We start from the raw sequence: 57,069 nt of genomic DNA, 5'->3' as shown, positions 1-57,069 counted from the left end.
GTCAGCACCGGCGATCGCCGCTGCCCAGGCGAGCGGACTTCGGGTGAACACGGTCGGGCTTCCCGGCGGCGCCCCGCCGCCGGGGCGCCGCCGCTCCCGTCGCCCGCCCGACCCGGCACAGGCCGACGGCGACAACCTGGCAAAGTCCTGCTATACCCGTTCGTCGGGGCGCGCGAGGAGGTCCAGGGCGATGTCGGTGATCATGTCCTCCTGGCCGCCGACCATGCCGCGTCGACCGGCCTCGACGAGGATGGTGCGGGTGTCCAGGCCGTAGCGGGTCGCAGCGGCCTCGGCGTGGCGCAGGAAGCTGGAGTACACGCCGGCGTAGCCGAGGCTGAGGGTTTCGCGGTCCACGCGCACCTGCCGGTCCTGCAGGGGTCGAACGATGTCGTCGGCGGTGTCCATGAGCGGGAACAGGTCGCAGCCGTGGGCCCAGCCCATCAGGTCGGCGACGGCGATGAACGCCTCCAGAGGGCAGTTGCCCGCCCCGGCCCCCTGCCCGGCAAGGGAGGCGTCGACGCGGACGGCTCCGCTCTCCACGGCGACGACGCTGTTGGCGACGCCCAGGGCCAGGTTGTGGTGGGCGTGGATGCCGGTTTCGGTGGCCGGGTCGAGCACATCGCGGTAGGCGAGCAGGCGTTCGCGCACCCCGTCCATGGTGAGCCGGCCGCCGGAGTCGGTGACGTAGACGCAGGTGGCGCCGTAGGACTCCATGAGCTTGGCCTGCCGAGCGAGCTCGGCGGGCTCGGCCATGTGCGACATCATCAGAAACCCGGCGACGTCCATGCCCAGCTCGCGCGCGGCCGCGATGTGCTGGGCGGAGATGTCGGCCTCGGTGCAGTGAGTGGCGATGCGCACCGAGCGGATACCCAGCGCGTGCGCCTGCTTGAGGTCGTGGAGGGTTCCGATACCGGGCAGCAGCAGCGTGGTGGGAACCGCGTCGCGGGTGACGTCGGTGACGGCCTCGATCCACTCCCAGTCGGTGTGGGCGCCGACGCCGTAGTTGATGCTGGACCCGGACAGGCCGTCGCCGTGAGCGATCTCGATGGCGCCGACACCCGCGGCGTCCAGGGCCGCGGCGATGGTGCGGGCCTGCTCCACGGTGTATCTGTGCCGGATGGCGTGCATGCCGTCGCGCAGAGTGACGTCCTGGATGTACAGTGCGGACCGGTCGGCCGCGGCGGATTCGGGCGTGGTCATCGGGCTGCCACCTCGCTGGAACGGTGTGCGGCCATCCGCTCGGCGGTGCGCAGCGCGGCCGAGGTCATGATGTCGAGGTTGCCGGCATAGGCCGGCAGGTAATGGGCGGCACCCTCGACCTCGAGGAAAACCGACACCTTCACCGCGTCGGTCCCCGCGGCGCCGGCGGGCGGCAGCGCGCGCAGCGGATCGTCGGCGGGGACGCGGGCGAACTGCACCTGCTGTTTGAGTCGGTAACCGGGCACATAGACCTGGACTCGGCCGACCATCTCCTCGATCGATGCGACGACCGCCTCACGGTCGCAGTCGGAGACGAGGCAGTGCACGGTGTCGCGCATGATCAGCGGGGGCTCGGCGGGATTGAGGATGATCACGGCCTTGCCGCGGGTCGCACCGCCGACCCGCTCTATGGCGGTGGCGGTGGTCTCGGTGAACTCGTCGATGTTGGCCCGGGTGCCGGGACCTGCGGAGCGGGAGGCGATGGAGGCGACAATCTCCCCGTAGTGCACCGGGGTGACGGCCGAGACCGCGGCGACGACCGGAATGGTGGCCTGGCCGCCGCAGGTGACCATGTTGACGTTGGGCGCGTCCAGGTGGGCGTCGAGGTTGACCGGCGGCACCAGGTAGGGGCCGACGGCCGCCGGGGTCAAATCGATCACGGTGCGCCCGTGCGCGCGCAGGACCTCGTCGTGGCGGCGGTGGGCGCCGGCGGATGTCGCGTCGAAGACGATCTTCACGTCGGCGAACTCGTCCATGGCGACCAGGCCGTCCACACCCTCGTGAGTGGCGGCCACCTTCAGCCGACGGGCGCGGGCCAGCCCGTCGGACTCCGGATCGATGCCGGCCATCGCTGCCACCTCCAGGCTGTCGGACAGCCGCAGCACCTTGATCATCAGATCGGTACCGATGTTGCCCGAGCCGATCACGGCCACCTTGGTACGGGCCTCGGATGCCGTGGTGCTCATCGGTCGTCTCCTTCCGCTGCGAACCCGACGCACACTGGGCCCAGATCCGAAATGTCGGCCTCGAACACATCACCCGGGGACGCCGGGACCATCGGCCCCAGCGCGCCGGTCAGGACGATGTCACCGGCGCGCAGAGGATCGCTCATGTCGGCGAGGGTCGAGGCGAGCCAGCCCGCGGCGTTGAGCGGGTCGCCGAGGCAGTCGGCGCCGGTGCCCTCGGAGACCACGTCGCCGTTGCGGGTCATCGCCATCCGCACGTCGCGCAGGCGGACCCGCGTGAGCGGCACGGGCGAGCCGCCGAGGACGAACAGGCCGCAGGAGGCGTTGTCGGCGACGGTGTCGACGATGGTGATGTCCCAGTTGTCGATGCGGCTGTCGACGATCTCCAGGGCCGGCAGCGCGAAGTCGACGGCACGCAGCACATCGGCCGCGGTGCAGTCGCGGTGCGGCAGGTCACCGCCGAGGACGAGGGCGACCTCGGCCTCCACCTTGGGCTGCAGCAGTCTGTCGGCGGGAACCTCGCTCCCCTCCGGCACGGCCATGTCGGCGAACAGCGCGCCGAAGTCCGGCCGATCGACTCCGAGCTGGCGCTGCACCGCCGGGGAGGTCAGGCCGATCTTGCGGCCGACGATCCGCCGGCCGGCGACCGTACCGCGCTCGACGTTCACCCGCTGGACCGCGTAGGCCGCCGTGACGTCGGCGTCGGCGAACAAGGGGCGCACGGGAAGACACGCGGTCCTGGTGCGGGCGGCCTCCGCCAGGATGTCGGCGGCCTTGGCCACAGCCGGGACGACGCCGTGGTCCGGGTCTCGATCGGCGGCGGTCACGGGCGCCGCCGAGGACGGCGCGAAGGGCGCGGGGGTCGCGGCATTGGGCTACCTTTCGAATACGGTGAAGAACGGGGCCGACGGACCGGCGCAGACCGGAACCGTCCAAGGTCCCTGGCCCGGTGCGACGCTCTGCGGGCCGCACGGGACTGGCAGGGCGTGGTGGCCCGGCGACGTCTCCGGTATAGACGTGACGGCGCACATCAGGCAAACTTTGTTCCATGCGACGGAACACTTCGAGTGGCAGCATGTTGAAAAAGGCCGCTCTCCTCCTTGATTGCTTCCGTCCGACCGGAGGCCCGTATCGTCTGACGGAACTCGCGGAGCGTACACAGCTGCCCAAGGCAACGGTTCACCGGTTGACGGCCGACCTGGTGCGCCTGGGGCTGCTGGAACGTTCGGGTGCCCACTACCGTCTCGGCGGCAAACTGTTCGAGCTCGGCTCGCTGGTGCCGCGCCGACGCGATCTGCGCGAGGCGGCGCTGCCGTTCCTACAGGATCTGTTCGAGGCCACCCGCGAAACAGTGCACCTGGGGATCCGAGAAGGCCATGATGTCGTCTACATCGAGCGCATCCACGGCCACGACCCGCTGCCGCTGCCCTCTCGGATCGGCGGCCGCCTGCCGCTGACCTGCACCGGCGTGGGCAAGGCGCTGCTGGCCTTCTCCGGCGCCAAACTGACCGAAGAGGTGCTGGCCGCGCCGTTGCCGACCCTGACCCCCCACTCGGTCACCGACCCGGTGCGCCTGCGCACGACGATCGAGCAGGTTCAGGTGTCGGGCCTGGCCTATGAGGAGCAGGAGGCCGCCCTGGGCGTGAGCTGCATCGCCGCTCCCGTCTTCGCCGACGGCAGCGCCGCCGCCGCACTCTCGGTGGCGGTGCCACGAACCCGCTTCCACCCCGCCCAACTCGCCCCCGCGGTGCGCACCGCCGCACTCGGCCTGTCCCGGACACTGCGCCCGGGCGTCTGCCGGACAGCAGATTCCGCCTAGACGAGTGGTTCCTTTGTGGTTAGTGGTCCCTACGTTGAAAAAACCTCATTATCCGGAATATCGAGTCCTGGTACAATCGAAAACACCTTCATTCCGCGCTCGGGTAAAATACGCCTGCGGAGATGTACGCGGAACACGAAAGCTACGGGCGGCGGCCTGAAATCAGACGGCCCACCGCTGTCCGGAAAACACAAAGCCCCTCAGGTCCTCCAATCTGAGGTCCCGCCGACCCCTCTCGTTCACGCGAGGGACTGTTCCCTGAATGGTGCTGGGTTCGGGTTCAGGGGCGGTTGGGATGAGTCGATGCTGACCTCCCAGGTGGTCAGCCCGGCCGCATCGGCGTGGGATGCAGGCTGGTCCAGACGCTGTTCCAGGCCCCGTTGAGACTCCAGCGGCGGAACAGGTCGTGGACGCTTTCCCAGGGCCGGGGAGGGTCGGCACGAAGCCTCCGGCGGACATGGTCTTCTTGGTCGTTGACTCGTCCACCGGAGGCTTCGCTCATGTTCTGGGCGACATGCCCAGGGTTTCCCTTTCGGTACCGTTCGCCCTGATGGCCATGGTTTCCAAGCAGGCCCTAAGCCTGTGATCACGGCACCGTGCTCTCCGATGTGGTCAGCCGCGCCGCGTCGGCACGCAGCCGGGCGACGTCGGGCTGGTTATCGATATCGAGTATGCGTGAGATTGAGCTGTGCTCACCTTGTATGCCGAGCAGCTTCCGGGCCTTGGCCAGGATCTGCTCTGGGGGTAGTCGCCGGTCCGGGTCCCCCAGCGCACTATGCACGCGACGGTGCACGGTCCCCCCCGCATGCCCGACCACGATCTCCGCAGGCCATTGGTGCGGGAACTCGGCGTCCAATGCGGGATTCGGGGTGAGGTGAACCGAAACATCAGGCAGTCCACCGGGGTCCGCCGCGATCTCGCGATACCAGCCCGGATCGGCGGCGCGCCGCACACAGGCTCCGGCCAGCGCGACAGTCGCGCTCGCCGCAGCCTCGGCCGGTCCTACGGGGGTGCGCGTGTTCGTCACGAAACGCGTGGCGCTGCGGGGAAGGAACACATCGATCGCGTCGACCGTCCCGAGATCCAACCCGGCGGCGGCCAACTCGTCGAGCGCGGTGAGTGCGCTGTGCAGCGGCCTGGCACACGGCCATGCCTTGATCGACACGTCCTTGATATGTGGAGGGCCCTCACTCGATGGCGGTGTCGCCTGACGACCGAGCGCCGCGGTGGCCGGCCCATTCAACAGGGTGTGGCTAGCGGTGAGCCCGGCCTCAGCTGCCCGTGCCGCCCAGGCACCACGTGCCGCCACGGTCCCGCAGAGCAGGTAGTGCCCAGCGCCGAACTCGTCCGCGGTAAGCAATCCCCCGAAGGGTGCCACGGCGAGCCCGAGCGCCGTCGTGGTGGTCGGCACGTCCAGGTTCAGCAGGCTTGCGGTCGCGGCAGCCGAACCGAGCGCGCCGAACAGCGCCGACGGCCACCAGCCCACCTGGTACAGTGCCGACCCACCGAATCGGAGCGCACTCTCGATCGCCGCCTCGTAGCCCGCGATGATGGCGTCCGCCACCGCGCGCCCGGTGGCACCGATGCTCGCGCCCACCGCGAGCGCGGCCGGTATCACCACCGAACCAGGCACCATTCCCGCCGCACTATGGACGGGGTCGAACTCGTCCAGGTGCGCCAGCGTGGATTCGATCTCGATAGCAGTATCCTGCGGCCACCGCCCCGTGGCACCGAGCGCGGTGCCGCCGTTCGTTGCCTGTCGGCACAGCGGTAACCAACGGTCCGCCAGCGGGTGCCGTGCGCCTGATGCGATTGCTCCCAGCACGTCGAGTACGTGCAGGCCCACCAGTTCTCGAACGTCTGAGTCGGCCTCACGACCCCGGGATATGGCCCGTTCGGCCACATCGGAGAGAACGGCAGCCATGACCTCACCTTTACTTCGTCGACGACTGTGTCAGAACAGCGCTCGGCACGTCCGCGAGCAACCGCTCCGGCAGGTCGTAGGAACCGACGTGCTGCAACAGCACGGCACTCGCTCCGTTCAAACGGATCTCCTCAAGCCGTGTCGCGATCTCAGCGCCGGTCCCGTACAGGCAGAAGGTCCGGGCGAAGGCGACTGCCGCCGCATCGCTGACGTAGGAGTCGCACGCCCGCACGGCGTGTTCCCAGTCCTCGGCGTGCACCAGATCGGGGTAGACATCGGGGATCGGCTCCGATTCCTGGACGTGTACACCGGCTGCCGCGAGCGCGGCGGCACCTCCGTTGCGCGCGATCGACGCGCACAACGGCTTCAACTCCCGGGCGTCCCGTTCGACATCGTCGGTGACCCGGCAGAAGGCCGACACGGTGACCGGCACCGACCGTTCCCGGTTGGCGAGTGCGCCGCCTTCCTGGATACGGGCAGTGCTGTCCGCGAGCAGAGTGGGAGCGACGCCGGAAAGCAGAATCGCGCCGTCCGCGATCTCCCCGGCCAGCCGCAGGTTCCGTGGTCCGCTTGCGGCGATGTACAGCGGCACCGGATTTCCGGCATCGCGCAGCCGAGCAGAAACACCGCCGAAAGCGACGTCCTGCCCGGCGAGCAACGCGCGCACGGTGCCGAGACCGTCTCGGAGCGCTGCGTTGGTGCTCGGACGCAACCCCACCGGCCCCACCGAGCTGTTGCCGACTCCCACACCGAGCACGAAACGGCCGGGATCGATCTCATGGACGGTCCGCGCCGCGGAGGCCACCACCGAGGGATGCCGCGTGACCAGATTGGTCACCGCCGTACCGACGCCGAGGTCCGCGGTCTCCCTCAGCACGGCAGCGGACACCGCGAACACGTCCCGCCAGAGCAGTTGTGAGTCCGGGAACCACACGTCGTCGATCCCCGAGTCCCGCACCGCGTGCGTGAAAGCGACGAGATCCGGAATAGGACGGCACGGCGGCACGCGCAGCCCGATCCGCAGCCGTTGGGACGCAGTCCCAGCACACTGGGAGCTCGTCATGCCGCTCCCAGGAATCCAAGTGCCAGTTTGTTGAACCGGTCAGCATGCTCGTGCTGCGGCCAGTGCCCGCATTCGGGGAAGATCTCCAGCAGCGAACCAGGAATGCTCTGCTGCATCCGCTTCGCCTCCGGTACGTCGCCGAAGGGATTCTGCGCGCCCCACACGATGTGCGTGGGTGCGGTGATCCGTGCCATCTGCTCCGCGGTCAGCAGATCCTCGGTGCGCTTTTCCATGTCTTGCAGGCACAGCAGGCTGTCGACACCGGTGACGAACCGCGGCCGGTTGTAGATGGCATGCCGCACATCGATCAACTCCTCGGAGACGTTGACCGAGTCGTGCATCAGCAGTTCCAGTCGGCGCTGGGTCAGTTCTCGATCGTCCGCTCCGACCGCGGCCCGCGTGCTGGTGCGGATGCGGTTCATTACTTCGGGGTTGGCGACGGTGCCGCCCGGCGCGACGAGGACAAGCCGACCCACACGGTCCGGGTGGTCGGCCGCAAGGCGCCCGGCGACCCAGCCACCGAGGGATTCCCCAATGAAGTGCGCACGTTCGATGCCTCGGCTGTCCAGGTAATCCAGGACGTGCCGGACGTAGCGCGGGATCCGCAGATCACCGCCCGGATGGTTGTCGGTGTAGCCATGGCCGAGCATGTCGAGCGCGTGCACAGCGAAGCGCTCGGCGAGCGCGGGCACGTTACGGATGAACGCCTCCAGGTGCCCGCTGGTGCCGTGCAGCAGCACCACGTGCTCGTCGTGCTCTTCACCGGCCCGCAGCACGCGGGTTCGTCCGCCACGTACGGGCGCGTGCGAGACGGTGAAGTCGGTGTCGGCCAGCTCAGTCCAAATACTCACAGGGCTTCCTCCAATTGGGGGTCGAAGACGGCCACACCCATGCCGGTGAGCCATTCGGGAATCGCGGCGTACGCGAGGGTCCGGCCGGTGGCCGGGCCGACGGCGGCTCTCATCGCCAGCCAGGATCGAATCTCGTGGGCGCCGTTTCCGGCTTCCGCCTCCAGCCGGTCGTCGCCGTAGTCCAGCAGCGGCTCAAGGTCACCGCGCGCGAACAGGTCGAGCAGCCAGCGATCGAACTCCTCGTTGATATCGGGTTCCGCGGCGCGGATGATCTGCCGGCGCCGCACTTCGTACTCGTGCCAGGAGTGTCGGCCGTTCAACCACGCCTCGACCAGGAAACGATCATCATCGCTGAGCGTGCGGAACCACTTGGGCCATGGCAGCCGGTGCGATAGCCCGCCGGAGGCGATGATCGCGATCCGCTTGCCCGCCCCGTCGTTGCGAATGGCCTGTCCGAGAGCGCGCCCCATGTCGTGACTGCGGCGCAGCGACGGCAGCGGTGGCGCGAACATGTTCACCACGATCGGAACGATCGGCACATCCAGTTCAGGCACCAGATACTGCAGCGAGTGCGTAATGCCGTGATCCACGGTGAGCCGCAGGGAGAATGCCGGATCGAAGTCCGCCGCGGACAACCCTTCTACCGCGACGCGGGCCAGATCCGTATCCACCGAAAGCGCGCCGGATGGAGTCTGCGCCTCACCCGCGGCCTGTACCTCGCTCACCCCGACGGTCCAGGTGGGCATCAGATCAAGGAACATCCCTCGGAAGTGGTTTGATCCGATGACCACCACGGCGTCTGGCCTGGCCGCCTCGAGCGCCTTCCTCGCTGCGACCAGTCCGTCCCGGAACTCGTGCGGCCCCGGAAGATGGTCTACTTCGGACCAGTGGGTGTTCATCAGGGTGCTGTGTGAAGCTCCGATCCCCAAAACAATCGAGCTCATCCGGGGTCCTTCCTCTCGCGACCGCAGAGACCAACGGTCAGGTGAATCAGATACCGGGCGAGGCGCATCGCCTCGCGAATGTCCACCACGTTCATGCCGGCCGGGAAGTCCAGGGCCATCGGCGCGTCGGGCCCGATCCTGTCCATGCCGATCCGCGCGGTGGGCAATCCCCTGTTCCGCAGAATGTTCGCGTCGGTTCCACCACTGGTGTGCGTGATCGGCTCGTGCTTTCTGCCGGAGATCTCCTCCCAAGCCGCGATGGCCGAGGTGATCACCGGTGAGTCAGGCGGTGTGTGCGTTGCTGGGATGGAGAGAATCATCGACCAGTCGAGGTCCAGATCAGGGTGTCGCTCGGCGATCGCAGACATCACCGTCCCGAACTCCCTGCGGACCTTGTTCGGTGTACTGCGCGGGCTGGTGCGCAGATCCACGGTGATCCGGCACAGCGCTGGAGCCACCGCCGCCATGCGCGGCCAGCCACCCTCGATGGCGGCGACGATTCCTTGCGGCGCGACCAGGCCGTCAGTGTGCCGGGCGGCGTACTCGGGGAACCACGCCTCCAACTCCTCGACGACCGTGGCCGCGCCCGCGATGGCGTTCTGGTAGTCCATCCGGTGCCGGCTGCCGACGTAGGTGAACGTGCCGCGTACCCGCACCTCGAACCAGCACAGCCCGACCTCCTCCCAGGCCACCGCCCAACCGGGCTTGGCGACCACCGCGTGATCGGCCCAAAGCCCTTGTTCGAGCATGAAGGAGCACCCGACACCCTGTCCGGTGTTGCGCCTGGTCATGCCGCGGGTGAGACGTCCGTTGCTCGGCATGCCGCCTGCGCCGAACCCCACCAACACGTCACCGCGCAGCGGAACTCCCGCCTTCGAGATCGCTTCTGCCGCGGCCAGTACAGCGGCGGCATGCCCCTTCGGGTTGCTCGCGCCCAGTCCGAGTACGTGGTCCCCGTCTACCTGGGCCGACGGCCGCATGTCCCGCCGCAGCTCCGGGCCGATCCACGGAATATCCTCTGCGGGATCTCCCACGGTGAGCGTGTCTATGGGGGCGTAGAGCAGCACGTCCTCGCCGGTTCCGGCGCCACGCAGCAACCCGACCGAGTTGGCCTGCCGGTCATCGATGCGTTGACACGTCGATTCCAGTCCTGCGCCGGCGAGCTCCTCGGTCAGCCATTCCGCGAGCGGTCCCTCCTCCCCGGTCGGACTTGGGATGCCCACCATCCCCACCACGAGGTCGGTCAGCCGTCGCGCGCTCAACTGGGCCCACGCCGCGTCCCGCCACTCGCGAAGCTCAGTGTCGAGTCCCCCATCAGGGATCGTCTCTTGCATGGTCACTCCGTACCGGCTGGAGTGACCATGCGCACCGTCGTACCGTGACCAAGCCGGGTAGCGAGCCGAGCCAGCCGCTTCCGGAACACCGCGGCCGTCACCACCGCAGCGAGCAGCGTCGCGGTTCGTATTCCCATCTTCCTCAACTCCTCTTGACAATTAGGACGATGTCCTTCGGGTGATCACGGTCCGCTCAGGAAGGCCGACACGAGGCCGGCGGTTTCCGTCGGCCGCTCCGCCTGCGGATGGTGTGCGCTGCGTCCGAGCACCACGAGGTCACCCCGTGGGAGGCCGGCCGCCAGCGCGTCGGCGTAGACCGCGTCGGCGAACGGGTCATGCCGCCCCCACAGCACCAGGGTCGGTGCACACACCCGCGACACTTCATCGGTCAGGTCCTCTGGCGCGACGCCGGCCGCTGCCAGTGCTGTCGGAGTCACGCTCGCCTCATAGCGTGCGCGCACGTTTTCCTCCGGGATCGCCGATGCCTCATACCATTCGAGATCGGCGAGCAGCCGGCGCATCTTCTGCGTGCTCGGTCCGGTACCGCCGTAGTACCTGTCTCGTGCTCGCGCACCGAGTTCGAAGTCCGCTCGGGTTCCTGACGGAGCGGGGATCGGTTGACTGCCGATCAACGTGATCCGCCGAACCGCTGCCGGGCGCTCCGCCGCGAGCGCCAAGGCCACCGAACCTCCCAAGGACGGCGCCACGATGTCCGCCTCATTGAGTTCCAGCGCATCGAGCAGTCCACCGAGCAGTCGCGCACGGCCCCGAAACACCGAGCAGTGTGCGGGCAACGTGTCGGATCGCCCGTAACCGGGCAGGTCCACGAGCAGCCATCGCCGCTCGGGTAGCCGCGCGATGATCCCAGCGAGGTCCGCCGCCGCATGGCAACCGGGGCCTCCACCATGCAACCCCACGGTGGTTGGGCCGCCTGGCGCGCCCATCGTCTGGTAGGCGATCCGGGTCCCGTCAATGGTTTGCTGTGGCATCGCTTCAGTGACCTGGACGCCGTTCGGTCGGCTGTACCACGGGCGCCGTGTCCTCGATGTGCTTCCGCCACGCGGTGATCGACAGGTCCGGCCGGTACAGCTTCTCCGGCGGCGCGTCCATCACATCGACCATCCAGGCGTCCTGCTGCGTGAACTGTCCATGGAACAGCCAGCGGATCGCGGCGAGGTACTTGAGCTGGAACAGTCTGGCCTTGGCTCCGCTCTCGAACCGCACCATGAGCTGCACATAGCGGACGTGATCGGCATCCACCGGTACGTACCACTCGAAGTGGATGAAGTGCGGGTAGGCGACACGCAGCAGACCTGGCAGGCGGATCGACACGAACCCCGGTAGGTCCATGTCCGCGATCACCGGGTTGATGTTGTCCGACTTGCCCGGCCGGTCCGGCAGCGGAGTCCTCTTCCACCAACGCTTGTTGGTGAACTTGCCAACGCCCGGAAAATCCGCTTCCCAGTGCACCTCATCCTGTTTCCGGATGAGCCAGCCGTCCTTTTCCACGATCCGCGTCTTGTTCCAGGTGGGCATCACCTTGAACAGTCGCCACAACGCGGTGTTATGTAGATACTTGGCGTGTCCCTCGTCGAATCCATTCTCAGCGGCAAAGCGCCAGTTACCCCGGCGGATGTCAGTCCGCCCGCCCATGACGAACGCGTTGTTGTTAAGTTCGTCCGGGATATCCCGTTCCACGGGAGGAGGAGTTTCTCCCGGCTTGAGGTCACCGATGTAGACGAACAGCAGGCCAAGCCGTTCCTCCACGGGATAGGTCGCAACGCCGGTCTTTCCGCAGATCGGGGACTCCGGACCATCAGTGATCACCGCGCAGAGCTTCCCGGTTTCCAAACCGAAGGTCCAGCCGTGATACGGGCAGCTCACCGTACCTGGGAACTGGCGCCGTCCGTGAGACAGCGGAACGCCGCGGTGCGGACAGCGATCGTGCAGCCCATACACCTTGTCCCCCTCGCGGATCAGCACGATCCGCTCCCCGACAAGGGTGATCGGTACGGGTTTGCTCCCCACCTGGTGGGCCCACACGGTCGGGTACCAGTAGTTCCGAAAGCCCAGCTCCGCCGATTGGTAGGTACGCCAGGAACTCCAGTCCGCGCCTTGCTGTACCGGCGGACCGGAAGGCTCTTCAGCCCTACCGCGCGACCGGCGTGGGGCGGCCTCGTTACTCACTGTTCCCTGTCCTGCTGCCATGGTGAGGCTCCTTTGTGAATGTGGTCCGACTACGGGGATGTGCGAATACGGAAAAACGTCTCCGCGATTACAGATCGAGCACGATCTCATCCGATTGCGCCCGAGAGACGCACAGCATCATCGAATCGGTGTTGCCGCTGTCCAGAATCAAATCCCGATGCACAGGCTGACCGGACAGCACACCGGTCTCGCAGCTTCCACAGATTCCGTCCGTACACGCACTCGGCACACGGATACCGGCCTCGTCGAGCACTTCCAGCACCGACCGCCCCGGGGGAATCCGGAAGCTTTTTCCGGATGACGCCACAACGACCTCGAATGCGCGTAGGTCGCTGGGGTCGTCCCCACGCGCCGCCGCCGTGAATCGCTCCGTATGCAACGTCCCGTCGGGCCAGTCCTCACATCGCTGCTCCACCGCAGCGAGCAACGCCTCTGGGCCACAGCAGTACACCGCGGCATCTTCACGAGCCTCGCCCAGCACATCGAGAAGATCGATGAGCCCGTACTCTTTCTCCGGCCAGATCACGACGCGCTCGCCATACGCGGCGAGTTCGTCAAGGAACGCCATCGATCCGCGCCGCCTGCCACCGTAGACAAGCCGCCATGGAGCTCCTTGACGGTCGGCCTCCGCGATCATCGGCAGGATCGGCGTGACGCCGATGCCCCCGGCGATGAAGACGTACTCCTTCGCCGGCAGCAGCGAGAAGTGGTTGCGCGGCCCCCCGACCTCCACCTGGTGCCCCGGCCGCAACTCTTCGTGCACGTAGCTCGAGCCACCCCTGGACAGGGTCTCGCGCAGCACCGCGACGCGATAGCTGCGGCGGTCGGCTGGATCACCGCACAACGAGTACTGCCGGATGTGTCCGCCCAGTGTGAGATCGATGTGCGCGCCAGGCTCCCAAGCGGGCAGTATCCGGTTCTGCGGATCAGCTAGCTGCACCGACAGTACGTTCTCGGATTCCACACGAAGCTGCCGCACTTCCAGATCCAGCACGCCATCGGGCTCGCCTCGCCCTCCCATGGGACACCTCCTGTCGTGAAGTACTTAGTACGGTACATACGTACGTGCACTTTGGCCACCCCTTGTCCGCCTTTGAGAACGAGAGGTCTCACACTGGGCGCACGGCGTGAACGAGGTGCATGTCAGACCGGCGAGCACCGCTGGCACATTGATCGACGATGAACCAGACCCTTGACGTCGTGCAGTGAACGGTACAAGGTACGAGGAACTCTTCCCGCCAATTGGCTGCTCGATGGAGGAAGGTTCGCCCGAGTACACGACGGAGCCCAGCCGGCCATGCGCACGGTCAGCCGGTCCCGGCCGCAGTGCGTTGCTCGCATGCCTCCGCTGGTCGCGTAAGCCCGTAGCCGCTGAAGGAAGCCCATGACAACAACCGCCGAGAACACCTCGCGCCGTGGTCAAAGCACCCGAGCCGTAATGGCAAGTTGGGTCGGCACCACCGTCGAGTACTACGACTTCACCATCTACGGTCTCGCGTCCTCAGTGATCTTCGGTCAACTCTTCTTCCCGACCGACGATGCGTTCATCGGAACCCTGCTCTCCTTCGCCACCTTCGCGATCGGATTCATCGCGCGGCCGTTGGGTGCCGTTGTGTTCGGGCACTTCGGCGACCGGCTCGGCCGCAAGGCAGTCCTGATCGCGACGCTCGTGCTGATGGGAGCATCGACGTTCGCCATCGGCCTGCTGCCCACCTATCACCAGGTCGGCGTCTTGGCTCCGATCCTGCTCGTCACGGCCAGGCTCGCGCAGGGTTTCTCGGTCGGCGGCGAGTACGGTGGAGCCGTCCTGCTCGCGGTCGAACACTCTGAACAGAAAGAGCGCGGCTTCCGCGGATCACTCATCAACACCGGGACCTCGGCAGGGCTGCTGCTCGCCAACCTGGTTTTCCTCGCTGTCCTGCAACTGCCGGATGACCAGCTGATGTCCTGGGGTTGGCGAATGCCGTTCCTGCTCAGCGCGCTCCTGATCCTCGTCGGGTTGTTCATCCGGTACCGACTGGACGAGAGTCCGGACTTCAAGGACGTGCGGGAACACGGCGCGGCGCAGCGGCTTCCGGTGGTGGACGTGTTCCGGGAATGCGGCGGACGAGTGGCACTCACCGCTGTAGGAATTCTCGGCGCTGGAGTCACCTTCACCCTGACAACTGTGTACAGCTTGCAGTACGGCGAAGCTGTGCTCGGTCTGGACCGGGGTGTGATGGTCTCGGTGTTGCTGCCGGCGACCGTCGTGATTCTCGTTTGCATTCCACTCGCAGGGAAGCTCGCCGACCGATTCAGTACGCGGAAGGTGTTCCTTGCCGGGGCGATGTCGATGGCCGTGCTGCCGTTCGTCTGGCTGAGTCTGCTGGAAACACACCAGTACTGGCTCATGCTTCTCGGGTTCGCACTGCTATTCGTGGGCTATTCGGCGAACTACGCTGCCGTACCGGCCTTGTTCTCGGAGGTCTTTCCACCGCAGCTTCGGTATACCGGGCTGTCCATCGGTTTCACGCTCGGCCTGATCATCGGCAACGCCATCGCGCCCGTCATGGCCACATCCCTACACGAGGCGACCGGTAGTTGGGTTGCCATCGCGCTATACATGGCGGGCGTTTCGCTGCTGTCCGTCTTCGCCGGTTACTTCCTCAAAGTGCACCAAAAGCCTCGTGCGGAGGTCGAGGCTGCCGAGGCTCAGGGCTAATCCATGTAGGCAGCGCCGCGATCGAAGGATATTCATGCAACCGCTTCTCAAGATCATCACACTCGGTGGCACCATTATGTCCGTATCGGACGAGAATGGGCATGCACACCCACGGCTGAGTGGCACGGAACTCGTGCGCTCGGTGAATGGACTCACCCACGTCGATGTGGAGTCAGTCGATCCGATACCGTCCGCTGACATCACGATGGAAGTGATCCTGGACCTCGCGGCGCGTATCGAGCGGGCGCGAGCGGACGGGTACAGCGGCGTGGTGATCGCGCAGGGAACAGACACCCTCGAAGAGACCGCGTTCGCATTGGACCTGCTGGTCCGGCCCGGCATCGCGGTCGTCGTCACCGGAGCGATGCGGCACGCGAGCATGCCCGGTACCGACGGGCCTGCAAACCTGGTGGACGCGGTGCGTACAGCCGCGACCGAGGGAGCCGAGCACCACGGGGTACTGGTCGCGATCGGAAATGCCGTGCATTTCGCCCGAGAGGTCCGCAAGGTACATACCCAGTGGATCAACGCGTTCCAGTCCACCGACATCGGCCCCGCCGGGACCATCGCCGAGAGGCGGATCGTATTGCGGCCGCGCAGCTACACCAGGCCATTGCTTGATGCCGCACGGCTGACCAAGCCGATCAAGCCGGCAGCCCTGGTCACACTCGGCATGGACGACGACGGCTGGTGGCTATCGTCTGCGGCTCAGACATCAGCCCTCGTCGTCGCCGCGCTCGGCGGCGGGCATATACCCACACGTCTCAGTGAGAGGATTACCCGGCTGGCCCAAAGCATTCCGGTCGTGCTCGCCTCTCGCACCGGATCTGGACACATGCTCACCGAAACCTATGGCGGCTTCGCCGGCGCCGAAGTCGAGTTGCTCGGCGCCGGACTCGTCTCAGCCGGTTCACTGGACGGGCTCAAGTCCAGGATCGCTCTGACCTTGCTCACCGCTTCCGGCATGGATACCGAAGAGAACCGAAGAGATCAGGCGGTTCTTCGCCAAACTCAACGAGGCACAGCCGAGCTAAGGACCCTGCCGGAAACCCGTGGACCCGACGCCGTTGCGGGAGCACACGGTGCTGTCCAGTTGCGCTGATCCCGGTGAAGTCGTCTCCGAGGGACCATCTTCACCGGGATCGGCTCCGCTGCGCGGGCCTCAGCAGCCTTGCTTTTACTGCCAGGGCGACCAGGCGGCAAACAGTCCCTCCCCCAAGGCAACCGGTGCAGTGCGGTGGTGCTGAGTCCGCGGCCGGGAAGTCCACCCCGCATCAGGACATCCTTAGCGAACGCTCATCGCTGCCCCATCAACTGGCGCACCTGCAATAGCGGCGTCGGACGGGTTGTTCACCGCAGCCCAGATCCCGAGCGAGGGCTTCGACATGCACAAGTTGATGGAGCTGCTCGCCGAAGCGCTCGATGCCGTGGCAGATCGCATCGCCACCGAACTCCCAAGAGAGTCTCGATCAAACCCGAGGAGATTCAGGACCAGCCAGTAGCTGATGTCCTTGGGCGCACCGTCGCGAGCAAGCGTCTCCGCGTGTCGACGTTGAGGGGTCGATCGAAGCCGGCCACCGTCCGCGCTCATGCGTCCTGGCGACGTCTGGACTCACCCGTCCAACTCGGACAGCACGCGCGCGATGAGCGCCTCCAGTCCGAATGAGAACTGTTCATCACTCGGCAGATCGACAAGATGCGGGGCGAGTTCGACCAGTTGCGGAAAATCCTCCTTGGACAGCGCGGAGTAGAAATGCTGGCGCTGCCGGCGCAACTCGGCCCGGTTCTCCGTATCCGTACGAGCCCACGTCCGGGGCGCCTGGTAAGCGGCGAAACCCATGGCATAGCTGATCAAGAAGCTGTAGCAGCGAACAGCGAGGGTGCCGGGAATCCCGGACGACACCAACCGTTCTAGCACGCCTTCCATGGCGCCGCGCATCGATTCGGGGCTCTGTGTCACGCGGGTCGCGAACAGTTGGACCACGCTCGGATGCTCGCGCATCATGTTGAGGAACGCCCAGCCGACCGTACGCAACGCCGTAGCAGGATCGTCATCGTCGGCCTCCGGCAGCCTCATCTCGCCGAGTACGTGATCGGCGATGCTATCCAGGATCTCTTCCTTACTGCGGAAGTAGCCGTACAGCGTCATAGTGCCAACGCCGAGTTCCGCGGCGAGCCGTCGCACGGTGAGACGTTCGAGACCTGTCTCGGCATCCGAGAGCCGCAGCGCCGCGTCGATGATCATTTCGGTGGTGAGTGTGGCGCCACGAGCGTTGGTCTGCCTGCCCTGTGCGCGCGCCATATGTCGGTTCGTCCCTTCCGCAGTCGGTGGCCGAGCGCATCATTTTACCCAGAATCCGACGTACTCGCGCGCCTCTAAGACTGCCGGAGGCTGTTGACACTTGGGGTCTCCGGTCACCAGGAGATCTCTCATGCCCCTCACCCCAGCAGCAACCCGACCGCCAGGCGCGGCGGCGCCTGGCGGTCCTCCGCCACGCCGAGGAGGTCACCGGCAGCGTCTCGCAGCCATGCCGGTACCACGGCATCAGCCGCAACTGCTTCTACAAGTGGCTACGCCGCTACCAAGAGGAAGGCGTCGATGGCATCGGCGCGGCCGGTGGCGGAGAGGTCATCGTGGCGGCGGGCGCACGGGCTGCCGGCGGGCCGGTTCTTGGCCGTACCGGCAGCCGGGGTCCGTCGTCGTCAAAGCCTCCCGTGGACGACGCGTCCGCCGATGACGGTGGCCGCCGTGGTCATCGAGCCCAGCTGCTCGACCGGATCGACCAGAGCCGAGGAACACGGGCACGCGCCCTGCTGAGTCGGCTGTGACCGTGGCGGGCTCCTCCCGCCCCAGACCGCTGTGCTTGGCACCGCCGAGCGCCTGGCCGGGATCCTCGGGCCCCCGCTGCACGCGGGCGCCGCGGCCGCCGCTCCCGACGCGGTTCCCGCCGCCCGCGCCCAAAGCGAGGAGATCCTGGAGATCGCCCTGGCCACGGGGCAACCGCCCGGCGGATACGTCCTGGACGACGTCCTCGTCGCCTACCAGCTGACACGGCCAGGCCCGGGACGGGACCTGCTGCTGGAGCGGCTGCGCCCCCTGGACGACCACCCGGAGTGGGAGGCCACGCTCCGGGCCTACCTGCGCCACGGGTTCGACCGCAAGGCGGTAGCCGCGCAACTGCACCTGCACCCCAATACGGTGGACCACCGGCTGGGCCGTATCGCCCGCGTCTGCGGTGTCGATCCGGCGAACCCCGCCGAACGGCTGACCACGTTCACCGCGCTCTACGCCCGCGACCGCGCCGGGTACCGGCCCCAACCGGAATAGCCGAGCGAACCACCCCCGCGCACCCTCTTGTCATGCGTCACAGTCCCTCCCCCTGTGACTCTGGCCGTGCTCCGATTTCCCGACCCGCCGAAGCCTCGATGATGTCAGACACGTCACCCACCGACTCTACCAACTGCAAAAGAAATCACGGCTCAGATCATGTAGATACCTACGTCGTCAATATAGAGGCAGCCATGTCTCTTCTGATCATTTCCTTTTCGCTCTGCCTGTCGATCTATGGGATTTCCGCTAAGGGTCAGGCCACGAATGGTGATTGACTCAGCGGTTGCCCGACTTAGCGCAGCACCGCTGTTACGCCAGGCAAGACGGCTATATCAGCAGGCGGAAGAGCATCCAAGGGCCAAAGCGCCACCACCGCGTCCCCCTACGAGCGCACCTGTCGGGACTGCGGAAACCCGTTCATGCACCTCAAGCGCGGTCGGCCCCCGGTCTCGTGTTCAGAGTGCCGAGGCCAGGCCAGCCTCGGGCGACAAGGACCCGGCCATCCGTGCGGCGCGGGCCTTGATGCGGATGCCGCCGTGGCCGAGAAGTCGTGCGATGGCTCCCGCGGTCAGACGTTTCTGCCGTTCGTCCAGGTGGGGGAGGAGATTGGCGCACACGTCTGCGAGCACCGCCTCAGTACCCGCTGTCACGGTGGGGTCGTAAGGTGTCGCCGACCGCGAAAACCGCGAAGTTATTAATCGGCAACCCCCTGAGTGAGTAGTGACGGCCTCCTCAGTCACGTCGCGGGGGCATCGCTGTCCGCGGGTGGCTCGGACACGAAGATCGTCTTGTACTGGAGGTACGCCTCGATCCCTTCACGCCCCAGTTCTGAGCCCAGACCGCTCTCCCGCCGCCCGGAGAGCGGCGCGCCGATGTCGAAGTTGGCATGATTGACGCTGATGGTGCCGGTGTCCACAGCGCGGGCCACCTGTCGTCCCAGCGTCTCGTCCGCCGTCCAGACGCTGCCCGCCAGACCGTAGGCGGAATCTTCGGCCATGGTGACGGCGTCCTCGACTGAGCCGTCGTGTGCGGAGATGGTCACCACGGGGCCGAAGATCTCCTCACGGGCGATGGTCATCGCAGGATCCACGTCGGCGAACACCGTGGGCTCGACATAGAAGCCGCAGTCCCGGCCGGACGGGCGGCCGCCCCCGGTGGTGACGCGTGCCCCCTCCTGTCGGCCTTTGCGGAGGTAGCCTTCGATCCGGTCGCGGGCGGCGGCTCCGGCGACTGGGCCGATCACCGTGGACGGGTCCAGCGGGTCGCCGACCGGCCAGCTCGCAACGGTCGCGGTAACGGCATCCACGATCTCCTCGTAACGTGAACGGGGCACCAGCAGTCGCGTGTTGTTGGTGCAGGTCTGGCCGTTGTTGTTGAACGACAGGTTAAGCAGGTGGTCGAGGAAGAGGGGCAGGGGGGCGTCCTCCAGCAGGATTGCGGCGGACTTGCCGCCCAGCTCCAAGGTGACGGGGCGCAGCAGTTCGCCGCAGAGCGCGCCGATGCGGCGTCCGGCGGAGGTGGAGCCGGTGAAGGCGACCTTGTCCACCCCGGGGTGGGTGACCAGGTACTCCCCCACCTCCCGTTCGGCGGGCAGGAAGTTGATCACGCCGGGCGGGAACCCCGCCTCATGGACCGCGTCGGCGACGAGGAATGAGTCGAGCCCGGTGGCGGGAGAGGGCTTGATCACGGCGGTGCAGCCCATCGCCAGCGCGGGGGCCAACTTGAAGAACAGGGTACTGAGCGGGTAGTTCCACGGCACGATCATGGCGGCCACACCGACGGGCTCGCGGCGGACCAGGCTGTGCCCCACCAGAGCGGGACGCAGGTCCTCCGCGTACATGACGTCGGCGAGCGGGGCGTAGAACCGGAGCAGGCCCGTCGCGGCGCTGACGTTGGCCTCGATCGCGCGAGCCAGAGGTGTGCCGACCTCCTGGGCGATCAAGGTGCCGAGGGCATCGGTGCGGGCCTCCAGGGCAAGGGCCAGGCGTTCCATCGCGGCGGCGCGTTCCTTGGCCGAGCCCCACCCGTGGTGACCGCCGAGGGCACGGCGCGCCGCGGCGACGGCGGTGTCCACGTCGGTGCGGTCGGCCTCGGGAAAGACGCCTATGGGCTGCTCGGTGGCGGCACTGACCGCGGTGAAGGTACGAGCGGTCGAGGGTTTACGCCAGTCGCCGTCGATGTAGAGGGCGTCGCGGTCGATCCCGTCGGACATGGCGGAGTGCTCCTTCTGTTCCTGTTCTTCTGCGGTTGCTGCCTGCTCACTGTGCGGGACGATGAGCGACGATGCCGCGCAGGTTCCGTCCGGATCGTAGGTCTTCGAATCCCTGGTTGATCTCATCGAGGCCGTAGGTACGGCTGACCAGCTCGTCGAGCTTGATCAGACCCTGGCGGTACAGGGACAGCACACGGGGCACGTCCCGCGTCGGGCTGCATGAGCCGAAGATGGTGCCCTGTAGACGCTTCTCGGCGAAGACGAGCTGGGTACCGGGAAGTTGGATGTTGATTTCATGGACATCCTCGGACATGCCGGCGAGGACGATGGTTCCGCCCTTGCCTGTGGCCTCGAACGAGGCGCGGACGATCTCGGCGGTGGTCTCACCGGTGCAGACGAGGGTGGAGTCGGCACCCCCCGCGCTAGGGTTGAGGTTCGCGGCGAGGGCCGCCGCCTCGTTGAGGGTGCGGCAGACGTGCGAGGCCCCGAGGTCACGCGCAAGGGCGTGCTTGGCCTCGTTGGGGTCGGCCAGGATGACATTCCCGGCGCCGGCGAGTCGGGCTCCCTGTACGGCGTTGATGCCGACTCCGCCCGCGCCGACGACGATGACGGTGTCGCCGGGTTCCGGCTCGGCCGCGTAGACGGCCGCACCCCAGCCGGTGAGTACACCGCAGCTCACAAGCGCGACCACCGAGAGTGGTAGGTCGGGGTCGACACGTACGAGGGAGTCCTGGGAGACGACGGAATGCTCGGCGAACGTGCCCAGCGCACAGTTGGCGCCGATGGGCCCGTCGGGGCCGGTGAACCGGTAGGTACCGTCGGGGAGTTTGCCCTCGGGACCATATGCCGCGGCATCGCACAGATTGGAGCGACCTGCGGCGCACCAGCGACAGTGACCGCAGGAGGGTTTGAAGGAGGCGGCCACGTGGTCGCCGGGGGCCAGCTTGGAGACACCCTCGCCGACGGCTTCGACGATGCCGGATCCCTCGTGCCCGCCGATGATGGGCAGCGGCGCCATGTTTCCGGTGCGCACGTGCTCGTCGGAGTAGCAGAGTCCGGCGTGGGTGAAGCGGACCATGACCTCACCGGCCTGGGGCGGGGCGAGTTCGAGTTCGGTGATCTCCCAGTCCTTGCCTGGGGCGGTCATGACGGCGGCACGGGTCTTCATCTGGGTTCTCCAAAAGAGACTGCGGTGGGTGTGGGTGGGAAACGTCAACGGCCACTCCGCATGGCCTCAACGGGGCGGGCAACCGGGCGTGTCGGCCGTCCCGGGGTCAGACCGCGATTCGCTCGGCCTCTTCGGCCGCCCGGCGCGGTGTGCGGGGCGGGAAGAGTTTGCTCAGCGCTGTGTGCAGGGCGAGGCCGCCGAGGAAGGCGACGGCCCAGTTGTAGTCGAACAGCGGCTTGAGGAGGGGAATGTATCCATCGGCCGGGAAGGGACCCCCGCTGTTCGCGGAGTACGCGCCACCGAGGGAGAGGAACAGCACGACCCCGAGCGCCACAAGCGGGCGCCAGTTGAAGCCCTTCGCGTACTCGTACGGTCCGCCGCGTGTGTACAGTCCGACGAGGTCGAGTTCGCGCTTGCGCACAAGCCAGTAGTCCGCGATCAGGATTCCGGCGACACCGCCGAGGAAGGCACCGGTCACGCCGAGCCAAGTGAAGATGTACAGCTCGGGCGAGGACAGCAGCCGCCAGGGCTGCATCAGGATGGCGATGACGCCGGCGATGATACCGCCGGTGCGGAAACTGATGAGGCGCGGGAAGGCGTTGGAGAAGTCGTACGCCGGGCCCACGGTGTTGGATGCGACATTGACGGCGACGGTGGCCACGATGACGCACAGCAGGGCGAACACGATGACGACCGGGTTGGAGAAACGGCTGACCAGTTCGACCGGGTCCCAGATCGCGTGCCCATAGACGGCGATGGTCGCCGAAGTGGTGAGAGCGCCCATCATGGAGAACAGGGTGATCGTGGGCGGTAGGCCTACCGTCTGGCCGACGACCTGTTCCCGCTGTCCCTTGGCGAAGCGGGTGAAGTCCGCGATGTTCACGGACATCGTGGCGAAGTACGCGATCATGCCCATCAGGGAAGGCGCGAACAGCACCCAGAAGTCGGCTCCCCAGCCCAGCTTGGACGGCTCGCTGGCGAGCGGGCCGAAGCCGTCCGCCTGTATGACCATCCAGACCAGAAGGAACGCGGCGACGATCAGAATGAGCGGCGCGGACCAGTTCTCGAAGCGGCGGATGGATTCGATGCCGCGGATGATGAGTGCGATCTGCAGGAGCCAGAAGATCGCGAAGGACAGCCACAACGTCTTCGGGTGGCCCCATATCTCGCTCGCGTGGATCCACGCGTCGCCAGCGAAGGCACCGGTGATGATGTAGATGGCCTCGCCGCCGACCCACGTCTGGATACCGAACCAGCCGCATGCGGACAGGGCACGCAGGATCGCCGGCACGTTGGCGCCGAGAGTACCGAAGGCGGCGCGGGCGAAGACGGGATAGGGGATGCCGTACTTGGTGCCGGCGTGGCTGTTGAGCAGGATGGGCACCAGGACGATCAGGTTGCCCAGGGCGACCGTCATGACCGCTTGATACCAGCTCATGCCGAGGTTGATGAGGCCACTGGCGAGGTAGTACGTGGGGATGCCATGGGCGATGCCCATCCACAACGCCGCGTAGTTGTACGTGGTCCAGGTCCTGCGGGACAGAGGTACGGGCGCCAGGTCCTCGTTGTTGAGTGGGCTCGCCTCGATGCTGCTCGGGTCGGCGAGCTCCACTTGTTCGTTGGTGCGCTTGATCATTCGCATAACCATGGTCCATTCAGTGAACCAGAGGTCCATTTAATAGGGACAAGTGTCTGGGAGGGCTGTCCGTGTGTCAATAGATGCGGGTGTTTTCCGCTACAGGTGCCTGGGAGAGTTTGCGGGGTACCGTCGCGAAAAGGAGTTTCCGGGGCTCGGGAGCACCGGGTGGGTTACCGGCCGATGCCGGAGGAGCTCTTCCGGGCGCCCGGAGGGACCGGGAAGATGCCGGACCGGTCTCAGGTGGTGTCGGAGCAGTCCGGGATGAAGTCGCCAGTGAGGTAGACGTCGGTCCGCCGGTCACCGAGCGGCTGGTTGAAGGGGTTTCCCAGCCGCTCCTCGCGGGAGCCGATCAGGTCCACCTCCGCGAGAAGGACGGCCTCCTCGTCGCCGCCGGCCGGTCCGGCCAGCGGCCAGCCGTCCGGGCCCACGATCAGCGACTGGCCGATGAAGGACTGGTTGCGTTCGCTGCCGATACGGCTGACCCCGGCGACGTAGAACTGGTTGCTGTGCGCCCCGGTCATGCACATCAGGTTGGCCATCGCCGGGGTGTCCTCCGGTTGCCCGGGTACGGGCACCCAGTTCGCCGGGAGGGCCAGCAGGTCGGCGCCGCTGAGCGCGGCGCTGCGAAAGGCCTCCGGGAACCACGCGTCGTAGCAGATGCCGATGCCGATGTTGCCGAGCGGCGTGCGGAAGACGGGAAATCCGTCTTCCTGACGGTCGTACAGCTCCTTCTCGAAGTTCCACAGGTGTGCCTTGCGGAACGTCCCGACATGCCCCTCGGGACCGATCAGGGCCGCCGAGTTGTACACCTTCTCGCCCGCCAGTTCAATGGTCCCGGCGACGAGCCACAGGTCCAGTTCGGCGGCGAGCGCGGCCCAGGCGGAGGAGACCGGCCCGCCGGGAACGGGTTCGGCGTTCCTGCGGGCGTCCGCGCGGTCGGTGAACATGTATCCGGCCGAGGCCGCTTCGGGCAGAACGACCAACCTGGCCCCATCGGCCGCCGCCTGGCGGATGAGCCGTGAGGACGTCTCGATGTTCGCCGCGGGGTCACCGAGGACGGGTTCGAACTGGATGCCCGCCAGGATGAAGGCCGTCATGGTGCCACCTTGATCGCCATGTATTTGATATTCAGGTACTCGTCGATACCCACCGCTCCGCCCTCCCGGCCGAGCCCGGACTGCTTGACTCCGCCGAAGGGGGCGGCGGGGTTGGAGATGATCCCCTGGTTGAGTCCGACCATGCCGCACTCCAGCCGCTCGCTCACTCGAAGGCCGCGGTTCAGGTCCTCGGTGAACAGATAGCCCGCCAGTCCGTACTCGGAGTCGTTCGCCAAGGCCACCGCCGTGTCCTCGTCGTCGAAGGTGACGATCGGTGCGACCGGACCGAAGATCTCCTCCGTGAGCGTGCGGGCCCCGAGCGGCACCCCGCCGAGCACGGTCGGCGCGAAAAAGTGGCCGTCCGACGAGACCGGTCCGCCTCCGGTGAGGACAGTGGCGCCGGCGGAGGTGGCGTCGGCGACCAGTGCGGTGACGTTCTTCACCGCGTCCGCGTCGATCAGCGGACCGACCTGGGTGTCCGGGTCCAGGCCGTGGCCGACGGGCAGGGCGGTCAGTCTGTCAGCCAGGCGACGCGCGAACTCGTCGGCGACCGAGGACTGGACGTAGAACCGGTTGGCGGCCGTGCAGGCCTCACCGACGTTGCGCATCTTCGCCTGGAACGCGCCCTCCACCGCGGCGTCGAGATCGGCGTCGGCGAAGACCAGGAAGGGGGCGTTGCCACCGAGTTCCATGGAGGTGCGCAGCACGTTCCGCGACGACTTGGCGAGCAGCGCGCGGCCGACCTCGGTGGACCCGGTGAAGGACAGCTTCCGCAGCCGGGAGTCGTTCAGCAGATGGTCGGTAACCTGGCCGGAGTGGTTGGTGGTGAAGACGTTCACCACGCCGGCGGGTGCCCCGGCCTCCCGGAGGATGTTCACCAGGGCCAGCATGGACAGCGGGGTCTGTTTGGCAGGCTTGATGACGGTGGTGCAGCCGGCCGCGAGCGCCGGACCGATCTTCCGGGTACCCATCGCCATGGGAAAATTCCACGGGGTGACCAGCAGGCAGGGACCCACCGGCTGACGCATCGTCACCACTCGGGACCCGCCGCCCGGGGCGGTCATGTACCCGCCGTCAATACGGACGGCCTCCTCAGAGAACCATCGCAGGAACTCGGCGGCGTAGACCACCTCGGCCTGGGACTCCGCGAGCGGCTTGCCCATCTCCAGGGTCATCAGCGAGGCCAGGTCGTCCTTGCGGGCGATGATCGTCTCGAAGGCCCGGCGCAGCACCTCGCCACGCTCCCGGGGAGGCGTCGCCGACCAGGACGCTTGGGCACGCACCGCAGCGTCGAGGGCGTCCGTGGCGTCCGCCGTGTCCGCGTCGGCGACCTCGGCGATCACCGTACCGGTGCCCGGGTCTTCCACGGCGACGGTCGCCCCGCTGCGGGACGGGCGCCATTCGCCGTCGACGTACAGGCCCTTGGGTATCCGTTCCGCAATCTCGCGGGCGGCCTGGAGTCGCGCCTGAAGTGTAGCCATTCGTTTCCTCCTCGATCGTGCCGCCACCGCGTCAGGCGGGAGTGGCTGTGGGGTGGGTTTCGCGCACGGGGACGAGCCGGTGTCGATGAGGGCACTAGCGCTCGGTTAGCGCTCGGTGAGTGCGGTGGGCAGTTCGATGCCGGTGACGCTCAGCAGGTCGCTGAGCTGGCGAGCCGCCTTCATCACGGACTCGGCGACCTCGTCGATACGCAAGCGGGTCAGCCGGTAGGTGGGGCCGCCGATCCAGACGGCGTAGGTGGTCGCCTGACTGACGCGAACCGGGGCGGCGACGGAGGCCGCGCCCACCTCCAGTTCGTCGTAGGCGACGGCATAGCCGCGGGCCCGCACCTCGGCCATGGAGTCGATGAACGCGTCGAGCCCGCCGAGCTGCTCGGGCGCGTTGGTCTCGAACTCCTCACCGAACTCGGCGTGGATGGTATCCGGGTCGAGGGTGCTGAGCAGAACCTTGCCGGTGGAGGTGGCCCAGACGGGTTGGGTCCTCGGTACGGGTTTGAGGGTCTGCCCGATCAGGGACGGGCCGGAAACCTGGGCGACGACCATGACCTTGGGCGCGAGCAGGACGTCGAAGCCGGCCGTCTCCTTGGTCTCCTTGGTCAGGTTCCGCAGCACGTCCTGCATGTGCCCGTAGGCGCCGCTGCCGTCCAGCAGCCCGCCGACGATGGAGAGCAACCCCAGCGAGACGTGGTAGCGGCGGGTGGCCGGATCCAGGTTCAGCCAGCTCTCACGTTCGAGGACGGTGAGGACCCGGTAACAGGTGGCCTTGGGAATACCGGACTCCCGGGCGATCCTGCTAAGGCCGACCCCTTCCGGATGCGCGGCGACCGTACGCAGTAGCCAGATCGTTCTGCGGACAAGCCCTGCTTCGCTGGCTGCCATTGTTCCTCCATCTGTCACGTCGAGATCACTGCGAGCAGTGCGACCATACTGGCAGGTGAGCCTGCCGCTGCCGTCGGCAGTGATCGTGACCGTTTCTGGCTGGTAGGACTCACCGCGAAGGAAGAACACCGCCGGCGTGAGACCGAGGAGCGGTCCGGCCGCTAGGCCGTAGAGGGCTTCGCGGACTGTTGAGCCACCCAGCGGGTTGGATCACTGAGTGAACTGATAGTTCACGCTAAAGGGTGGCTCGATTCTCGTCAACGGTTTTGCTGAAATGTTCGGCGGGTTTTACAAGATGCCGTAATCCCGGATTCAGAAAGCAGCGGAATGCCGGCGAATCACCCCGCACCCATGTGCCTCCACTCCTGTCCCGGAGAAAGAGCGAGGCGGCACACGGGATTCGCCGGCGTATCCGATATTCGTCGGGCCCGCCCAGGACGGTTGTCCTGGCAAGCGGGCGTGATAGCAGTGCCCTACGAATTGAGTAATGTCAAAGACGGTCTCGACGGCCGCCAAACTCCATCGTGCTCGCGAGCCGCTGCCTCCCGCTCCGCGCTGACAGTGCCGTACGTGGTGGTCCTCATGCGCGCTGGGCGGTCGGCATCGTGGGCCAAAGCCTCCAGGTCACTCACGCTCTTGTAGCTGCCCTGTTCAGAGCCCGCCATCCTGCTGATGGTCTCCTCCATCAGCGTTCCGCCGATGTCGTTGACACCGCCCCGCAGGACGCCGAGGACGCTCCGCCGCGCCAGCTTCACCCAGCTCGTCTGGATATTGCGGATCTTGCCGTGCAGCAGAATCCGCGCCAGGGCGTGCACGGCCCGGTTCTCCAGGGCGGTCGGCCCGGACCGGGCGATTCCGGCCAGATAGATCGGGGAGTTGGTATGGACGAACGGCAGAAGAACGAACTCGGTGAACCCGCCCGTCTCCTCCTGGATCTGTCCGATCAGCTTGATGTGGTCCACCCAGTGGCGCGGGGTGTCCACGTGGCCGTACATCATCGTCGCCGTGGTCGGGATACCCAGCTCGTGCGCGGTGGTGACCACGTCGATCCACTGGGCCGCGGGGAGTTTTCCCTTGGTGAGCACCCAGCGGACCTCATCGTCGAGGATCTCGGCGGCCGTGCCTGGCAACGAGTCGACGCCCGCCTCCTGGGCTGCTTGGAGCCACTCCCGTACCGACAGGTCCATCCTGGTCGCACCGTTGACGACCTCCATGGGCGAGAAGGCGTGCACATGCATGTCTGGAGTACGCCGCTTGATCTCGGCGGCGATGTCGAAGTACGCACTGCCCGGCAGGTCCGGGTGGATTCCGCCCTGAAGGCAAAGCTCGCTCGCCCCGACCTTCCACGCCTCTTCGGCCCGCACACCGATCTGCTCCAACGACAGGGTGTACGCGTCGGCGTCAGTGCGGCGCTGAGCGAAGGCGCAAAAGCGGCAGCCGGTATAGCAGACGTTGGTGAAGTTGATGTTGCGGGTGACCACATAGGTGATCTCGTCACCAACCGCCTCGGCACGCAGGTCGTCGGCGAGCCCGGCCAGCGCCTCGATCTCCGCCCCCGGCGCGGCGTCCAGCAGAGTCTGTGCGGACGCGGACGCGAGCCCCGCGGGATCGGCCTCCGCCGCCCGCAGCGCCGCCGCGAACTCGGATCGCAGCCGCTCCGGTCGTATGACTCCGGAAGGGATGGGCCCTTCGCTCGTTCGCTCGGACGCGCGTACCGCCTCCGGCACCGATTGAGCGACCGCTGACCAGTCCCCGTACACCGAGTCGAAGTCCGCCCGCCGGTCGGTGGTACGGCCGTCTGTGTCGATGGCGGCGAACAGGTCGGTGCGACCAGTAGCGACGAGAGGTGTCTCCGGTTCCTGCCAGGGCAGGCCGCGGGGCCGCGCTCCCTCGACGGCCAGGCCGGTCGCGGGATCGGCGAGCGCTGCCACATGGGGAGCCAGCCGAGGATCCAGCCATGGCTCACCGCGCCGCAGGTACTCGGGATAGACCGTCAGCCGCTCGCGGAGGGTGAAGCCCTCGGCCGTGGCGTGCGCGGCCAGTTCCTCGATCACCGGCCAGGGCCGCTCGGGGTTGACATGGTCGTCGGTCACCGGGGAGACCCCGCCCCAGTCGTCGATGCCGGCCCGCAGCATCAGCGCGAACTCCTCGCCCACCAGGTTCGGCGGGGCCTGGATGCGGGTCCCAGGGCCGAGCAGCAGCCGCGCCACCGCGATGGTGGCGGCCAGTTCGGCCGGGCCGGCGTCGGGCGCGTCGCGCATCGCCGTGTCCGGCTTGGCCCGGAAGTTCTGCACGATCACCTCCTGGATCCCCCCGTACGCCCGGGAGATCCGACGAATCTCCCGCAGGGCGTCGATCCGTTCGGCGAAGGTCTCCCCGATGCCGATGAGAATGCCTGTGGTGAACGGCACATTGCTGCGGCCCGCGTCCTCCAACACCCGCAGCCGCACCGCGGGCTCCTTGTCGGGTGAGCCGTAGTGCGGGCCGCCCGGCTCGGACCACAGCCGGGTCGCCGTGCTCTCCAGCATCATGCCCATGCTCGGCGCCACCGGCTTCAGCCGCTGCAGGTCGGTCCAGGACAGCACCCCGGGGTTGAGGTGCGGCAGCAGGCCGGTCTCCTCCAGCACCCGGATCGCCATGGCGCGTACGTAGCTGAGCGTGTCGTCGTAGCCGTGCGCGTCCAGCCAGGAGCGGGCCGCGGGCCAGCGCTCCTCGGGCCGGTCGCCCAAGGTGAACAGAGCCTCCTTGCACCCCGCCGCCGCTCCCGCGCGGGCGATGTCCAGTATCTCGTCAGGGCCGAGGTAGGGCGTGGGGAGCCGGCCCGGAACGGTGGCGAAGGTGCAGTAGTGGCAGCGGTCGCGGCATAGCCGGGTGACTGGAATGAACACCTTGCGGGAATAGGTGATCACGCCAGGCCGCCCGGCGGCCTCGAGACCGGCGTCGCGGACCCGGCTCGCCGCAGCGCAGAGCCGGTCGAGATCGGCGCCGCGCGCGTGCAGCAGGACCTCGGTCTCAGCGGCGTCGAGCGTCACGGCGTCGACGGCCCGGCGCAGCGCCCGGTTCATGGCCGAGCGGGTGGGGCTGGGAAGGCCGTTCACAGTGCTCCAACCCTTCGTTCGTGCGTGCTCGGATCCGGTCGGCGCCCATCGGACGGGAAGGCGGCGAGCCATTGCCGGGTGGCGGGACCGAGCGTGTGCGGGGGCAGTGACAACAGGTGGTCGACGGTGTCGACGTCCCGACGCAGCGGTGATGCGGGCCCCACGCCGAGGTCGTGGTATCCGGCGGCGTGGAACCGCCTCAGGGAGCCGGGGCCGAGGAAGGGCCGGAAGTCCGCCACATCACGCAGGGTGAGCAGGGTCGTTCCGGTGCCGTCGGCGTCCCCGATGACCGCGCGCCGGTGGCGGGCGGCCAGAGCGAGTGCCGCCGCGTAGTCGGCGGTTCCCGCCCCCGCGAGATCACCCATGACCAAGGTGAGCCCGGTACCGGGTGCGGCACCGGCGATCATCCGGAGGGCTTCCCCGGCCTCACCGTTGAGGCCGGGGAAGCGCCCTGAGCTCGAGACAGCGGCTCCCGAGGCGAGGGCCAAGCCCGTCACCTCGGGGTCCATCGTCACCACAACGACTGAGTGGACGGCGGGCACTCCTCGAAGCCGTCGCACCACATCGGTCATCATGGCCTCGGCCAAGGAGCGCCTGGCGTTCGGTGTGAGTCCGGCGCACCGGCTCTTGGCCCGCGCGAAGGGCTTGACCGGTACCAGTGCGATCCATGGCGTGGTCATGGCGTCGCCGTTCCCATTCCGGTCAGCCGGTCGTACAGCTCCGGGCGGCGGTCGCGCAGGAACGGGCGACTGCGCCGGGTGGCGGCCACACGCTCCAGGTCCACCTCGGCGACGGCGACGTCGTCGCGGTCGTCGGCGGCTTGGGCGAGGATGTCGCCGTCGGGACCGTAGACGGCGCTGAGCCCGAAGTACTCCTTGACACCCTCCCTGCCGACGCGGTTGGAACAGATGACGAACATCCCGTTGAAGACGGCGTGGGCACGCAGTTCGAGCTGGAACACCTCGCGCATCGGTGCGCTCGCCGAGGCCACCGGCACACAGAGCACGGAGCCGCCGCGCAGGGCGACGATCCGGCTCAGCTCGGGGAAGTGCCGCTCGTAGCAGATGATCGTGCCGACACCGGTCTCACCGGTGTCCACGACCTCGGGCTCGGTCCCGCCGGGCCGGAAGTAGAACTTCTCGGGAAAGCCGTTGGAGAACGGCAGGTGGGACTTGCGGTAGACCGACTTCAGTTCACCGCACACGTAGGTGCAGGCAGTGTTGTAGTAGACGCCGGGCACCTCGCCCTCCTCGAAGATGGAGGAGACGACGGTGATGCCGGCCCTGCGGGAACGTTCCGCCGCCATGGTGTTCGAGGGCCCGTCGAGGGTCTCGGCGAACCGGAAGTAGTCCGGGTCGGGGTCGGGCTGGACGAACGGGACGGCGAACAGCTCGGGCAGCAGGACGATCCCGGCTCCCTGGTCGACGGCGGCGTCCACCAGGTCGCCGGCGCGTCCGACGGTCTCGGCCCGGTCGTCGGTGGCCCGGAGCTGGACCGCGGCGAGTCTCATGCCACTTCCTCCTTGACAGCAGCGGGGGTCAGGCCGGTGAGTGCCACTCCGGACCTGGTCTTGTAGCGCTTGTTGACGGAGATCAGCACCGCGGTGAGCGGCTCGAGCTGGGCGGCCAGCCGCAGCCGGCCCGCATCCACCGCGCGGCCTCCGGTGACGTCAGCGGCCAGGACCAGCACCCGGGCCTTGGCGTCGGCGTCGTCCCCGCAGACGAGGACGTCCTCGTGGCTCAGGTCGGCCTCGGGGTCGAGCAGCAGTGGGGCGGCCAGGTGGTGGAAGGCCCCGACGACCACGGCGGACGGGACGAGCCCGGCCGCCTCCTCGGCGGCACTCCCGGCCGCGACGGACAGACCGTACGGGCCGCCTTTGTCGAATCCCAGCGGGTTGACGCAGGAGACGACCAGCTTGCCCGCGAGGGCATCGGCCAGCGAGGCCACCAGTTCGGCGTGGCCCTGGTAAGGCACGGCCAGCAGCACGGTTGCGGCACCCCGGACGGCGTCCTCGTTGGAGGCGCCGTCGACGGGCGCGGCCACGCCCGGCAAGGAGCGCAGTTCCCCGGACGCGTCCGCCGCCCGATCGGCGTCGCGCGAGCCGAGCACCACCGGATGGCCGGCGCGGGCGAGCCGGTAGGCCAAGCCCTTGCCCTGGGGTCCAGTGCCGCCGACCACGGCGACCCCACCAGTTGGGAAGTCGCTCATCACCGTCACCCCTTCGCGGCCTGGACGAGGCGGGTCAGAGTCTGCTCCTTGTCGCCCAGAGTGGAGATGATCGGGCAGCGGACCCCGGCCTCGTGGTACTCCGTCAGCTTGGCGAACACCTCGTCGGTGGAGCCGCAGGCGGTGACGTTCTGCACCAGGCTGTTGGGGACCAGCGGCATGGCCTTCTTGACCGCCTCGGGAGTGGCGGGCCAGCCGGCCACCTCCTGAATACGGTCCACCAGTTCGCGTTCTACACCGCAGTGCTCGGCGATGTGTGGCTGCTGCGCCAGGTAGAGAGTGAGGAACGCCTTGCAGGCGTCGATGGCCTCCTGCGGATCGTCGTCGTTGACGCTGCACGCGACGATCTGGGTGAGATCGATCGAATCCTTGCCATCGGTCCGCTTGGCGATACCCCGGTTGATCGCCTCTTTGGCGCCTGTCAAGTACGAGGGCGGGAGCAGGAAGTCCATGTGCACGCCGTCGCTGATCTCACCGGCCAACTCCAGCATCCGGGGACCGACGGCTCCGATGTAGATGGGGATGTCGACGGGCTTGTTCTCCCGGTACATGCTGTCGAAACGCACCTCGCGCATCTGCACGGACTCGCCCTCGAAGGAGACGACTTCGTTACGGAAGAAGCTCTGCAGCACGGTGATGTACTCGCGCATCGAGGCGACGGGCTTGCGCAGTGGCTGGCCAACCTTGGTGGCCAGCGGTTCCCACCAGGCACCGATGCCGAGAACGGCCCGGCCGGGGGCGAGTTCGTCGAGGGTCTTGAATGTGACGGCCATCAGGGCGGCGTTTCGGCTCTTGTTGTTGACGACGCCCGTGCCGATCTTGACGTTGCGGGTCTTGCTCGCGATGACAGCGGCTGGGACGATGCCGTCGCGCGCCAGCCGCCCCTCCGCGACCCACACGGATTCGAACCCGTTCTGGTCGGCCAGCTCGGCCTGCCAGTACGTCTGCTCCAGGCTCAGCCGTTCGCCGACGTGGATGCCCAGGGGGAGTTTCATCGAGCTACCGCTCCGTTCATGTTGCGAGACGCGCGTCCGGGGATACGGAATCCGCCTGATCGGGTTCCGCACCGTGGACACATGTCCGTTGGTGTGGCGTGTCAGGGGTGTGGGATATCAGTGCAGTTGAGGCTTGCCCCGGGTGAGGAAATGTCCTCGGCCCGCGGCCGCGTCGAAGGACCCGTCGGGGCCGACGAGTTGCTCGCCCCGGGAGAAGACGCGGACCGGGCGGCCGGTCACACGCATCCCCTCGTAGAGGTTGTAGTCGGTGCGCATGTGGCTGCTGGCCACGCTGATCACGTGGTCGGCCGCCGGATCCCACACCAGCAGGTCGGCGTCCGCGCCCACGGCGACGGCGCCCTTGCGCCCGAACATCCCGAACAGTTTGGCCGGGCGGGTGGAGACCAGGTCCACGAACCGACAGGCGTCGAATCGGCCGCTCGCGACCCCGGTCTCCCACAGCACCATGAGCCGGTCCTCAATCCCGGGGACGCCGTTGGGAACCTTCGGGAAGTATCCGGGACTACGCAGTTTCTGCGGCGGCAGGTCCTCAGGCTGGTGGAGGCAGAAGCCGGCGTGGTCGGTGGCCACCGTGGACATCGCCCCGGTGACCAGGGACCGCCACAGCCCCTCCTGGTTGCCCCGCTCCCGGATCGGGGGCGAGCACAGGTAGGAGGCAGCCTTTTCACCCAGGTCGGCGTAGTCCTCGTATGCAACGGCCAGGTACTGAGGACAGGTCTCTCCCCACACCCGGGCTCCGGCCGCCCTGGCCCTGCTGATCTCGTCGGCCGCTGCGGCGCTGGAGACGTGTACCACGTAGAGCGGGGCACCGACTGACTCGGCGAGAACCACGGCGCGGTGCACGGCCTCCGCCTCAGCGTCGTGACCGTGGGCGGTGGCGTGGAAGGCCTCGGCCGCCCGGCCGTCGGCCAGCAGCCGCTGGGTCTCCCGAGCGATCATGTGGCCGTTCTCGGCGTGCACCATCGGCAGGACGCCGTGCTCCAAGGCGAGCTCGAAGCCTTCCAGCAGCTCCCCGTCATCGACCATCTGGGTACCGGGATAGGCCATGAAGAACTTCCAGCTCGTGGCCCCCTCCCCGACCAGTCGCCGCAAATCGTCCAAGACGTCGGGCTGCTGCTCGCGGGGCGGGACGATCGCGTGCAGCCCGAAGTCGATCACCGACTTGGCCGCCGCGACATCGCGCCGGGATCGATAGGTGTCGAGCAGGCTCCGCTCCGGCTCCTTCTTCACGAAGTCCAGGACCGTGGTCGTCCCGCCGTGGGCGGCGGCCACCGTCCCGCTGTGGAAGTCGTCCGCGGTGCGGGTGGTGAAGCCGTCGACGGGATATTCGAGATGGGTGTGCGCGTCGATGCCGCCGGGCATCACGAGCATCCCCTCCGCGTCGACCACATGGTCAGCGCTCCAGTCGTCCGTGTCGGCGCCGAGCGCGGCGATCACACCGTCGCGCAGCAGTACGTTGGCCCGCACGGCGGCGTCGGCGTTGACGACCGTGCCACCCCTGATCAGTGTGGATCCCATGTTGCCCTCCCTTTTCCGTGCTGCGTACGCGTTCCCCCTCACCGCTGCCCTCACCCCGCGTAGTGCTCGTCAGCGAGGCTCAGGACGTCGTCCAGCACGCCGAGCGCGATGTCGATCTCGGAGTCCTCGATGACGAGCGGAGGGGTCAGCCTGAGCACGTTGAAGTTGGCCGTGAGGTAGAGGCCGCGGGCCATGGCCTCCTTCACGATCCGGGTGACCGGCGCCGCCGCCGGGCCCTTCGCGTTGAACGGCACCAGCGGTTCGCGGGTCTGCCGGTTCTTCACCAGTTCGACGCCGTGGAACAGGCCGCGGCCGCGGATATCGCCGATGCTCGGGTGGCTCTCCGCGAGCTTGGCCAGCCCGGCTCCGAGGTGTTCCCCGCGTGCCCGCGCGTTCTCCACGATGTTCTCCTCCTGCATGATGCGCAGGGAGGCGACACCGGAGGCACAGGCCAGCGGGTGCCCGGCATAGGTGAGGCCGCCCCAGAACATGTGGTCCTTGAGCCACTCGGAGATGCGGGAGGAGACGGTCATCGCACCGAGTGGGACGTATCCCGAGTTCAGGCCCTTGGCGCTGGTGAGGATGTCGGGGGAGACGTCCCAGTGGTTGCAGGCGAACCACTCACCGGTGCGGCCGAAGCCAGCCATGACCTCGTCGAAGATCAGCAGGATCCCGTACCGGTCACAGACTTCGCGCAACGATCGGAGGTAGCCGTCGGGCGGGTAGAGCAGGCCGTTGGTGCCGGTAACCGGCTCGACGATCACGGCGGCCACGGTATTCGGGTTCTCGTACTGGAGGATCTCCTCCAGGTGCGGCCCTCCAGAGCAGACCGGGCAGGGGTCCGGGTGTCCGGCCGGGCAGCGGTAGGTGTACGGGTCGAGCATCCGCACCACACCGGGCATACCACCCGGTTCGGCGGACCAGCGGCGAGGGTCGCCAGTCAGCGACATCGCCCCGTTGGTGGCGCCGTGGTACGAGCGATAGCGGGCGATCACCTTGTGGCGCCCGGTCACATGGCGAGCGAGCCGGATCGCGTTCTCGTTGGCCGCCGCACCCCCGGTGGTGAAGAAGCTCATCTTCAGGTCGCCGGGGGTGAGTCCGGCCAGCATCTCGGCCAGCTCGGCCCGGGAGCGTTCGGCGAAGCCGGGACCGATGTAGCAGAGCCGTTCGGCCTGCTCGCGGATGGCCTCGACCAGCTTGGGGTGCTGGTGACCCAGGTTGAGGTTGACGAGCTGGGACTGGAAGTCGAGGTACCGGTTCCCCTCGTAATCCCAGAACCAGGAACCAGAACCGCCGGCCACGGGGATGGGGCTGAGCGCGCCCTGGACGGACCAGGAGTGGATGACGTATTCGGTATCGGCTTCCTTGACACGCTGCCCGGTCCACGTATCGCTCTCGGTGATGGTCAACGGATTGCCTTCCTCATTGTTCGGCTGCTGCTGCGTCCGCGCGGCAAACTACTGGTTCTGGGTCTCGGCGCCGAAGGCGGCGAGACGGGCCAGCGGGCGGCCGGCGTTCGCGGCGACGCAGACGACGAAGATCTCGCGTGGCCGGGGGACATCGGCGACCTGGAGCGTCACCGTCTGGTGGTGGGAACGGGTCTTGGCGTCCTTCTTGTGCTTAATCGGGATGTCCATCGGACTGCCCGGGAGACCGACCTTTTCGGCGGCCGGCAGCAACTCGGTACCGTCGGCGACGGAGCGGAAGACGTTACCGAAGCGCAGGTTGTGAATCAGCGCCGAACCGTGCTCCACCTCTCCCTCGATGCCGACGAGCGCGGCCTTGCCGAACGCCTCGACTTCCCCCCCGAGCAGCTCCACACAGGCGGGACCGACCAGCTCACCGATCTCCTCCCCCAGCTCGTCGGCGAGGGTGACGAGATCTTGGACGTACTCACTGGGGTACGGGTTCTCGATGACGGCCCCGGCGAACGCGACCCGGTGCACCGGGTCCACGGCACGGCCGTTTTCCAGCCTCGTCTCATCGAGCTGCTTGATCATCTTGCGGACCCGAACGCGCACGGCTCTCCTCCAGGAATCTGACATCGGTTCGGCAAGCGAACCGCTGGTTCATATATACTCTTCTGTGTTAGTTGGGATGTCAAGGGGACCCTCGGACCATGAGCCGCGCCCGCGACTCCGGCTAACGAGGTTGTGCGCGGCCCTTACGGATCGTGGTTACCGGTCACCGCGGACGGGATCGAACTGATCAATCTGGCGCGGACACCGGCGGTCACCCGGTACCGCTATCGGGGCGACACGACCCCCAGCCCTTGGCCCACAGCCTGAGAACAAGCCCGACGAGGAACCGCGGAGAGCCCGGTACTCGGCGACGGGTACGCCGGGTTCAACGAGCGACCTGGAGAAACGGGCCGGTGGCAACACCGGAACCGCGCTCCAGGCCGACTCAACCACTCGGGCCACGAGAAGGGGCCGAATCTCGCGGACGGTCCGGGTGATGGCGGAGCGGTCCACGTCGTAGAAGACGATCAGGGCGGCGCGCTACCGGTCATGGCCTCGACGCTCTCGCAGCTGTTCCGTACCGGATGTGATGACGTCCGAAGAACCCGGCATGGGACACAGCCGCGACTCATGCCGGGCTTTCCATAGCGCGGGCGACTCGGTGATCAGCCTGCCCGGGCGGCGGCTCGAGATCCCGGTGCGGATGCGATAGCTCAAGGCCGTGCGGGTCCGTCCTGACGTCACAGTCATGGTCGTCCCGCACGGCTGTGGTATCAGCTGTCGCGCACCAAGTCGTTACTCGCCCCCCGGAGCCAACTCCACATCCTCTGGTTCATAGTCGTCTCCGATTACATCGACGCCGTTCTCTCGTGCGGCCTCCAACGCGGCCTCACTGAGGTCGGTGCGGTAGGCACCCGCGTCCGGTTCGGTAGCGAGGACATCACCCTGCATCGCAATGTCAATCGTCTGCTGCCAGGCATCCTCGTCAACGGCGCCAATACCCTCAGGAGAAGGCCAGATGAGTCTGTTCACCTCATTGAGCTGCCAAGCCATGTGGCTGTAGCCGAGTGTACTGCCGTTATCCAGTACAATGTCAGTGCATTCCTCGAAGTGATCTCGGCAGAACGCCCACCCCTCGAAGGTGGCCTTAAGAAAGCGGGTGGCGATGTCCTGGTTCTCTTCGTCCCTCAACCACTCGCCCCGAGCATAGACGCCGTCCTCCAGACTCGAGTAGCCCAGATCCTGAAGGTTGATGGTGTTGAAGTCGGAAGGCTGATACAACTCTCCGGTCTCAGGATTGGTCGCTTCCAGAAGCTGCGCGTACTCGTTGTAGGTCTTGGCCTGGGCAGAGTCGATATCGCGGTTGAGCAGCAGGGACATGTCAAAAGGCTGCTGCACCATAGTGGTGTCCTCTTCCAGATCCATGCCTTCTCCTGCCATCGCCGCGCGTAGGGTGAGGTCATTGCCAAACCCCCAACTCCCGACCTTCTGGCCCTCCAGGTCGGAGAGGGTTTCAAGGCCCGAATCGGCCCAGCTCACCTGGAGATAGGCACCTCGCTGAAAGATTTGGCCGATGTTGACTAGATCTGCGCCCTCCTCCCGGGTCGCCATCGACTTGGTAACGTGACTAACCGCGAACTCGGTGTTGCCCGATGAGAGCATTTGTTGCGGAACTACGTTCACCCCGCCCTCCTGGATGGTGACCTCCAGACATTCGTCAGCGTAGAACCCCTGATCCTGGGCCGCGTAGTAGCCGGCGAACTGCGATTGGGCCACCCACTGCAGTACGACGCGCACCTCGTCTCCGCTCTCACAGTGATCGGCTACGCCATCGCCGGTGGAAGTGCCGGGTGTGGCAAGGTCGGCGCTGGGGGCAGAGCATGCTCCGAGCGCCAGTAGAGGTCCGAGTGCCGTGATCGACAACAGCCGCTGCGCCCAGTACGGGCGAGCCCGGTGGGAGATGAGGGAGACCATGGAAAGATCCTTTGTTCGATCGAGCCGATACGCGAGAGGCGATTCGGTTACCCGCCGGAACCCGTAGTGGCATTCCAGGGCATCAAATACCGTTCCAGCAGGTTGACCAGTCCAAAGAGAGCGAGGCCCAACGCAGCGGAGACGAGGATTCCCGCCCACGCCTCGGCATAGCGAGGCAGCGCCGCCATCTGTGCGATATAGACACCGAGCGCGTCAGCTGGGCCGCCAAAGTACTCGCTGACGATAACTGCGATGACGCTGAGGGTCGTTCCCAACTTCACCCCGTTGAACAGATAAGGCAGCGCGTTGGGAAGGCGCACCCAGAGAGTTACCTGACGCGGACTCGCTGCCAGGGATTCCATGACCTCCAAGTGCAGGGCGGAGACGTTGAGCAGTCCACGTGTGGTATTCACAAGAACCGGGAAGAACACCATGATCGCCGCTACTCCGGCTTTGGAGGCGATGCTCGCGGTACCCAGCCAGTTGTTGAAGATTGGCGCCAACGCAACGATCGGCGCGCAGTTGACGATGACGGCAACGGTCAAGATCGGCGCCGAGAGCGACCGGAAACGGGCTAGTAACAAGGCCACAGTCACACCGCCGCTCACCCCGCTGGCAAGGCCGAGGAGGACAGCGCGAACGGTTACCGTCGACGCGGAGAGGATCGTACCGATTTCCTCGACGAGCGCACCGGCGATATCGGTGGGGGCGGGTAGCACGAAAGAATCCACCTGGAAGCCGCGCACCAGCGCCTGCCACAAGGTCAGGATCACCACAGGCGCTACGATCACTGGTAGCACATTGTGGAGGAGCCAGGACGGAGACACCAGCGAGCTTCGGGCTGAGGACGAATCGATCGCGGTCATCAGACCGTCTCCGTCTCGGCCAGCACAGCGTGCAGCGCCGTGCGGACCTCGGTGACCTTGTCGTAGAACTCCGGGCTGGTGCGCGTTCGCGCGGTACGCGGATAGGGAAGGTCGACCTCCACGACCCCCGCCACACGGCCCGGCCGGGGCGACATGATCACGACCCGACTGGAGAGGAACACCGCCTCGGAGATGCTGTGCGTCACAAAGACGACGGTGGTCTTCGTGCTGTCCCAGATCCTCAGCAACTCACTTTGCAGATACTCTCGGTTCATCTCGTCGAGCGCGCCGAGCGGCTCGTCCATAAGCAGGATCTTTGGGGCGCTAGTAAGGGCGCGGGCGATGGAGACGCGCTGTTGCATGCCACCGGACAATTGCCACGGAAAGTGACGCTCGAAATCGGAGAGATGGACTAGCTCGAGCATCTTCTGGGCGCGCTGACGCCGCTGTTCCTTAGCTACTCCGGCTACCTGAAGCGGGAGTTCGACATTACGCAGCACCGAACGCCATTCGAACAGACCTGGTTGCTGAAACACCATCCCGTAGTCACGATCTTGCCGTGCTTGGGTGGCGCTCTTTTCGTTCACCTCGATACGCCCACTGGTGGAAGCAGTGAGGTCGGCCATGACGCGCAGCAATGTGCTCTTTCCGCACCCGCTGGGGCCGAGTAGCGAGACGAACTCCCCCTCGTCGATAGTCAGGTCGATGCCCTGCAGAGCAGCAACGGAATTCTTGCCGGAGGCGTCAAAGACCTTGTCAACATTATCGACGTCGATCACCACACGGTTACTCACCGGCTTACCTTTCATCGGGACATACGCGGCGGTTTAAATCTCCTACGAGAGCAGAGGACGATTTGGGTAAAAAATCAGCTGCGCGGTCGGCGGCGTAGGAGCAGACCTTCGGCCAGATGGATGAACTGAACGAAGACAATGCCGGCCAAGGAGGCTACGAGCACGGCTGCGTACAGTTTCTCCGGCCCACTGGAGTAGTAGTAGGTGAAGTTGAGGATCACCCGGCCGATTCCGTTCCCGGTCCCGGCCGAGAGTTCCCCGACGATCGCCCCGATCACACTGGCTGTGGCAGCCACGCGCAGCCCGGCGAACAAGTACGGAAGCGCGGCAGGAAAGCGCAGCATTCTCAGACTCTGACCGTTAGAGGCAGCGATCGAACGCATGAGATCGACCTGAATCGTCGGCGGAGACTGCAGACCTCGCAGCATGTTGATGACAATGGGAAAGAACGCTAGGTAAGCGGAGATCGCGGCGACTGTTATCCCGGCGGGGAGCCCCAATTGTCCGCCCCAGACCACCACCATGGGGGCGATGGCCACAAGCGGCACCGTCTGAGAGGCGACCACCCAGGGCATCAGTCCTTGGCGTACCGCACCGAACCACAGGAACACCACTGCCAGTAGTACTCCCACCAGCGTGCCCAGTAGCAGTCCGGCGAAGGATTCCTGGAGTGTCACCATCGCTTGCTGCACCAGGTAAGAGCCGAGAGAGATGTCGACTCCCCGCTGCACGGGTTCGATGAGCGAGGCCGCGATTGACCAGGTGTGGGGCATCGCCAAGTCATCAGTGGAAACTGGCAGGTTGATGTCAGTACCAGGGAAGACGTCGCCAGTCAACTGGCCGAATGCTTTGTAGCCCTCCCACAGTGCGGTTCCGACCACCGCGACACCGAAGAACCATCCCAGCGCGCTGACGAAGGGGGTCGCCCACTGCCGGACAGGCACGGACTCCTGAGGAACCGGTGGCGTCGTCGGAGACGGACGCATTCGGGTTTGTGTCATTGCCGGCCTTCCGTGACCTATCTGGTAAGGCTGCGCGGGGCCCGGTCTAGAACCTGTGTGAGCCTGATAAGCCCGTTGACCAGACGTACCGTCGGAAACGACCGAGCCAACCTACTCGGTCTACCTAGTGAACCGATGGATCAATTAAGTCACATGGGGGAACGTGAGTCAATGCTTGCTGAGGTTGGATTTATGGGATCACGGTCCCAGGGACAACCCGGTCCCGGCGAGACACCCCTCGAGCAACTCGGGGTGGTACTGCATGAGTTTGAGTCGGGCGCGGATCAGGACGGCGAGCTGGTCGATATCACCGGGAGCCAGGTCGGACAGACCGCTGCGCATCGCCGACCGCGATCTCCTCGGCGGTCGGATGCGGCTCGGAGCTGGTCAGTGCCGGCGACACGTGAATACTGGATCCAGCCCGTATTTCGTGACGGAAACGGCCCCCGGAGCGGCCCAGGCCCGCAAGGATGACGAGCGTGTACCGACCAATACCTCGGTGCCCTCCTCCCGCACCTGGCCGGGATCATCGTCGAACGCGTTGATCAGGCCCCCGACCTCGTGCGGATTCACGCCCGCCCCCGCGCACCCCACGCACGATGCCCCACCTGCGACAACACGTCCGAACGGGTGCACAGCCGCTACCGACGGCGGCTCCATGACACCGCCCTGAGCGGCAGACGGGCCGTTATCGACCTCACCATCCGCCGCTTCCTGTGCACCGCCCCGGCCTGTACCAGACGCACCTTCGCCGAACAGGTCACCGGCCTGACCGAATGCCTGCAAGCCGGCCCTTGAAGCATCCCCCTACGGAGAACGATCAGAAGTCTTTATCGGGTGCGATCAAGTGCCGAAGCGTCCATCATTGCACTTCTGCTGGATCCAGCAAGGCAGGGAGATTCGCCGACCCGACTCCAGGCGTCAAGAAGTCAACAACTACACCTACACCCAATGCGATCCGACAAGGCCAAGAGCCAGAAATACGCAGGCTGAAGCCACCATCAATCTCCGTGCCAACTGAGATTCCTTGCTTGGACGCACCTATCCCCCTTCGCAGTCCAGGCTGGAACCTTACATGCCCGGGAATCATGGGAGGCACTCCTCTCACCGAGCTCGGTCAGGGACATCTGAGGTAGTCGCCGGACAGGCCAATCGGCGAGAGCACAAGAGATCCCGTTTTCCAGGTGTACGCGGCACCGGACCGTGTGACAGCGGCAGATAGCAACCTGTACAGATGCCGGTCCGGCCGATTGCCGGCTGATCTTCAACCGTTGGCGGTCCGCCGCGGAGCCGGGAGTGCCGAGTGTTCGGTGCGCTCTGTGGCGGCGACGCGAAAGGAATATAATGCGAGTGACTCCCCCGCTCCTAGAGCGAAGAGGTCTGGCCTTTTCCTGGGCTGGTTCTGCTGGCTCCTTTGGCGGCCTCTCCGGTCCACGCCCAGCCTGTGGCTGTTGCCAATGACGTCGATGGTGACGGTGTCGCCGATCTGATCGTGGCCGCCCCCGATGAGGATGTGGAGGAGCACGCCGACGCCGGGCTGGTCCAGATCGTCTTCGGCTCCGCCGCCGGCCTGTCCGACGACACCATCGATCTGCACTCACCCCGCCAGGAACGCGGCTACACCACCCGGCAGGCCCCCGGCGTCGACGTCGTCTACGGCGGAGCCGACTGGCTCTCCGGCCACATCCAGTCCTTCACCCAGGACTTTCGAAGGGGTGGCCGGGGTGGGCCAGGCCGCGCCGCCGAAACCGGGGCGGTCCCACCCGTGCGGTTCGAGCCGGGCGTCGCGGTACTCGCCCATCAGCAGGTCGGCGGCCACGACGGCGCCCGAGCCCACCCGCCAGGTGCCGTCGCCGGCCACGGTGGCGGCGGTGCAGGTCCTCAGCTCGCCCGCCGACGCCTCCTCGCCCACACCCCCGCGCGGCGGGTCAGGTCCGTTCGCGGGGCCGGGCGCGCGCGGGGGCGATGGGCACCGGCTCGGCTCCGGTGACCACCGCGTTGGAGACCGTGCCGATGCCTTCCACGGTCAGTGTCACGGTGTCGCCGGGCCGCAGCGGGGGCGGGTCCTGGCGGCCGCGCCGTCCCCACAGCTCGGCCAGGCATCCGCCGTTGCCGCAGGTGCCCGAGCCCAGGACGTCGCCGGGGCGCACCCAGGTTCCGCGGGAGGCGTAGGCGATGAGGTCCTCGAACGGCCAGCCCATGTTGGACAGCAGGTCGCGGCCGACGACCTCGCCGTTGACCTCGGCGGTCAGCGCCAGGCGCAAAAACCCCTCGGTGTCGCGGTAGGGCTCCAGCTCGTCGGCGGTGACCAGCCACGGGCCCAGTGTCGCGGCGGAGTCCTTGCCCTTGCACGGGCCCAGGCCCACCTGCATCTCCGCGGACTGCAGGTCGCGGGCCGACCAGTCGTTGAAGACGGTGTAGCCGACGATGTGCTCACGGGCCTGCTCCGGGCTGAGGTCGCGGCCCGGTGCCCCGATGACGGCGGCGACCTCGAGCTCGAAGTCCAGCGCCGCCGAGCCGGGCGGCACGGCGACGTCGTCGCCGGGACCGATGACCGCGTAGGGGTTGGCGAAGTAGAACGTCGGCGCCGCGTACCACTGCGCAGGTACGCCCTCGGCGCCGGAGACGCTGCGGCGGACCCCTTCGACGTGCTCCTCGAAGGCGACGAAGTCGCGCACGGTCGGCGGGTCCAGCGGCGCCGTCAGCCGCACCTCGGCCAGGCGCGGCCCGGCCGGGCCGGCCAGGGCCGCGCGGCCGGCCGCGTGCAGCTCGCCGGAGTCGATGAGCATGAGCAGGTCGGCGGGCAGCGGGTGCAGCGCGTCGCCGTCGACGACGGCGCTGTGCACGCGCCCCTCGTACTCATAGCGGGCGAAACGCACCGCGTCTCCTCTCTTCTCTGGTTCCCTGGTCTCCGGCTGGGCGGGGCGACTCTGTGTGCTCTAGACGGGCGGGGCGACGAAGACGCCGCGATCGGGGTCGTTGAAGGACTCCTTGGCCACGAACTCGTCCATGGGGTTGGCGGTGCCCCACTGGTCGGTGACCTCGGGCTGGGAGAAGTCGTAGACGTGGGGGTGCCAGGAGTCCTCGTCGAGCAGTTCGAGTTCGGTGGTGTACTCCAGGGTGTTGCCGTGCGGGTCCAGGAAGTAGGAGAAGGTGTTGTCGCCGGCCAGGTGGCGTCCCGGCCCCCAGATCTTGCGCACACCGCCGCGCAGCAGCCGCCCGGTGCCGCGCATGTACTCGTCGATGCCGCGCATCTCGAAGGAGATGTGGTGCAGCGAGGGGTGCGGGCCCTTGGCGATGGCCATGCTGTGGTGCTGCGGATTGCACCGCATGAAGTGCATGACCTCGCCCATATGCGGGGAGCTCAGCGTGTCCGACAGCGCGAAGTCCAGGTGGTGCTCGTACCAGCGGCGGGTGCGGTCGATGTCGGTGGAGTTGAGCACGACGTGCGAGAGGCGCACCGGGATCGCTTCGCGCTCCTCGACCCTGCGGTGGATGCGGGTCGCCACGCCGCTGGAGACCTCCACGGTGCGGCCGTCGACGTCGAAGAAGCGGAACCCGTAGCCGCCGCCGGGAGTGTCCACCGAGCCGGGTTCGCCGACGATCTCGACGCCCGCGGCCATGAGCCGGTCGGCGAGCGCGTCGACGTCGGCGGGGGTCTCGGCGCCGAAAGCGATCAGGTCGACGCGCTTCTCCTCGGCCCGGCGCAGCCGGACGATGTAGTTCTCCGGGGAGCCCTCGGCGGCCAGGAAGGACAGGCCGGTGTCGGTGGCGACCTCGCTCAGACCCCACATGTCGGTGAAGAAGGCGTGCTGCTTGTCGTAGTCGGGTACGGCCAGTGCCACGTGGCGCAGGTGGGTGATGAGGCGCTCAGACACGGTGATCACTTCCTTCGGGTTGCGGTGCGGGTGCCGATCGCGGGCAGGTCGAACAGGGCGGCGGCGTTGCCGCCGCTGATCGCTTCGACACAGGCGGCGTCCAGGCCGGCGCCGCGCAGTGCGGCCAGCGGGTCGTCGGTGCCCATGTCGAAGGGGTGGTCGGAGCCGAGCACGACCCGGTCGGCTCCGACGGCCTCGACCAGGTGGCGCAGCACGCGCGGGTCGTGGACCAGCGAGTCGAACCAGATGCGGTGCAGGTAGGAGCCGGGTTCGCGGGCGCAGCCGCGGGCGTCGGGCCGGACGCGCCAGCCGTGGTCGGCGCGGCCCAGGTGGGTGGGCAGGTAGCCGCCGCCGTGGGCGGCGACGACCTTGAGGTCCGGGTGGCGGTCGAGCACCCCGGAGAAGATCAGATGCGACAGTGCGACCGCGTTCTCCACCGGTTGGCCGACGATGTTGGACAGGTACCAGCGGTCCAGCCGCTCGCCGAGCGTGCAGCCGAAGGGGTGCACGAAGACCACCGCCCGCCGCTCGTCGGCGCGCGCCCACAGCGGCTCCAGGGCCGGATCCGAGAGTTCCCGGCCGGGCGCGTGGGAGGAGATCTCCACACCTTTGAGACCCGCGTCCAGTGCGTGGTCGAGTGCGGCCGATGCCAGGTCCGCGTGCTGCAGCGGCACCAGACCCAGCCCGTGCAGGCGGCTCGGCGCGTGCGCGCAGTGGGCGGCCACGCCCTCGTTGGCCGTCCGGTAGATCCGCTCGGCCTCCTCCGGCGGCGCCCAGTAGTGGTAGTGGGAGGGCGATGGGCTGACGATCTGCACGTCCACCCCGGCGGCGTCCATGTCGGCCAGCCGCACGACCGGGTCGGTCAGCCGGGCAAGGCGCTCGCCGATCATGCGCCCGGAGACCTCCTGCGCCCGCAGCCCGTTGCGGCGGGCCTCCAGCGCGCGGTGCTCGACCAGGCCGGGGTGGTCGGCCAGTGCCTCCTCGATACCGGGCAGCAGCACGTGGGCGTGCACATCGACGATCATGGAAGCTCCGTGACCAGGGCGGCGACGTGCCCCATCAGGCCGGGGACGTCGGCGTCGCGTGCGCCCTCCAGTTGCCACCGGGTGATCTGCAGCGAGCTGTCGACGACGGTGCGCACCCGCTCGAACCGGCGCTCCATGAACGCCTCCAGCACGTCGGGGCCGGCGCCGCCGCGCTCGATGAGCAATTGGGACAGCACCCAGGCGTCCTCCAGGCACATCGCCGCCCCCTGGGCGACGGTGGGCGGGCAGGCGTGCGCCGCGTCGCCGAGGAGTACCGTGTTTGCCCGGTACCAGGGCCGCGCCACCAGCAGCGACTCGAACCAGGTGTAGTTGATCCGGTCGGGGTCGGTGATGTCCTCGGCGATCTCCTTCCAGGCCCCGCCGTAGGGCGCGGCCAGCTCGCGCATCACCGCGGCCTTGTCCTCGGCGCGCACGTCCTCGAAGGGGCGGGCGTCCTCCACCAGGTAGGCATAGAGCGTGTCGGCGCCGGTGGGGCAGTAGCCGGCGATGTGGCAGGGGCCGCCGTAGGCCAGGTCGGTCCGGGTCACGCTGCCGGGGCGCCGGGCGTGGACCCGCCAGATGCCCATGCCCGCCGGCTGGGGGGTGTCGGCGATGCCGAGCATCGTGCGGACCCGGGAGCGGATTCCGTCGGCGCTGGCCACGAGGTCGTAGAAGTCGGCGGTGCCGTCGTCGAAGACCGCGTCGACGCCCGCGCCGGTGTCCTCCAGCGCTTGGACGGTGCGGCCCAGGCTGATGCGAGCGCCGGCGCGGCGCAGTTCGGCCAGCAGGACGGCCTGCAGGTCGGGCCGGTCCATGCCCAGGGTGGCGGGCAGGTCGTGTCCGCCGGTGCGGTGGTCCTGGCCCTCGAACAGCAGTGTGCCGTCGGGGGCGCGGATGCCCAGGGAGTCGAAGGCGTAGCCGGCGGCCGCCACCTGCTCCCACACGCCCAGCTCGCGCAGCACCCGCAGCGCGTTGCCCTGCAGGGTGATGCCTGAGCCCAGCGTGCTCCACTTGGGTTCGAGCTCGACGATGTCGACCTCGGCGCCCGCGCGCGCCAACAGGATGCCCAGGGCCGAACCGGTGATGCCGCAGCCGACGATCAGTACTTTCATGGCGGTGCCTCGCTACTTCAATGCGATGGGGTTGACGGGCGAGCCGACGGCTCCGGTGATCGGCAGCGGCGCCGCGACCAGTTGGAACGCGTAGCCGCCATGGGCGGCGCAGTCGGCGGCCAGGGCCTCCAGGTCCCACATCTCGCCTATGAGCAGCCCCATGTTGGGGATGGCCACCTGGTGCAGCGGCTGGAAGGCGTCGGGGAACTCGTTGGGGCGCACCTCGAAGCCCCAGGTGTCGGTGGCGATCGCGGCGATCTGGCTGCGGTGCAGCCATCCGGCGCTCCAGAACGACAGGCCCGGGGCCGGCCCTCCGGCGTAGTCGCCCCAGCCCTCGCGGCGCACGCGGGCGAGCTGTCCGGTGCGCACGCACACGATGTCGCCGCGGCCGACCTCGACCCCGTGCGCGGCGGCGGTGGTCTCCAGGTGCTCGGCGGTGACGGCGAAACCGTCGGGCAGTTCGCCGCCGTCGCCCACCACCCGGCCCACGTCCAGCAGGACTCCGCGCCCGGCCACCACCTCGGCGATGGTCTCGATCCCGGTGACCAGGTCCCCGTCCGAGGTGACCGCCTCGGCGGCGTCGCGCCCGTTCCACGCCTTGCCGTGGTCGAAGATGTGGCCCAGGCCGTCCCACTGGGTGGAGCACTGCAGCGGCATGGCGATGACGTCGTCGGCGCCGCCGATGCCGTGCGGGAAGCCCTGCTTGCCCAGTGCGGCGTCGGTGCCGGTGTCGAGCATGGTGTGCACGGGGTTGGTGCGGCGCCGCCAGCCCTTCTGCGGGCCGTTCATGTCGAAGCGCTGCGACAGCGAGAAGGACTCCCCGCGCACCACGAGCGCGGCGGCCCGCGCGCGCATGGCCGGTTCGAGGAAGTTGAGCGTGCCGCGCACGTCGTCGCCGCCCCAGCGGCCCCAGTTGGAGTAGGCGCGGGCGGCTTCGGCGACGGCCTCCTCCGCGGTGCGTGCGGCCGCGTGCTCTGCGGTGCCGCTCACCGCTCGGCCCTGCACACGGTGCGCTGGCTGCCCAGTCCGGTGATGGAGCCCTCCATCACATCGCCCTCGCGCAGGAACCGGCCGGTGGCCATGCCGTTGCCGGCGGGGCTGCCGGTCAGCACCAGGTCGCCGGGGGCCAGCCGGACGGTCTGGGATGCGGCGGCCACCAGGGCGGCGACGTCGAAGAGCATGTCCTTGGTGGTCTCGTCCTGCATGGTCTCGCCGTTGACCGCCAGCCGCACCCGCAGGTCCGTGGGATCGGCGACGCAGTGCGCCGGAACGAGGTAGGGCTCCAGCGGCAGGAAGCCGGGGGCGTTCTTGGCGCGCAGCCAGTCGGTGCCGATCTCAGGCATGTCGGCGCGGAACACCAGGTCGCGGGTAGTGATGTCGTTGGCGATGGTGTAGCCGGCGACGCAGTCGAGCGCCTGCTCGCGCGAGAGGCGGAAGGCGGGGCGGCCGATGACCGCGGCCAACTCCAGTTCCCAGTCGTGCTTGTCGCTGTAGCCGGGGAGCACCAGGTCGTCGTAGGGCCCGGCGACGGCTGAGGGGAGGCCGGTGAACAGGTAGGGGGCGCCCTCAGCGGCGCGGCGGTCCATCATCGCCCCGACCTCGGCGCGGGTCGCGGCCTCGTCCTCGGGTCCGGCGACGGCGCGGTGGGCGACGGCGAGGTCGATGACGTGGGTGCGGTAGTTGGCGCCCGACTGCAGCACCTGGCCGGGCCGCAGCGGCGCGCGCAGCGTGAACCCGCTGAGATCGGTCCAGGGCAGGCCGGTCTCAGCGGCCAGTCGGACGAGTCGGGACAGGTGCAGGTCCCAGGACTCCAGGATCCCGATGAGGGTGACGGACCCGTCGGACGGGTGGTCCAGGACGCCGGACTGCGACAGGTCCAAGACGTGCTCGCCGACCACCAGTGCGGGGAACTCGCGGTCGCCATCCGCGAGGGTGCCCAGCGCGAAGCGGTCGCCGGGCTGCGGGGATGTCTCCACCACGTTGCCTCCAAAAGTGACTGCCCTCACTCTGGCGCTCTGCCGACGATCACGGAAATAGATACCTTGTATGGGGGGCATTGGTGGGAGCGATGCAAGGAGCATGGCGATGCGGCTGGAGAGCCTCGACCTCAACCTGCTGACGGCGCTGCACGCGCTGCTGGAGGAACGCAACGTCACCCGGGCCGGGGAGCGGATCGGGCTGAGCCAGCCGGCCATGAGCGGATCGCTGGCCCGCCTGCGCCGCCACTTCGGCGACGAACTGCTGGTGCGGGTGGGCAACGGCTACGAACTGACGCCGCTGGGCGCGGCCCTGCGCGACCACGCGGCGCTGGCCGTCACCATGGTGCGGCGCGTCTTCACCGCCCAACCCGCCTTCGACCCCGCCGCCTCCGACCGCGAGTTCACCCTGGTCGCCTCCGACTACGCCATCGCGGTCCTCGGCGAGGAGCTGATGGCGCAGCTGAAACGCGCCGCGCCGAAGGTGCGGGTGCACTTCCGCCAGATCAGCATCGGCGCCGTCGACGACAGCGACACCACGCTCCGTGCGGTCGACGGCCTGGTCATGCCGCACGGCTTCATCGCCGACCAGCCCTCACTCGACCTCTACACCGACCGGTGGGTGTGCGTGGTCGCTTCGGGCAACAGCGGCGTGGGCGAGGAGCTGACAATGGCCGACCTGCGGCGGCTGCCCTGGGCGATGACCTTCCGCGGCGCGACCGCCTTCGCCTCGGCCGCACGCCAGTTGAGCATGCTCGGGGTCGAGCCGCGCGTGGAGGCGGTGGTCGACAACTTCCAGTCGCTGCCGTTCCTGATCGCCGGCACAGACCGGATCGCGCTGCTGCAGGAGCGGCTGGCGCGCCGGGTGGCCCGCATGGCGGATCTGCGCGTGCTGCCCTGCCCCTACGACGCGGTGCCGGTCCTGGAGGCGTTCTGGTACCACCCCACCCACCACAGCGATCCGGGGCACGCCTGGCTGCGCGGTGTGCTCGCCGAGGTGGGGAGGCGCGTGGAAGCGGCCGACCCGGCCGAGCGCTAGAACCGCCCACCGCCCCACTGGCGACGGCTGACGTCCGACACCCGGCGGTCTCCCACCTTCGCCATGACGGCGTCGGGGTTATGTGCGGCGCCGTGTCCACCCGTGAGTTCCCGTACAGCTTCGATCGGATCCGCGTGTGAGGCGTTCACGGTGTGCGCGGCGCCCGACTCCCGTCGTGCCTTGCCGAGCTTGCGGCCGTCGACGTCGACGGCGATGATCGCGGCGGCTCCCGCCAGCCGGGCACCGGCGACCCGGGGGCCGCTGTCAGCCGGTACGGACGCGCACCGGTAGCGAGGACCAGGCGCGCAGGGTGTTGTTGAGGTGCCGACGCGGTGTGCCGGCGAGCTCGATTCGCTCGACGCGTTCGGCCAAGGCGGTGAGCAGCGACTCCGCCTCCAGGCGCGCGATGTGCTGGCCCACGCACTGGTGGATGCCCATGCCGAAGCCCACGTGCCCCGATGGGTCGCGGGCGAGGTCGAAGGCATCGGGATCGTTCCAGTGGCGCGGGTCGCGGTTGGCCGCGCCCAGGAACATCAGGATCTTCTTGCCATCGGGGACGGTGGTCTCCGCGATCTCGACGTCGCCCGTCGCCGTACGGAAGAAGGTCTGCACCGGCGACTCCCAGCGCACGGCCTCGTCGAAGGCGACGCGGGCGAGTCGGGGGTCCTCGCGCAGGCGCCTCCACTGGTCGGGATGGGTGGCGAAGGCGTAGAGCACCGCGCCCAGAGCGTGCACGGTGGTGTCCACTCCGGCGGTGAGAAGGGAGCGGACGATGAGCGGTGCCTGCTCGGCGGTGATGTCGCCGCGGTCGGCCGCCTCCCAGATCGCGGCACCGAACCCGCCGGGCGCCAGCCGTTCACGGGCGCACTGGCCGCCGACCCACGCCGAGAGCTCCGCGACGTGCGGAGTGCCCTTGGCCACCAGTGCGTTCGACGGCCCGAAGGCGTTGAACGCGTGGTCTCCGTAGGGCAAAAGGTGCTGCCGCCCCTCGTGCTCCAGGCCGACCGCGTCGGGGAACACCCGCAGCGGGAAGACCTGGGCGAGGTCGGCGACGGCGTCGAACTCGGGGCTGCGCACGACCCGGTCCACGAGCTCGCGGGCGTCCTCCGCCCAGGCGCCGCGCAGCCTCCGAATCGCACGCGGTCCGAGGATCCTGCTCAGAACGGCCCGGGGCGCGTCGTGCCGGGGCGGGTCGGCCTCCAGCAGCAGGCTCGGCGCGCGCCACGGCTTCTCGTGCCGGAAGTTGGCCAGGCCCACACCGGCGGCGGGCTGGAAGGACTGCCAGTCGGTCAGCGCCGCGTGGACGTGCTCGTACCGGGCCAGCGCGTAGACGCCGTGGCGTTCGAGGTACACGGCGGCTCCGGCCTCGCGCAGTCGCGCCTGGAGGGCGAGCGGGCCCTCCAGCACCTCCGGGGCGAAGGGGTCGGCGTCCAGGGAAACCGTCGCGGGGGGCATGTCGGTCGCAGGCGTCGCGTGGTCCTTAGGTGAGGGAGTCACAGGTCGAGGACGAGGCGTTCGGAGCGCGCCCGGGAGACGCAGACGAACATGCAGTCCCCGGCGGCGCGGTCGTCCTCGTCGAGGATCGAGTCCCGGTGGTCGGGGACACCGCTGAGCACCGCGGTCTCACAGGTGCCGCACAGGCCCTGGCGGCACGACGACAGGACGTGGACGCCGGCCTCACCGAGCACCTGGAGCAGCGACCGGTCCGAGCCCACCGTGAGCGTCGTACCCGAGCGCCGCAGCTCCACGTCGAACCGGCGGCCACCCGTACCGGCCTCCTCTGCCGCGGCCACGACTCCGTCGGCCGCCTCGACCTTGCCGGTCACCCGGAGCGACGCCACCGCGGTCGGATCGGTACCGCCGTTCGAAGGGGATGTGGCGAACGTGTTCACCGCCATGAGAACTCCTCGTGACTCCGGGGGTGTGGTCCGAGCATCGGACGCACTCCGGCGGCGGAGCCATACTGCTTCCATTCAGCGGAAAGACGGTGATGTCCCGGATCGCACCGGCGGGGCATCCGGACATTCGGGAACGGCCCCATACGCCCCCACAACGAACCCGGAACGGCTGGTCACGACAGAGAACGCACGCCAGGTCCCGGCCCCGACCCCTCGGTCTCCCGCTTCCGCCTTCCTTGACCACCGGTCACCGGAAGACGGCTACACGGGCCGTGAGTCCCGCACCGACCGTGTGCCGGGAAGACGGTCACTCTCCGGCGACCGGCCGGGGCTCCCCGCCTCTCATCGGATCCGGAGCGCTGCTCAGCGCACGGCTCAGCGCCAGGCCGGCAAGCATGAGCGGTCGGCTGAACGCCCACGCGCCGTCGTCGTTGGGCACGACGAGCCCCATTGCGGCGATCACGCGGTCGTCCTGCCGAACCGGCACCGCGACGCCCGCCGCGTCGGGGTGGATGTGGCCTCGGCAGAAGGAGAAACCACGCTGCCGGACCTCCGCCAGTTCGATGCGCAGGGAACGCTCCTCGCTGATGGTGTGCGGCGTGTAGGACGCCAACGGACCAGGGATTCCAACGCCTCCAGGCCCTGCACGAGACGGCGGACGAGGTCGGGGCCATGCTGAAGAGCGCTCAGCACTCCGGTCCGGCCCGACACGGCGCACCGCTGGCTCGCCGAAACAGTATTCGTCGGCCTCGCACGTGTGGAGATCGAACCCTTGGTGCTGACGGCCGTTCCGTTGCCCCCATATCTCCCCATGCCGGACGGACTCCCGGCCCCCGGGTTCTACGGGGCTGGATCCGCCGTTTCGCGCTCCACGCACTGCTGGAGCACGTCGCAGGTGTACTGGAGCTCGTCCATCAGCCGGCTCGCATCCGCCAGCAGGATCCCGTAGGGGCGCGAGTGGTCGGTCAGCGGCAGCAAGCCCTGCTCGGCACCCTCGGTCAGCCGCCTGTGGCACTTCTGCGCCTCCCTGCTCTGTGCGCACAGCTCCCGGGCCTGCTCGGCCAGTCGACCTTCGTCGACCTCGCTCAGCAGCCGGGTGATCACCCCGACCGAGGCGAGGAAGTCGCCGAAACAGCGGAGGAACTCCCGGCCCTGAGGGCTCGAATCGCCGTCGTCCCACCGCTCCAGGCTGCGGGTCACCGAGGCCAGCTGGAAGGAGACCCGCTCCAGGGCATCGACCAGGGCCCCGTAACCGGAGAAGGAGGTGTCGCCCTGGTGCCGCCGCAGCAGGCGGCGCGGGTTGTAGTAGACGCTCTCCTTGGCGGTGCGCACCGCGGTGCGGGCCTGATGGACGATCGACTCCGTCTGCGCCGCCCGCTGCCGCCAATGGCCGGTGCGCTCCCCGTCCAGCTCGCCTTCGCGCAGCGCCGGGTACATGTCGCCCACCAGGTCGCACAGTGAATGGGCCAGCGTGCGCACCCCGTACTCGGCGCTGCGGTAGCGCATCGGCGGCAGGACGGCCAGGTTGACCAGCACCCCCACGCCGCATCCGATGAGGACCAGGACGATGATCTGGCCGAGCTGGGCGAAACGGTCGGCCGTGCCGGCGGCCGCGATGTAGGTGGAGAAGGCGAAGAAGGCCGCCGTCGCCACCTGGGAGCCCTGGGACCCCAGCGCAGACCATCGGCCGATCGCCAGCGCCGCCAACGCCACCAGCGCGAACGTGAGCAGGTCGGGGCCCGCGAGGAAGCCGAGTACGCCCTGCAGCGCCACGCCCGCGCTCACCGCACCGACGTAGCGCAGCGACTGGGCCACCGATTGGTAGACGGTGACCTGCATCATCAGAACGGCCGAGAACGGCGCGAACGCCGGCGACTGCGCCTTCATCAGGTGGTAGGAGATCGCCCAGGCGACACAGGCCGCCAGCGTGCTCTTGCCGATGAGCAGCAGGGTGTGGCGCTCATGGCCGTCCGATCCGGCCGCCCGCCGCAGCCACTGCCTCATCCGGTCCAACGTTCCCTGCGCCGCGGCTTCGCTCCGCTGCGGCGGCGCCGTCTCCTGCTCCATACCGGTCCCCACACCTGGATTCACGATCGTGCACTCTGGGTCGCTGCCCCCGAATACGCCGGGTATGGCGTGCGCTCGCCCACTTCGTGCATGGTCGACGAGCCGCACCACGACGCCGTCGCCGCTGTCGGCACGGCCCCTCGGCGACGCTCACCGTACCCACCCCGCGTCGTATCAGGTTCGGAACAGGGCACCCCGAGAAGTTCGCGGATCACCGGTGACGGCATGGGAGAGCGGAACGCCTCGACCCGATCCACCGGCCTGGGAGCGGACAGCATGTCGTCGATCAGTCCGTCGACGGCTTTTGCGCGGAAGAACGCCGAGGCACCGGGCCGGGTCGTCCGCACCTGCCCCTACCGCGTCCCGGTCGTGAGCCCTTCCAGATTTCCGCTCGCCTGCAGCCGGGGCTGTTCGGGCAGGCCCCACCCGATTACCGAGGTCTGCAGAAGTCGCGCCGGGTGGTCGGTGGCCGGGCGGCCGAGGTGCGCTGTACGGCCTTGTTCGCCGCCGGGCGACGGGCGGTCTCAGGCGGAAAAGCGGCAGCGAGGACGGCTGCGGGCGCACACGGTGGTTCTCTCGCTGATCTTGACCTTGGGTTTCAACCTCGCCCCCGGGATGGAGTGGGCGTACGGGCGGGCCCCTTCCGCCTCGACCCCAGGGGGTCGTGTAGGCCCACCCCGGGAGGGACGGCGTGCGGGTGGGCGATGAACGGCTTTCGCCTGGTCATGGGGATCGGCGCGGGTGCGGCGCTCACCGCATTGGCGATCGCGGCGTTCCTGCCCCGCCGACAACGGCGCGCCGCCCCCTCGCCGCCACGGACTCAGGCCGGGAACCTCGTACCGGTGGGCGGGCCGGAGAGCCGCTGACACGGCTGGGACGCGCGGGTGGAACCGGTCTTCACCGATCCGTTCCCGGACGGACCGGTGAGCGGTCGCCGTGATCCCTCCGTCGAAACGGTCGGAGGGGATCGCCTTTTTCCGGGGCCGGCCGGCAGAAGGTCAGCCGCGCCATGCGCCGTGTGCGGCGGCGCTCTCGGCGTAGTCGGAGAAGTCCCGGGGAGCCCGGCCGAGTACACGCCGTACGTCGTCGGTGAGCGCGGCTACGGCTTCGGCGGCCTGCGGACCGCCCAAGTCCGGTGCGACCACGTACATGGCCGCCACGTCCCGCAGCGTCGGCTCCCAGGTGGCGGGGCCGGCCTTGCGCCTACCGCACGCGAACCCCGCCCACCCGTGGACGGTGGCGGCGCCGACGGCCGAATCGGGCGTGTCCCGGGCGAGCCTGGCCCGGCGCTTCAGCGCCCTGGTCGGACAGCCGCCGATGGCCTACCTGCGGGAGTGGCGGCTCACCCTGGCCGCCGACCTGCTGTGCGAGCCCGGCGCGACGGTCGGTGCCGTAGCGGGCCGCGTCGGGTTCGCCAACGCCTTCACCCTGAGCACCGCGTTCAAACGGGAGCGCGGCATCAGCCCGCGCGAATACCGGACGGCCACCCCGGCCCACGGCACCAGTGTTCGCACACCGGGTGGAAGGGAGGCGCACGAACACGGAGAACATGACCGCGCACCGGCATCAAGGCCTCAGGCAGCGGACGAGAGTCCCTAGGGCGCCCGAACAGATTCTCCGCCGCCCCGCGTGACCGCACATGCTCCATGACCGCCACCGGCGGCAATACCGGTTTCAGGGGGAGCGCCGGGGCCGGAGGCCGCAGGAGGAGTAAGCGGGGTGCGCGCGGGTAGTCGGCCGCCTTCACCATGGTGAACGCTACGAGGAGGCATGATGAGGCTCGACAACCCGAAGGACCTGTTCGTCTACGAGCTTTCGGCGATGTATGACGGTGAGAACAGGATCGCGGAGATGCTGACCGAGGTGGCCGACCGGGTCGGGGACGAGACCCTGACGCAGATGCTGCGCACCCACCAGCAGGAGACCCGGCAGCAGGCCAAGAACCTGGAGCAGTGCTTCCAGCAGCTTGGGACCTCGCCGCAGCAGGTGACCTGCGGCCCGGTCGAGGCGATCCACAGGGAGTACCGGGAGTTCCTCGACCGGCAGCCCTCGGCGGACGTGTTGACGATGTTCGCCCTGGGCGGGGCGGCCAAGATCGAGCACTTCGAGATCGCCAGCTACCGCGGACTGGTGGGCAAGGCGATGCTCATGGGCGAGACGAAGTGCATCCAACTGCTGGAGACCAACCTGCTGCAGGAGGAGGAGACCGCCGGCAAGCTGGAGCGGTTCGCCAACGAACTGGGCCAGCGCATGCTCGCGACCGCCTGACCGCCACCGGCGCGAGGGGGGCGGCGCCGTGCGGCGCCGTCCCCCTCCCCCGTCCCCGATGTGGCCGACTACGGCGGCGTCGAGGAGTTGGCGTCGCGGGCGTCCGCCGATGCCGGCGCTGAGCCGTCCCCGCTCCGGGCCGCCGGCTGCGCCGGAGGCATTTCCGGGCCACACGACCGGGCCGTGCACCGGACCGCGGCGCAACCGGGTGAATTGCCGTGCATGGACCTGCATTGATGCGTGCCCGTGGCGCTGCCTCCCAATAGTGGTGCGGCCGGATTCCAGAATGGGCGGTATCGACATCGGAACACTTCTCTGCACATCTCTCTACCCCCATGTCCATTTCCTCGGCGATCCGCAGCCGAAAAGATCGGTGTTGGGACGGTTGAGAAGTAGATCCACGGGCAGTGGACGCCAGGCACGAGGAATACATCCCTCTGTGCTCCGGCGGCTCGGTGAATCATCGAGTGCCGAAGACCTTCCAGGCGCAGCGGCAGCGCCATTGGCGTCCATCGTCC

The 57,069-nt window shown here is 68.0% G+C and carries 53 protein-coding genes and 2 pseudogenes; 11 read left to right on the top strand and 44 right to left on the bottom strand.

Annotation, left to right across the window (positions count from 1 at the left end; all coding sequences use genetic code 11):
* Positions 1-150: 150 nt before the first annotated feature.
* The 3 genes from dmpG to HDA32_RS11330 are packed head-to-tail and all read right to left on the bottom strand — an operon-like array spanning position 151 to position 2,992.
* On the bottom strand, positions 151-1,200 hold the full coding sequence (gene dmpG / locus HDA32_RS11340) for a 4-hydroxy-2-oxovalerate aldolase (RefSeq protein ID WP_179643157.1): 1,050 nt from the start codon (positions 1,198-1,200) through the stop codon (positions 151-153).
* On the bottom strand, positions 1,197-2,165 hold the full coding sequence (locus HDA32_RS11335) for an acetaldehyde dehydrogenase (acetylating) (protein ID WP_179643156.1): 969 nt from the start codon (positions 2,163-2,165) through the stop codon (positions 1,197-1,199). The genes dmpG and HDA32_RS11335 overlap by 4 nt, the downstream gene beginning before the upstream one ends.
* Positions 2,162-2,992: a 2-keto-4-pentenoate hydratase gene (locus HDA32_RS11330; protein ID WP_312863135.1), complete on the bottom strand. Its 831-nt coding sequence runs from the start codon at positions 2,990-2,992 to the stop codon at positions 2,162-2,164. Before HDA32_RS11330 ends, HDA32_RS11335 begins: the two co-directional genes overlap by 4 nt.
* 221 nt (positions 2,993-3,213) lie before the next feature.
* Here HDA32_RS11330 and HDA32_RS11325 point away from each other — a divergent pair, with 221 nt between their 5' ends.
* Positions 3,214-3,984 carry an IclR family transcriptional regulator gene (locus HDA32_RS11325; protein ID WP_218882408.1) on the top strand — a complete coding sequence of 257 codons (771 nt, stop codon included), beginning with the start codon at positions 3,214-3,216 and terminating at the stop codon, positions 3,982-3,984.
* A 586-nt stretch (positions 3,985-4,570) separates the two neighbouring features.
* On the opposite strand, the gene HDA32_RS11320 is transcribed toward HDA32_RS11325, so the two are convergent.
* The 8 genes from HDA32_RS11320 to HDA32_RS11285 all read right to left on the bottom strand — a co-directional run bounded on the left by HDA32_RS11320 (position 4,571) and on the right by HDA32_RS11285 (position 13,302).
* A complete protein-coding gene (locus HDA32_RS11320) occupies positions 4,571-5,908 on the bottom strand; it encodes an MmgE/PrpD family protein (RefSeq protein ID WP_179643155.1) in 1,338 nt (445 codons plus the stop codon).
* Positions 5,909-5,918: 10 nt separating this feature from the next.
* Positions 5,919-6,971, bottom strand: a complete 1,053-nt coding sequence (locus HDA32_RS11315) for an LLM class flavin-dependent oxidoreductase (RefSeq protein ID WP_179643154.1) — start codon at positions 6,969-6,971, stop codon at positions 5,919-5,921.
* Positions 6,968-7,822 (bottom strand): alpha/beta fold hydrolase, encoded by an 855-nt coding sequence (locus tag HDA32_RS11310; RefSeq protein WP_179643153.1) that lies wholly within the window; start codon positions 7,820-7,822, stop codon positions 6,968-6,970. Before HDA32_RS11310 ends, HDA32_RS11315 begins: the two co-directional genes overlap by 4 nt.
* Positions 7,819-8,766, bottom strand: a complete 948-nt coding sequence (locus HDA32_RS11305) for a DODA-type extradiol aromatic ring-opening family dioxygenase (RefSeq protein WP_179643152.1) — start codon at positions 8,764-8,766, stop codon at positions 7,819-7,821. Before HDA32_RS11305 ends, HDA32_RS11310 begins: the two co-directional genes overlap by 4 nt.
* Entirely contained in the window at positions 8,763-10,100 is a 1,338-nt protein-coding gene (locus HDA32_RS11300) for a M20 family metallopeptidase (RefSeq protein ID WP_179643151.1), read from the bottom strand. Before HDA32_RS11300 ends, HDA32_RS11305 begins: the two co-directional genes overlap by 4 nt.
* 182 nt (positions 10,101-10,282) lie before the next feature.
* Positions 10,283-11,089 (bottom strand): alpha/beta fold hydrolase, encoded by an 807-nt coding sequence (locus HDA32_RS11295; protein ID WP_218882407.1) that lies wholly within the window; start codon positions 11,087-11,089, stop codon positions 10,283-10,285.
* A 4-nt stretch (positions 11,090-11,093) separates the two neighbouring features.
* Positions 11,094-12,308: a Rieske 2Fe-2S domain-containing protein gene (locus tag HDA32_RS11290; RefSeq protein WP_179643150.1), complete on the bottom strand. Its 1,215-nt coding sequence runs from the start codon at positions 12,306-12,308 to the stop codon at positions 11,094-11,096.
* 67 nt (positions 12,309-12,375) lie between these two features.
* Positions 12,376-13,302, bottom strand: coding sequence for a PDR/VanB family oxidoreductase (locus tag HDA32_RS11285; RefSeq protein WP_312863134.1), 927 nt, complete (start codon positions 13,300-13,302; stop codon positions 12,376-12,378).
* 390 nt (positions 13,303-13,692) lie between these two features.
* Between HDA32_RS11285 and HDA32_RS11280 the strand changes: the two genes are divergently transcribed.
* Together HDA32_RS11280 and HDA32_RS11275 are read left to right on the top strand one after the other, a co-directional pair.
* Positions 13,693-15,009, top strand: coding sequence for an MFS transporter (locus tag HDA32_RS11280; RefSeq protein WP_179643148.1), 1,317 nt, complete (start codon positions 13,693-13,695; stop codon positions 15,007-15,009).
* A gap of 34 nt (positions 15,010-15,043) precedes the next feature.
* A complete protein-coding gene (locus HDA32_RS11275; protein ID WP_179643147.1) occupies positions 15,044-16,111 on the top strand; it encodes an asparaginase in 1,068 nt (355 codons plus the stop codon).
* Positions 16,112-16,621: 510 nt separating this feature from the next.
* Here HDA32_RS11275 and HDA32_RS11270 read toward each other — a convergent pair.
* Positions 16,622-17,254 carry a TetR/AcrR family transcriptional regulator gene (locus HDA32_RS11270; RefSeq protein WP_218882406.1) on the bottom strand — a complete coding sequence of 211 codons (633 nt, stop codon included), beginning with the start codon at positions 17,252-17,254 and terminating at the stop codon, positions 16,622-16,624.
* 11 nt (positions 17,255-17,265) lie between these two features.
* Between HDA32_RS11270 and HDA32_RS32055 the strand changes: the two genes are divergently transcribed.
* Positions 17,266-17,838: a helix-turn-helix domain-containing protein gene (locus HDA32_RS32055; protein WP_376766953.1), complete on the top strand. Its 573-nt coding sequence runs from the start codon at positions 17,266-17,268 to the stop codon at positions 17,836-17,838.
* Between the two features lie 31 nt (positions 17,839-17,869).
* On the top strand, positions 17,870-18,337 hold the full coding sequence (locus HDA32_RS31730) for a PucR family transcriptional regulator (RefSeq protein WP_179643144.1): 468 nt from the start codon (positions 17,870-17,872) through the stop codon (positions 18,335-18,337).
* A 739-nt stretch (positions 18,338-19,076) separates the two neighbouring features.
* Here the strand turns inward: HDA32_RS31730 and HDA32_RS11255 are convergent.
* The 19 genes from HDA32_RS11255 to HDA32_RS11165 all read right to left on the bottom strand — a co-directional run bounded on the left by HDA32_RS11255 (position 19,077) and on the right by HDA32_RS11165 (position 41,630).
* Complete coding sequence (locus tag HDA32_RS11255; protein WP_179643143.1) at positions 19,077-20,552, bottom strand: aldehyde dehydrogenase; 1,476 nt, start codon at positions 20,550-20,552, stop codon at positions 19,077-19,079.
* Between the two features lie 46 nt (positions 20,553-20,598).
* On the bottom strand, positions 20,599-21,720 hold the full coding sequence (locus tag HDA32_RS11250) for a Zn-dependent alcohol dehydrogenase (RefSeq protein ID WP_179643142.1): 1,122 nt from the start codon (positions 21,718-21,720) through the stop codon (positions 20,599-20,601).
* 106 nt (positions 21,721-21,826) lie between these two features.
* Entirely contained in the window at positions 21,827-23,356 is a 1,530-nt protein-coding gene (locus HDA32_RS11245; protein WP_246334303.1) for an NCS1 family nucleobase:cation symporter-1, read from the bottom strand.
* 239 nt (positions 23,357-23,595) lie between these two features.
* Positions 23,596-24,456, bottom strand: coding sequence for a nitrilase family protein (locus tag HDA32_RS11240; protein WP_179643140.1), 861 nt, complete (start codon positions 24,454-24,456; stop codon positions 23,596-23,598).
* The gene (locus HDA32_RS11235) at positions 24,453-25,937 is read right to left on the bottom strand and encodes an NAD-dependent succinate-semialdehyde dehydrogenase (protein ID WP_179643139.1); all 1,485 of its coding nucleotides are present in this window, start codon (positions 25,935-25,937) and stop codon (positions 24,453-24,455) included. Before HDA32_RS11235 ends, HDA32_RS11240 begins: the two co-directional genes overlap by 4 nt.
* Positions 25,938-26,042: 105 nt before the next feature.
* Positions 26,043-26,834: an IclR family transcriptional regulator gene (locus HDA32_RS11230; protein WP_179643138.1), complete on the bottom strand. Its 792-nt coding sequence runs from the start codon at positions 26,832-26,834 to the stop codon at positions 26,043-26,045.
* A gap of 473 nt (positions 26,835-27,307) precedes the next feature.
* On the bottom strand, positions 27,308-29,899 hold the full coding sequence (locus HDA32_RS11225) for a bifunctional FO biosynthesis protein CofGH (RefSeq protein WP_246334301.1): 2,592 nt from the start codon (positions 29,897-29,899) through the stop codon (positions 27,308-27,310).
* 29 nt (positions 29,900-29,928) lie between these two features.
* The gene (locus HDA32_RS11220) at positions 29,929-30,612 is read right to left on the bottom strand and encodes a CofC family guanylyltransferase (RefSeq protein ID WP_179643136.1); all 684 of its coding nucleotides are present in this window, start codon (positions 30,610-30,612) and stop codon (positions 29,929-29,931) included.
* Entirely contained in the window at positions 30,609-31,442 is an 834-nt protein-coding gene (locus HDA32_RS11215) for a nitrilase-related carbon-nitrogen hydrolase (RefSeq protein WP_179643135.1), read from the bottom strand. The genes HDA32_RS11220 and HDA32_RS11215 overlap by 4 nt, the downstream gene beginning before the upstream one ends.
* Entirely contained in the window at positions 31,439-32,140 is a 702-nt protein-coding gene (gene npdG / locus HDA32_RS11210) for an NADPH-dependent F420 reductase (RefSeq protein ID WP_179643134.1), read from the bottom strand. Before npdG ends, HDA32_RS11215 begins: the two co-directional genes overlap by 4 nt.
* Before the next feature lie 5 nt (positions 32,141-32,145).
* Positions 32,146-33,153: an LLM class flavin-dependent oxidoreductase gene (locus tag HDA32_RS11205; protein WP_179643133.1), complete on the bottom strand. Its 1,008-nt coding sequence runs from the start codon at positions 33,151-33,153 to the stop codon at positions 32,146-32,148.
* A 117-nt stretch (positions 33,154-33,270) separates the two neighbouring features.
* Positions 33,271-34,692, bottom strand: a complete 1,422-nt coding sequence (gene hydA, locus HDA32_RS11200; RefSeq protein ID WP_179643132.1) for a dihydropyrimidinase — start codon at positions 34,690-34,692, stop codon at positions 33,271-33,273.
* A 50-nt stretch (positions 34,693-34,742) separates the two neighbouring features.
* On the bottom strand, positions 34,743-36,101 hold the full coding sequence (locus tag HDA32_RS11195; RefSeq protein ID WP_218882405.1) for an aminotransferase class III-fold pyridoxal phosphate-dependent enzyme: 1,359 nt from the start codon (positions 36,099-36,101) through the stop codon (positions 34,743-34,745).
* A gap of 48 nt (positions 36,102-36,149) precedes the next feature.
* Positions 36,150-36,713 carry an amino acid synthesis family protein gene (locus HDA32_RS11190; RefSeq protein ID WP_312863133.1) on the bottom strand — a complete coding sequence of 188 codons (564 nt, stop codon included), beginning with the start codon at positions 36,711-36,713 and terminating at the stop codon, positions 36,150-36,152.
* Positions 36,714-37,448: 735 nt separating this feature from the next.
* A complete protein-coding gene (locus HDA32_RS11185; RefSeq protein WP_179643130.1) occupies positions 37,449-38,627 on the bottom strand; it encodes an ABC transporter substrate-binding protein in 1,179 nt (392 codons plus the stop codon).
* Positions 38,628-38,674: 47 nt separating this feature from the next.
* Positions 38,675-39,493: an ABC transporter permease gene (locus tag HDA32_RS11180; RefSeq protein WP_179643129.1), complete on the bottom strand. Its 819-nt coding sequence runs from the start codon at positions 39,491-39,493 to the stop codon at positions 38,675-38,677.
* Positions 39,493-40,287 carry an ABC transporter ATP-binding protein gene (locus HDA32_RS11175; protein WP_218882404.1) on the bottom strand — a complete coding sequence of 265 codons (795 nt, stop codon included), beginning with the start codon at positions 40,285-40,287 and terminating at the stop codon, positions 39,493-39,495. The genes HDA32_RS11180 and HDA32_RS11175 overlap by 1 nt, the downstream gene beginning before the upstream one ends.
* 74 nt (positions 40,288-40,361) lie before the next feature.
* Entirely contained in the window at positions 40,362-41,231 is an 870-nt protein-coding gene (locus HDA32_RS11170) for an ABC transporter permease (protein WP_179643127.1), read from the bottom strand.
* 255 nt (positions 41,232-41,486) lie between these two features.
* The gene (locus tag HDA32_RS11165) at positions 41,487-41,630 is read right to left on the bottom strand and encodes a hypothetical protein (RefSeq protein WP_179643126.1); all 144 of its coding nucleotides are present in this window, start codon (positions 41,628-41,630) and stop codon (positions 41,487-41,489) included.
* A gap of 219 nt (positions 41,631-41,849) precedes the next feature.
* Here HDA32_RS11165 and HDA32_RS32050 point away from each other — a divergent pair, with 219 nt between their 5' ends.
* Positions 41,850-42,086: a transposase family protein gene (locus HDA32_RS32050; protein ID WP_376766952.1), complete on the top strand. Its 237-nt coding sequence runs from the start codon at positions 41,850-41,852 to the stop codon at positions 42,084-42,086.
* Between the two features lie 466 nt (positions 42,087-42,552).
* On the opposite strand, the gene HDA32_RS32245 is transcribed toward HDA32_RS32050, so the two are convergent.
* Positions 42,553-42,885: a hypothetical protein gene (locus HDA32_RS32245; RefSeq protein ID WP_246334299.1), complete on the bottom strand. Its 333-nt coding sequence runs from the start codon at positions 42,883-42,885 to the stop codon at positions 42,553-42,555.
* Between HDA32_RS32245 and HDA32_RS32240 the strand changes: the two genes are divergently transcribed.
* The gene (locus tag HDA32_RS32240) at positions 42,775-43,278 is read left to right on the top strand and encodes a hypothetical protein (RefSeq protein ID WP_512700862.1); all 504 of its coding nucleotides are present in this window, start codon (positions 42,775-42,777) and stop codon (positions 43,276-43,278) included. The two genes, HDA32_RS32245 and HDA32_RS32240, sit on opposite strands and share 111 nt — an antisense overlap.
* Here HDA32_RS32240 and HDA32_RS11145 read toward each other — a convergent pair.
* Genes HDA32_RS11145 through HDA32_RS11120 form a run of 6 tightly spaced genes read right to left on the bottom strand, consistent with a single transcriptional unit; the run spans position 43,217 to position 49,282 of the window.
* Positions 43,217-44,167 (bottom strand): fumarylacetoacetate hydrolase family protein, encoded by a 951-nt coding sequence (locus HDA32_RS11145; protein ID WP_179643123.1) that lies wholly within the window; start codon positions 44,165-44,167, stop codon positions 43,217-43,219. The genes HDA32_RS32240 and HDA32_RS11145 overlap by 62 nt on opposite strands.
* 60 nt (positions 44,168-44,227) lie before the next feature.
* Positions 44,228-45,166: a VOC family protein gene (locus HDA32_RS11140; RefSeq protein WP_179643122.1), complete on the bottom strand. Its 939-nt coding sequence runs from the start codon at positions 45,164-45,166 to the stop codon at positions 44,228-44,230.
* A gap of 5 nt (positions 45,167-45,171) precedes the next feature.
* Complete coding sequence (locus HDA32_RS11135; RefSeq protein WP_179643121.1) at positions 45,172-46,191, bottom strand: amidohydrolase family protein; 1,020 nt, start codon at positions 46,189-46,191, stop codon at positions 45,172-45,174.
* Positions 46,188-47,303 (bottom strand): FAD-dependent monooxygenase, encoded by a 1,116-nt coding sequence (locus HDA32_RS11130; RefSeq protein WP_179643120.1) that lies wholly within the window; start codon positions 47,301-47,303, stop codon positions 46,188-46,190. The genes HDA32_RS11135 and HDA32_RS11130 overlap by 4 nt, the downstream gene beginning before the upstream one ends.
* 12 nt (positions 47,304-47,315) lie before the next feature.
* Entirely contained in the window at positions 47,316-48,293 is a 978-nt protein-coding gene (locus tag HDA32_RS11125; RefSeq protein ID WP_179643119.1) for a cyclase family protein, read from the bottom strand.
* The gene (locus tag HDA32_RS11120) at positions 48,290-49,282 is read right to left on the bottom strand and encodes a fumarylacetoacetate hydrolase family protein (protein ID WP_312863132.1); all 993 of its coding nucleotides are present in this window, start codon (positions 49,280-49,282) and stop codon (positions 48,290-48,292) included. The genes HDA32_RS11125 and HDA32_RS11120 overlap by 4 nt, the downstream gene beginning before the upstream one ends.
* A 106-nt stretch (positions 49,283-49,388) precedes the next feature.
* On the opposite strand from HDA32_RS11120, the gene HDA32_RS11115 reads away from it, so the two are divergent.
* The gene (locus tag HDA32_RS11115; protein WP_179643117.1) at positions 49,389-50,318 is read left to right on the top strand and encodes a LysR family transcriptional regulator; all 930 of its coding nucleotides are present in this window, start codon (positions 49,389-49,391) and stop codon (positions 50,316-50,318) included.
* A 65-nt stretch (positions 50,319-50,383) separates the two neighbouring features.
* Here HDA32_RS11115 and HDA32_RS30570 read toward each other — a convergent pair.
* From HDA32_RS30570 to HDA32_RS11090, 5 genes and pseudogenes are all read right to left on the bottom strand, one after another.
* Positions 50,384-50,569: pseudogene (locus HDA32_RS30570) on the bottom strand (zinc-binding dehydrogenase); the annotation flags it as partial.
* A 13-nt stretch (positions 50,570-50,582) separates the two neighbouring features.
* Positions 50,583-51,773: a cytochrome P450 gene (locus HDA32_RS11105; protein ID WP_179643116.1), complete on the bottom strand. Its 1,191-nt coding sequence runs from the start codon at positions 51,771-51,773 to the stop codon at positions 50,583-50,585.
* Between the two features lie 38 nt (positions 51,774-51,811).
* Positions 51,812-52,216: a 2Fe-2S iron-sulfur cluster-binding protein gene (locus HDA32_RS11100; protein ID WP_246334297.1), complete on the bottom strand. Its 405-nt coding sequence runs from the start codon at positions 52,214-52,216 to the stop codon at positions 51,812-51,814.
* Between the two features lie 307 nt (positions 52,217-52,523).
* Positions 52,524-52,829, bottom strand: a complete 306-nt coding sequence (locus tag HDA32_RS30565) for an IclR family transcriptional regulator domain-containing protein (protein ID WP_246334296.1) — start codon at positions 52,827-52,829, stop codon at positions 52,524-52,526.
* Between the two features lie 227 nt (positions 52,830-53,056).
* Positions 53,057-54,307, bottom strand: a complete 1,251-nt coding sequence (locus tag HDA32_RS11090) for an FUSC family protein (RefSeq protein WP_312863131.1) — start codon at positions 54,305-54,307, stop codon at positions 53,057-53,059.
* 680 nt (positions 54,308-54,987) lie between these two features.
* Between HDA32_RS11090 and HDA32_RS11085 the strand changes: the two genes are divergently transcribed.
* Positions 54,988-55,149, top strand: a complete 162-nt coding sequence (locus tag HDA32_RS11085; RefSeq protein WP_179643115.1) for a hypothetical protein — start codon at positions 54,988-54,990, stop codon at positions 55,147-55,149.
* Positions 55,150-55,281: 132 nt separating this feature from the next.
* On the opposite strand, the gene HDA32_RS30185 is transcribed toward HDA32_RS11085, so the two are convergent.
* Entirely contained in the window at positions 55,282-55,443 is a 162-nt protein-coding gene (locus HDA32_RS30185) for a hypothetical protein (protein ID WP_218882403.1), read from the bottom strand.
* Positions 55,444-55,447: 4 nt separating this feature from the next.
* On the opposite strand from HDA32_RS30185, the pseudogene HDA32_RS11075 reads away from it, so the two are divergent.
* Together HDA32_RS11075 and HDA32_RS11070 are read left to right on the top strand one after the other, a co-directional pair.
* Positions 55,448-55,768, top strand: a pseudogene (locus HDA32_RS11075) (helix-turn-helix transcriptional regulator); the annotation flags it as partial.
* A 288-nt stretch (positions 55,769-56,056) separates the two neighbouring features.
* Positions 56,057-56,551, top strand: a complete 495-nt coding sequence (locus HDA32_RS11070; RefSeq protein WP_179643113.1) for a YciE/YciF ferroxidase family protein — start codon at positions 56,057-56,059, stop codon at positions 56,549-56,551.
* Positions 56,552-57,069 lie beyond the last annotated feature (518 nt).

Source organism: Spinactinospora alkalitolerans, assembly GCF_013408795.1.
In the GTDB taxonomy this organism is placed as follows: domain Bacteria; phylum Actinomycetota; class Actinomycetes; order Streptosporangiales; family Streptosporangiaceae; genus Spinactinospora; species Spinactinospora alkalitolerans.
This window is presented reverse-complemented; position numbering and strand designations above follow the sequence as displayed.

Coding starts and splice junctions, on each gene's coding strand:
- dmpG (WP_179643157.1), bottom strand. CDS start 1,200: ATGACCACGCCCGAATCCGCCGCGGCCGACCGGTCCGCACTGTACATC.
- HDA32_RS11335 (WP_179643156.1), bottom strand. CDS start 2,165: ATGAGCACCACGGCATCCGAGGCCCGTACCAAGGTGGCCGTGATCGGC.
- HDA32_RS11325 (WP_218882408.1), top strand. CDS start 3,214: ATGCGACGGAACACTTCGAGTGGCAGCATGTTGAAAAAGGCCGCTCTC.
- HDA32_RS11320 (WP_179643155.1), bottom strand. CDS start 5,908: ATGGCTGCCGTTCTCTCCGATGTGGCCGAACGGGCCATATCCCGGGGT.
- HDA32_RS11315 (WP_179643154.1), bottom strand. CDS start 6,971: ATGACGAGCTCCCAGTGTGCTGGGACTGCGTCCCAACGGCTGCGGATC.
- HDA32_RS11305 (WP_179643152.1), bottom strand. CDS start 8,766: ATGAGCTCGATTGTTTTGGGGATCGGAGCTTCACACAGCACCCTGATG.
- HDA32_RS11300 (WP_179643151.1), bottom strand. CDS start 10,100: ATGCAAGAGACGATCCCTGATGGGGGACTCGACACTGAGCTTCGCGAG.
- HDA32_RS11295 (WP_218882407.1), bottom strand. CDS start 11,089: ATGCCACAGCAAACCATTGACGGGACCCGGATCGCCTACCAGACGATG.
- HDA32_RS11290 (WP_179643150.1), bottom strand. CDS start 12,308: ATGGCAGCAGGACAGGGAACAGTGAGTAACGAGGCCGCCCCACGCCGG.
- HDA32_RS11280 (WP_179643148.1), top strand. CDS start 13,693: ATGACAACAACCGCCGAGAACACCTCGCGCCGTGGTCAAAGCACCCGA.
- HDA32_RS11275 (WP_179643147.1), top strand. CDS start 15,044: ATGCAACCGCTTCTCAAGATCATCACACTCGGTGGCACCATTATGTCC.
- HDA32_RS11270 (WP_218882406.1), bottom strand. CDS start 17,254: ATGATCATCGACGCGGCGCTGCGGCTCTCGGATGCCGAGACAGGTCTC.
- HDA32_RS11255 (WP_179643143.1), bottom strand. CDS start 20,552: ATGTCCGACGGGATCGACCGCGACGCCCTCTACATCGACGGCGACTGG.
- HDA32_RS11250 (WP_179643142.1), bottom strand. CDS start 21,720: ATGAAGACCCGTGCCGCCGTCATGACCGCCCCAGGCAAGGACTGGGAG.
- HDA32_RS11245 (WP_246334303.1), bottom strand. CDS start 23,356: ATGATCAAGCGCACCAACGAACAAGTGGAGCTCGCCGACCCGAGCAGC.
- HDA32_RS11240 (WP_179643140.1), bottom strand. CDS start 24,456: ATGACGGCCTTCATCCTGGCGGGCATCCAGTTCGAACCCGTCCTCGGT.
- HDA32_RS11235 (WP_179643139.1), bottom strand. CDS start 25,937: ATGGCTACACTTCAGGCGCGACTCCAGGCCGCCCGCGAGATTGCGGAA.
- HDA32_RS11230 (WP_179643138.1), bottom strand. CDS start 26,834: ATGGCAGCCAGCGAAGCAGGGCTTGTCCGCAGAACGATCTGGCTACTG.
- HDA32_RS11225 (WP_246334301.1), bottom strand. CDS start 29,899: ATGAACCGGGCGCTGCGCCGGGCCGTCGACGCCGTGACGCTCGACGCC.
- HDA32_RS11220 (WP_179643136.1), bottom strand. CDS start 30,612: ATGACCACGCCATGGATCGCACTGGTACCGGTCAAGCCCTTCGCGCGG.
- HDA32_RS11215 (WP_179643135.1), bottom strand. CDS start 31,442: ATGAGACTCGCCGCGGTCCAGCTCCGGGCCACCGACGACCGGGCCGAG.
- npdG (WP_179643134.1), bottom strand. CDS start 32,140: ATGAGCGACTTCCCAACTGGTGGGGTCGCCGTGGTCGGCGGCACTGGA.
- HDA32_RS11205 (WP_179643133.1), bottom strand. CDS start 33,153: ATGAAACTCCCCCTGGGCATCCACGTCGGCGAACGGCTGAGCCTGGAG.
- hydA (WP_179643132.1), bottom strand. CDS start 34,692: ATGGGATCCACACTGATCAGGGGTGGCACGGTCGTCAACGCCGACGCC.
- HDA32_RS11185 (WP_179643130.1), bottom strand. CDS start 38,627: ATGGTCTCCCTCATCTCCCACCGGGCTCGCCCGTACTGGGCGCAGCGG.
- HDA32_RS11180 (WP_179643129.1), bottom strand. CDS start 39,493: ATGACCGCGATCGATTCGTCCTCAGCCCGAAGCTCGCTGGTGTCTCCG.
- HDA32_RS11165 (WP_179643126.1), bottom strand. CDS start 41,630: ATGCGCAGCGGTCTGTCCGACCTGGCTCCCGGTGATATCGACCAGCTC.
- HDA32_RS11135 (WP_179643121.1), bottom strand. CDS start 46,191: ATGATCGTCGATGTGCACGCCCACGTGCTGCTGCCCGGTATCGAGGAG.
- HDA32_RS11130 (WP_179643120.1), bottom strand. CDS start 47,303: ATGAAAGTACTGATCGTCGGCTGCGGCATCACCGGTTCGGCCCTGGGC.
- HDA32_RS11115 (WP_179643117.1), top strand. CDS start 49,389: ATGCGGCTGGAGAGCCTCGACCTCAACCTGCTGACGGCGCTGCACGCG.
- HDA32_RS11105 (WP_179643116.1), bottom strand. CDS start 51,773: ATGCCCCCCGCGACGGTTTCCCTGGACGCCGACCCCTTCGCCCCGGAG.
- HDA32_RS11100 (WP_246334297.1), bottom strand. CDS start 52,216: ATGGCGGTGAACACGTTCGCCACATCCCCTTCGAACGGCGGTACCGAT.
- HDA32_RS11085 (WP_179643115.1), top strand. CDS start 54,988: ATGAACGGCTTTCGCCTGGTCATGGGGATCGGCGCGGGTGCGGCGCTC.
- HDA32_RS11070 (WP_179643113.1), top strand. CDS start 56,057: ATGAGGCTCGACAACCCGAAGGACCTGTTCGTCTACGAGCTTTCGGCG.